This window comes from Endozoicomonas sp. ALE010, from assembly GCF_049310165.1.
Lineage (GTDB): Bacteria > Pseudomonadota > Gammaproteobacteria > Pseudomonadales > Endozoicomonadaceae > Endozoicomonas.
In genome coordinates this window covers 57672-103526 of sequence record NZ_JBLYNV010000013.1, presented here as the reverse complement: position 1 = coordinate 103526, position 45855 = coordinate 57672, and the positions used below count along the sequence as shown (strand labels likewise).

42 protein-coding genes (1 of these 42 cut by a window edge) are annotated in these 45855 nt (G+C 50.6%); 30 read left to right on the top strand and 12 right to left on the bottom strand.

What is annotated here, in order from left to right:
• From ACO6UY_RS08160 to ACO6UY_RS08150, 3 genes are all read left to right on the top strand, one after another.
• A partial coding sequence (locus ACO6UY_RS08160) for an ankyrin repeat domain-containing protein (RefSeq protein WP_422461473.1) occupies positions 1-1376 on the top strand: 1376 nt, incomplete at its 5' end.
• Between the two features lie 82 nt (positions 1377-1458).
• Positions 1459-2343, top strand: a complete 885-nt coding sequence (locus tag ACO6UY_RS08155) for a hypothetical protein (RefSeq protein ID WP_422446880.1) — start codon at positions 1459-1461, stop codon at positions 2341-2343.
• A 149-nt stretch (positions 2344-2492) separates the two neighbouring features.
• Positions 2493-2651 carry a phage minor head protein gene (locus tag ACO6UY_RS08150; protein WP_422446882.1) on the top strand — a complete coding sequence of 53 codons (159 nt, stop codon included), beginning with the start codon at positions 2493-2495 and terminating at the stop codon, positions 2649-2651.
• Here the strand turns inward: ACO6UY_RS08150 and galU are convergent.
• Together galU and ACO6UY_RS08140 are read right to left on the bottom strand one after the other, a co-directional pair.
• On the bottom strand, positions 2648-3472 hold the full coding sequence (galU, locus tag ACO6UY_RS08145) for a UTP--glucose-1-phosphate uridylyltransferase GalU (protein WP_422446884.1): 825 nt from the start codon (positions 3470-3472) through the stop codon (positions 2648-2650). The genes ACO6UY_RS08150 and galU overlap by 4 nt on opposite strands.
• Before the next feature lie 67 nt (positions 3473-3539).
• Positions 3540-4907: a phosphomannomutase CpsG gene (locus ACO6UY_RS08140; RefSeq protein WP_422446886.1), complete on the bottom strand. Its 1368-nt coding sequence runs from the start codon at positions 4905-4907 to the stop codon at positions 3540-3542.
• A gap of 213 nt (positions 4908-5120) precedes the next feature.
• On the opposite strand from ACO6UY_RS08140, the gene ACO6UY_RS08135 reads away from it, so the two are divergent.
• From ACO6UY_RS08135 to ACO6UY_RS08100, 8 genes are all read left to right on the top strand, one after another.
• Positions 5121-5672, top strand: a complete 552-nt coding sequence (locus ACO6UY_RS08135; protein ID WP_422461475.1) for a RimK/LysX family protein — start codon at positions 5121-5123, stop codon at positions 5670-5672.
• Positions 5669-6256 carry a hypothetical protein gene (locus ACO6UY_RS08130; protein WP_422489572.1) on the top strand — a complete coding sequence of 196 codons (588 nt, stop codon included), beginning with the start codon at positions 5669-5671 and terminating at the stop codon, positions 6254-6256. The genes ACO6UY_RS08135 and ACO6UY_RS08130 overlap by 4 nt, the downstream gene beginning before the upstream one ends.
• Positions 6257-6286: 30 nt before the next feature.
• Complete coding sequence (locus ACO6UY_RS08125) at positions 6287-6988, top strand: ATP-binding cassette domain-containing protein (RefSeq protein ID WP_422461479.1); 702 nt, start codon at positions 6287-6289, stop codon at positions 6986-6988.
• Positions 6982-8139: an ABC transporter permease gene (locus ACO6UY_RS08120; protein WP_422489571.1), complete on the top strand. Its 1158-nt coding sequence runs from the start codon at positions 6982-6984 to the stop codon at positions 8137-8139. Before ACO6UY_RS08125 ends, ACO6UY_RS08120 begins: the two co-directional genes overlap by 7 nt.
• Before the next feature lie 242 nt (positions 8140-8381).
• Complete coding sequence (locus ACO6UY_RS08115; RefSeq protein WP_422489569.1) at positions 8382-9305, top strand: hypothetical protein; 924 nt, start codon at positions 8382-8384, stop codon at positions 9303-9305.
• 209 nt (positions 9306-9514) lie between these two features.
• Positions 9515-11107 carry a peptide chain release factor 3 gene (locus ACO6UY_RS08110; RefSeq protein WP_422461485.1) on the top strand — a complete coding sequence of 531 codons (1593 nt, stop codon included), beginning with the start codon at positions 9515-9517 and terminating at the stop codon, positions 11105-11107.
• Positions 11108-11295: 188 nt separating this feature from the next.
• Positions 11296-12477, top strand: coding sequence for a CD0519/CD1768 family membrane protein (locus ACO6UY_RS08105; RefSeq protein ID WP_422461487.1), 1182 nt, complete (start codon positions 11296-11298; stop codon positions 12475-12477).
• A gap of 256 nt (positions 12478-12733) precedes the next feature.
• Positions 12734-12970 (top strand): hypothetical protein, encoded by a 237-nt coding sequence (locus tag ACO6UY_RS08100; RefSeq protein ID WP_101748311.1) that lies wholly within the window; start codon positions 12734-12736, stop codon positions 12968-12970.
• Positions 12971-13050: 80 nt separating this feature from the next.
• Here the strand turns inward: ACO6UY_RS08100 and ACO6UY_RS08095 are convergent, their stop codons facing one another.
• Complete coding sequence (locus ACO6UY_RS08095; RefSeq protein WP_163372544.1) at positions 13051-13536, bottom strand: FKBP-type peptidyl-prolyl cis-trans isomerase; 486 nt, start codon at positions 13534-13536, stop codon at positions 13051-13053.
• 142 nt (positions 13537-13678) lie between these two features.
• On the opposite strand from ACO6UY_RS08095, the gene ACO6UY_RS08090 reads away from it, so the two are divergent.
• Positions 13679-14260, top strand: a complete 582-nt coding sequence (locus ACO6UY_RS08090) for a DNA-3-methyladenine glycosylase I (RefSeq protein WP_422489567.1) — start codon at positions 13679-13681, stop codon at positions 14258-14260.
• On the opposite strand, the gene ACO6UY_RS08085 is transcribed toward ACO6UY_RS08090, so the two are convergent.
• The 5 genes from ACO6UY_RS08085 to ACO6UY_RS08065 form a co-directional block, all read right to left on the bottom strand.
• Positions 14227-15207 carry a hypothetical protein gene (locus ACO6UY_RS08085; protein ID WP_422461491.1) on the bottom strand — a complete coding sequence of 327 codons (981 nt, stop codon included), beginning with the start codon at positions 15205-15207 and terminating at the stop codon, positions 14227-14229. The two genes, ACO6UY_RS08090 and ACO6UY_RS08085, sit on opposite strands and share 34 nt — an antisense overlap.
• Positions 15208-15361: 154 nt before the next feature.
• On the bottom strand, positions 15362-16324 hold the full coding sequence (locus tag ACO6UY_RS08080) for a hypothetical protein (RefSeq protein WP_422467049.1): 963 nt from the start codon (positions 16322-16324) through the stop codon (positions 15362-15364).
• A gap of 86 nt (positions 16325-16410) precedes the next feature.
• The gene (locus tag ACO6UY_RS08075; RefSeq protein ID WP_422461494.1) at positions 16411-16782 is read right to left on the bottom strand and encodes a hypothetical protein; all 372 of its coding nucleotides are present in this window, start codon (positions 16780-16782) and stop codon (positions 16411-16413) included.
• Positions 16783-16871: 89 nt separating this feature from the next.
• Positions 16872-17192 carry a DUF2288 domain-containing protein gene (locus ACO6UY_RS08070; RefSeq protein ID WP_422446913.1) on the bottom strand — a complete coding sequence of 107 codons (321 nt, stop codon included), beginning with the start codon at positions 17190-17192 and terminating at the stop codon, positions 16872-16874.
• 208 nt (positions 17193-17400) lie between these two features.
• Entirely contained in the window at positions 17401-18264 is an 864-nt protein-coding gene (locus ACO6UY_RS08065; RefSeq protein WP_422446915.1) for a hypothetical protein, read from the bottom strand.
• Between the two features lie 836 nt (positions 18265-19100).
• On the opposite strand from ACO6UY_RS08065, the gene ACO6UY_RS08060 reads away from it, so the two are divergent.
• Positions 19101-19451 (top strand): nitrous oxide-stimulated promoter family protein, encoded by a 351-nt coding sequence (locus tag ACO6UY_RS08060; RefSeq protein ID WP_422489565.1) that lies wholly within the window; start codon positions 19101-19103, stop codon positions 19449-19451.
• Between the two features lie 402 nt (positions 19452-19853).
• Positions 19854-20630, top strand: coding sequence for a baculoviral IAP repeat-containing protein (locus ACO6UY_RS08055; protein ID WP_422461498.1), 777 nt, complete (start codon positions 19854-19856; stop codon positions 20628-20630).
• A 172-nt stretch (positions 20631-20802) separates the two neighbouring features.
• Here ACO6UY_RS08055 and ACO6UY_RS08050 read toward each other — a convergent pair whose 3' ends face one another.
• Positions 20803-21525 carry an SDR family oxidoreductase gene (locus ACO6UY_RS08050; protein ID WP_422446921.1) on the bottom strand — a complete coding sequence of 241 codons (723 nt, stop codon included), beginning with the start codon at positions 21523-21525 and terminating at the stop codon, positions 20803-20805.
• Positions 21526-21953: 428 nt separating this feature from the next.
• Here ACO6UY_RS08050 and rsxA point away from each other — a divergent pair, with 428 nt between their 5' ends.
• The 7 genes from rsxA to ACO6UY_RS08015 all read left to right on the top strand — a co-directional run bounded on the left by rsxA (position 21954) and on the right by ACO6UY_RS08015 (position 29784).
• On the top strand, positions 21954-22538 hold the full coding sequence (gene rsxA, locus ACO6UY_RS08045) for an electron transport complex subunit RsxA (protein WP_020581588.1): 585 nt from the start codon (positions 21954-21956) through the stop codon (positions 22536-22538).
• Positions 22539-22609: 71 nt separating this feature from the next.
• Positions 22610-23200 carry an electron transport complex subunit RsxB gene (gene rsxB, locus ACO6UY_RS08040; protein ID WP_163372540.1) on the top strand — a complete coding sequence of 197 codons (591 nt, stop codon included), beginning with the start codon at positions 22610-22612 and terminating at the stop codon, positions 23198-23200.
• Positions 23197-25545, top strand: a complete 2349-nt coding sequence (gene rsxC / locus ACO6UY_RS08035; RefSeq protein WP_422446924.1) for an electron transport complex subunit RsxC — start codon at positions 23197-23199, stop codon at positions 25543-25545. Before rsxB ends, rsxC begins: the two co-directional genes overlap by 4 nt.
• Before the next feature lie 88 nt (positions 25546-25633).
• Complete coding sequence (gene rsxD, locus ACO6UY_RS08030; RefSeq protein ID WP_422446926.1) at positions 25634-26710, top strand: electron transport complex subunit RsxD; 1077 nt, start codon at positions 25634-25636, stop codon at positions 26708-26710.
• 3 nt (positions 26711-26713) lie between these two features.
• Complete coding sequence (rsxG, locus tag ACO6UY_RS08025) at positions 26714-27424, top strand: electron transport complex subunit RsxG (RefSeq protein WP_422489564.1); 711 nt, start codon at positions 26714-26716, stop codon at positions 27422-27424.
• Entirely contained in the window at positions 27414-28154 is a 741-nt protein-coding gene (locus ACO6UY_RS08020; RefSeq protein WP_422446930.1) for an electron transport complex subunit E, read from the top strand. The genes rsxG and ACO6UY_RS08020 overlap by 11 nt, the downstream gene beginning before the upstream one ends.
• A 280-nt stretch (positions 28155-28434) precedes the next feature.
• Complete coding sequence (locus tag ACO6UY_RS08015; RefSeq protein ID WP_422446932.1) at positions 28435-29784, top strand: hypothetical protein; 1350 nt, start codon at positions 28435-28437, stop codon at positions 29782-29784.
• A gap of 214 nt (positions 29785-29998) precedes the next feature.
• Here ACO6UY_RS08015 and ACO6UY_RS08010 read toward each other — a convergent pair whose 3' ends face one another.
• On the bottom strand, positions 29999-30727 hold the full coding sequence (locus ACO6UY_RS08010) for a hypothetical protein (protein ID WP_422461505.1): 729 nt from the start codon (positions 30725-30727) through the stop codon (positions 29999-30001).
• Positions 30728-31063: 336 nt separating this feature from the next.
• On the opposite strand from ACO6UY_RS08010, the gene ACO6UY_RS08005 reads away from it, so the two are divergent.
• The 6 genes from ACO6UY_RS08005 (at position 31064) to plsB (ending at position 38254) form a co-directional block, all read left to right on the top strand.
• Entirely contained in the window at positions 31064-31876 is an 813-nt protein-coding gene (locus ACO6UY_RS08005; RefSeq protein ID WP_422446936.1) for a DUF3943 domain-containing protein, read from the top strand.
• 89 nt (positions 31877-31965) lie between these two features.
• Positions 31966-32598 carry an endonuclease III gene (gene nth, locus ACO6UY_RS08000; protein WP_422446938.1) on the top strand — a complete coding sequence of 211 codons (633 nt, stop codon included), beginning with the start codon at positions 31966-31968 and terminating at the stop codon, positions 32596-32598.
• 33 nt (positions 32599-32631) lie between these two features.
• Entirely contained in the window at positions 32632-33690 is a 1059-nt protein-coding gene (locus tag ACO6UY_RS07995; RefSeq protein WP_422446940.1) for a beta-N-acetylglucosaminidase domain-containing protein, read from the top strand.
• Between the two features lie 49 nt (positions 33691-33739).
• Positions 33740-34894, top strand: a complete 1155-nt coding sequence (dapE, locus tag ACO6UY_RS07990; protein WP_422446942.1) for a succinyl-diaminopimelate desuccinylase — start codon at positions 33740-33742, stop codon at positions 34892-34894.
• Positions 34895-34904: 10 nt separating this feature from the next.
• Positions 34905-35321: a hypothetical protein gene (locus tag ACO6UY_RS07985; RefSeq protein WP_422446944.1), complete on the top strand. Its 417-nt coding sequence runs from the start codon at positions 34905-34907 to the stop codon at positions 35319-35321.
• Positions 35322-35755: 434 nt separating this feature from the next.
• Positions 35756-38254, top strand: a complete 2499-nt coding sequence (gene plsB / locus ACO6UY_RS07980) for a glycerol-3-phosphate 1-O-acyltransferase PlsB (RefSeq protein WP_422446946.1) — start codon at positions 35756-35758, stop codon at positions 38252-38254.
• Between the two features lie 62 nt (positions 38255-38316).
• On the opposite strand, the gene ACO6UY_RS07975 is transcribed toward plsB, so the two are convergent.
• Complete coding sequence (locus ACO6UY_RS07975; protein WP_422461536.1) at positions 38317-39096, bottom strand: class I SAM-dependent methyltransferase; 780 nt, start codon at positions 39094-39096, stop codon at positions 38317-38319.
• A gap of 327 nt (positions 39097-39423) precedes the next feature.
• On the opposite strand from ACO6UY_RS07975, the gene ACO6UY_RS07970 reads away from it, so the two are divergent.
• Complete coding sequence (locus ACO6UY_RS07970) at positions 39424-40542, top strand: polyamine ABC transporter substrate-binding protein (RefSeq protein WP_422467792.1); 1119 nt, start codon at positions 39424-39426, stop codon at positions 40540-40542.
• Positions 40543-40827: 285 nt separating this feature from the next.
• On the opposite strand, the gene ACO6UY_RS07965 is transcribed toward ACO6UY_RS07970, so the two are convergent.
• Positions 40828-42180, bottom strand: coding sequence for an NAD(P)/FAD-dependent oxidoreductase (locus ACO6UY_RS07965; protein ID WP_422489562.1), 1353 nt, complete (start codon positions 42178-42180; stop codon positions 40828-40830).
• Between the two features lie 291 nt (positions 42181-42471).
• On the opposite strand from ACO6UY_RS07965, the gene ACO6UY_RS07960 reads away from it, so the two are divergent.
• Both ACO6UY_RS07960 and ACO6UY_RS07955 read left to right on the top strand, forming a co-directional pair.
• Positions 42472-43473, top strand: coding sequence for a substrate-binding domain-containing protein (locus tag ACO6UY_RS07960; protein ID WP_422446956.1), 1002 nt, complete (start codon positions 42472-42474; stop codon positions 43471-43473).
• A 175-nt stretch (positions 43474-43648) separates the two neighbouring features.
• A protein-coding gene (locus ACO6UY_RS07955) for a beta-galactosidase (RefSeq protein ID WP_422446958.1) crosses the window boundary here: on the top strand, positions 43649-45855 show its 5' portion. It continues 856 nt past the right edge of the window; the window shows 2207 of its 3063 coding nt (coding positions 1-2207); the start codon lies at positions 43649-43651; the stop codon falls past the right edge of the window.

Sequence of the window (45855 nt, the reverse complement as noted above, 5' to 3'; positions counted from 1 at the left end):
CCCTGTCCAATCTTCTGTTAACCGGTCATTGTGATCAATTGACCAGTATCGTGAACAATGATCTGGACACCCCCCTGGCGTGCTTTGCAAGTTCCGGTAATTTGCCTGGATTGGAATACCTGTTGAAACCGGGCAACCCTCAGGTTCACCAGAAAAATATCCATGGCTCGACGCCCCTGCACATCGCTGCCGAAAACGGGCATGTAGCGTTCGTCAGGGCGTTACTGACCATCGATGGCATTGACGTCAATGTGAAGAGTAACGATGGCTCGACGCCCCTGCACTGTGCTGCCTTAGAAGGCCACGTAGTGTGTGTCAGGGCGTTATTGACCGCCGATGGCATTGACGTCAATGTACAGGATGAAGATGGCTCGACGCCCCTGCACTGTGCTGCCTCAGAAGGCCACGTAGCGTGTGTCAGGGCGTTATTAACCGCCGATGGCATTGACGTCAATGTACAGGATGAAGATGGCTCGACGCCCCTGCACTGTGCTGCCTCAGAAGGCCATGTAGTGTGTGTCAGGGCGTTATTGACCGCCGATGGCATTGACGTCAATGTGCAGAATGAAGATGGCTTTACGCCCCTGTACTTTGCTGTCGCAGAAGGCCACACAGAGTGCATCAGGGCATTACTGTCCACCGACGGCATTGACGTCAATGTGGAGACTAACGATGGCTTTACGCCCCTGTACCGTGCTGTCGCAGAAGACCTCACAGAGTGCATCAGGGTATTACTGTCCTCCGGCAGCATTGACGTCAATGCGAAATCGTCTTCAGACTTTACGCCCCTGCACTGGGCTGCCACGAAAGGTCAGGCAGAGTGCATTCTGGCGTTATTGACCGACGACCGGATTGACGTCAATGTGACGACTAACGAAGGCTGGACGCCCCTGTGCTGCGCTGTCCATTATGGCTATACAGACTGCGTCATGGTGTTATTGAATGCCAAAGGCATTGACGTCAATATGACACTACCCGGGGGCCTTACGCCTCTGCACTGGGCCGCCATAGGCGACAACGTAGAGTGCGTCGTGCTGTTATTGAACGCCAGGGGCATTAACGTCAATCTGAAAACAACCGAGGGTTTCACGCCCCAGCACTGCGCTGCCCAATTTGGCCGGGCAGGGTGCATCAAAGCGTTACTTACAGCTCCCGGCATTGATATCAGTATAAAAAATAGCGATGGCTTGACGCCCCTGGACGTCGCTCGCCAAAATGGCCATGCAGAGTGCGAAAGACTGCTGATTCCACTTTTAACAGTTACTGGTTCATTAACTGATAACCGTGATAGTACTGATGCTGGATTCCTGGCGGTGTCAGAGGAAAGCGCATCAGGAACCGGGTGGGAGTCAAACCCACTGGATTTCAACGATTAAAATAACCAATGGACGACAGTATTCATCGATCCTGCCAGCCTGAAAGTGGTGTCCCCAAATCTAATTAAGGATACAAATGACTATGCCCCCGTTAGCAAGCTCCAATGCACATTCACTGCCTTTACCACCGTCTAATCCAGACGTCAGTGAGGTTGTTTTCGCAGCTTCATTCAATGCCAGTGTTCAAATATCAGCCCCTTGTTCAAGCCGACTTCCTGATTCCGGCGAGCGTCCCGGGCACTCGCTGGATGAACACCAAATTACTGCTCTAAAGTCTGGTGGTGCAAAAACAGAGTCTGTCAAATCACCGGCCAGGTTTCAGGAAAATGATATAGTGCTCGTTTACCCTTATCGTGATTTTGATGGAAATTCCCGTTTTGATTTGGAGGTAAGACTCGAAAGACTTAAAGAAAGGTTAGCTTCGCAATTATGTGAGGAGTTGGCTGAGATAGATCCGAAAGATCTGGCAATCAGCAGTCAGGATTTGCCTTCCAAGGGGCTTACGGAAGAGTGGCTGGCTGATTTCATATTTTCAAAGTTTCCTCCAGAGCTAACAGAATTCCTTAACAAAGACTGGTCAGGTAAAACCCTGTTTGCTCCCGAAGAGTACCAGGTCCTGGCGAGATTCCACTGTGCAATGACTATGTATGATGATGTTTGGGGCTTAAAATATTCACAAGACTGGATGGATGATGAATTTGCAGATTTTTTCATAAATGAGTGCTTACCCCTCCGTGATGGCTGGACCAGCACAGAAATCGATTTAGTTCAGGGTGTGCTGAATCATGGACTGGATCAGTATATGGATTTTAAACCTGAGTTTATTAAACCTTGCCATTATGGTCTATTAAAAGCCGGATGTGTGTCGATCTGCAAAAATTATCATTGTCACTATAGCATCACTGAAAACTGGCAAACATACAAACACATCAAAAACCTTGAGAGCCAGCTGGCAAAGTTGTCATAACACTGCCACTCTTCCATACCAGTTAAAGAATATGCAGCTGGGCAGCGAAAAATTAGAAAAGACATTCAGACCCCACCTGCAGAGCACCTATGCCGTCGGCCAGTGGCAGTGCATCAAGGCCAACAGCAAAACTGCCCGCTATTTGATGTATGACGCCGTGGAAGAGCACCCCCGGGCAGAGCATCAGCAGCACCGCCCGCCCGGTAGACGACCCATTCTGGCAGACACACTATCCACCCAATGGCTGGAATTGCCGGTGTGGTGTGATTCAGCTGACCAAAGAGGAGATGGAGCAGACCTTTTTTTAACGGTACAAATGGTCGTAACAGTAGTTGGTAGCCTCAATAAAGCCCTCAATACTGCCACAGTCAAAACGCTCACCCTTGAACTTATAAGCCATGACACAGCCTCGCTGCGCCTGAGCCATCAAAGCATCGGTAATCTGAATTTCACCACCTTTACCCGGCTGGGTATCATGAATCAGGTCAAAGATGTCCGGTGTCAGAATATAGCGGCCAATGATAGCAAGATTACTGGGCGCATCTTCTCTGGCGGGCTTTTCCACCATATTCTCAACCCGTAGCAGATCTTCTGAAATGTGCTGGCCAGCGATCACCCCATATTTATGCACTTCATCTTCGGGTACTTCCTGCACTGCAACGATACTGCAACGGAACTGCTTATAGAGTTGCGCCATCTGGGCGAGAACGCCGGGCCCTCCGAGATTGATGCAGAGATCATCCGCCAGCACCATGCCGAATGGCTGGTCACCAATCAGCGTCTGCCCGGTTAATACCGCATGGCCAAGTCCCTTCATCTCACGCTGGCGGGTGTAGGAGAAGGTACACTGATCAATCACACTGCGAATATCGGACAGCAGGCTTTCCTTGTCCGTACCGGAAATCTGATGTTCCAGTTCGTAGTTCACATCAAAGTGATCTTCCAGCGAGCGTTTGCCCCGGCCGGTGACAATGCAGATATCCGACATACCGGCCTGCAGTGCCTCTTCAACACCATACTCAATCAGCGGTTTGCTGACGATGGGCATCATCTCTTTGGGCATGGACTTGGTGGCTGGCAGGAACCGGGTACCATAGCCTGCTGCCGGAAAAAGGCATTTCTTGATCATTTAAGGCTCCTTATTTATCCAACTCAAATGAAGAGACTGCTCCTTAATGAGCAATCTCTTGAAAATATCAGTCACGAATCAGCTTCAGCAGCTCGGCAGTTTTTTTCTGCATCAACACATCATCGCCACGACTTTCTACATTCAGACGAATCACTGGCTCGGTATTGGACAGTCGCAGGTTAAAGCGCCATTGACCCATATTCAGGGAGATGCCATCGGTGTTATCAATTTCCAGCGCATCTTGCTGATAGTGTGCCAGCACACGCTTTATAGCGGCCTGGGGATCGGTCAATTGGCTGTTAATTTCACCGGACGACGGGAACATAGCAATCCGCTCACTGACCAGCGCTGACAAGGGGTGACCCTTTCTGGAAATCAACTCAGCGACCAGCAGCCAGGGAATCATGCCGGAGTCACAATAGGCAAAGTCGCGGAAATAATGATGGGCACTCATCTCGCCACCATAAACCGCATCTTCCCGGCGCATCCGCTGCTTGATAAAGGCGTGACCGGTTTTACACAGCACCGGTTCACCACCCGCCGCTTTTACCTGATCGATGGTGTTCCAGGTCAGCCTGGGGTCATGGATGATTTTTGCCGCGGGGTTGTGGGCCAGGAAAGCCTCCCCCAATAACCCGACAATATAATATCCCTCGATAAACTGCCCCTGCTCATCAAACAGGAAGCAACGATCAAAGTCGCCATCCCAGGCAATGCCCATATCGGCCTGATGTTCCAGAACGGCGTCTACCGTTGTCTGACGACACTCAGGCAATAATGGATTAGGAATACCCAGGGGGAAGTGACCATCCGGCTCGTGCAGGACTTTGATAAACTCTACCGGCACACCGGCCACCCGGAATCGCTCCTCGATAGCATCCACCACATGCCCTGCTGCACCGTTACCGGCATTGACCACCAGCTTCATCGGCTTGAGACTGTCAGCCTGGATATACCCCAGAACGTGGCTGATATAATCATCCAGAACAGAGATCTTCTTGTAGCCGCCCCGTTGTGCCGCAGGCTCCCCAAACCGGCTCTCCTCTGCCAGCTGCTGAATCTCCCGCAAGCCGTTATCGCCACTGATGGGTTGCGCACCGGCCTGCACCAGTTTCATACCGTTGTAGTCAATGGGGTTGTGACTGGCCGTCACCTGAACACCGCCATCAACCCCCAGGTGGAATGTGGCAAAATAGATCTCTTCGGTACCGGACAGGCCAATATCCAGCACATTGACCCCGGCATCACGCAGGCCTTCAGACAATGAGTGTTTCAGGGCTTCACTGGTCAGGCGGCTATCGCCACCAACAACGACATCCTTCGGTTTAAGGTGCTCGCCATAGGCCCGCCCTATGCGGTAAGCAATATCTTCATTAAGTTCATCCGGCAGGCGGCCACGGATATCGTATGCCTTGAAGCAGGGAAGCTTGGTCATTTCTCGGTCGCAACGGAAATTAAAAGTCTGTATTTAACTACGAATCCCCCCAAATAGACAAACTGTGTCGGATAAAAAGTACCGGCATGTTAAACGACAAGGCAATACATCAATCACAAAGCCTTTGTGGAGAAAGCCACCTATCAAACCGTCACCTGAATAGCCGATAGCTTTCAGATAAATGCTGAACAGAGTAAAGCGGTTTTCAGAGCTATGAACAGGACCATCCCCCCCCCATCCACGCAGCCATCAGAACGGCTGTTACGGTTCATTACCGTGGTCTTCTTTTCAGGTTTGTCGCTGTCGACACCAGTAGCCAGCCAACCCTGCACCGCTAACGGGCGACCGCTGTTTGGCTATCTGGAAAACGCCACGCTGGTCAATATAAATCAACATAAGGTCGCATCACTGGTTGACAGTGGTGCGACAACCACTGCCCTGGATGCCCGTAATATCCGCATGCATATTAAGAGAAATGGCTATCGCTGGGTTTACTACGATTTCGTTCACCGGGAAAGCCGCCAGAAAACTCCCATGCATCAACCAGTCAGCCGGGTAGCCAGAATAATCACCCATAAAGGTGCGCCCAGTAAACGAGCGGTTGTCCGAAACACCGTAAAAGTGGGCCGGATTACGCGCATTGTAGAAATGTCCTTAATCAGTCGCAGCAATTTTCCTCAACAGTTATTGATTGGTCGCAACTTTCTCAAAGATACCGGACTGATTGATGCTGGAAAGCGATACCTTCAGGAACGCTGCCCATGAACATTCACCACAAAGCAGTGACTGCCTGGCTTATACTGGGCCTGACCGTCGCGATAACGTCAAGCCATGGGAAAGACCGCTCCATTGGGCAAAATATCCATCGGGCTTATGAACCGGCATCCATGCTGCTGGATGTTAACTTGCAACAGGATACCCTTAACCTGTTCCTCTCCATCTCCCCGGAGGCGACGAACGCGATCACCGCACTACCGCCCGGTGCCCTGGCCCGGTCTCTGCAAGAATTCACCCCTCTGGTTACCCTTCCGGACGATGCACAGTGTCGGCAAACGCAAAAGCTGTTTCTTGTTGAGCCGCTTGACCGCCCTGATCCCAAGGCGGAATGGCTGGCTGCACAGCTCAGTGAAATCAACGGCTATCTCGAATACGAATGTCAGCACCCGGAAAACCTGTCTCATTTCACATTCCTGGCTTTTGCAGCAATACCTGACTTAAAGCACACCAGCGTCTGGCTGGTCAGTGACAACTGGCAAAGTAAACAGCAGCTAAGTCAGAAACAGCAGGAGGTTAAGTTGCAGAAACATCCAGCAAAAAGTGATGTGTTTCCGGACTTTTTTAACGATTAAAAAAAGCTGTGCGTTGCAAGAGGGCCATGTATGAGTCAGGCAGTTACCGTAGAAAAGCTTGAATTAAGCAGAGGAAAGCAAAACTGCCTGTCGATACCACTGTTTACGGTAGAGAACGGCGAACGCCTGCAGATTACCGGGTTAAACGGCTCTGGCAAGACCACGCTACTGCAACTGCTGACCGGGTTACTCCTACCGGACAGTGGCAGAATTGACATACTTGGGCAGCAGATTGACAGCCTGTCCAGATCCGGGCGGGAGACATTTCGAGCCGGACAGATAGGCTACATCTTCCAGCAGCCAACATTGGTCCCCTATCTGAATCCACTGGAAAATATTTTACTACCCTGTCGTTTATCCAGGTGGCGCCTGCAGCGGCTGGCAGACCGGAAAACCACGGCGAATTATGAGGCCTACCAGCTGATGGCCGCACTCAACATGGAGAACCCCGAGCTCTTGCGCCAAAGCACCGGCATGCTGAGCATTGGTCAGCAACAACGGGTGGCTATTGCCCGGGCACTGATCGGCTCCCCCCCGCTGATTCTGGCCGATGAAGCCGCATCAGCACTGGACCCGCAGGCGCGAACAACCCTGTATGACATGCTGCTGAAAAGCACCAGAGAACATGCACAGACATTGATCTGTGTTGACCATACCCCTTACCCGGGATTTGACCGCTGTATTGATATGTCAGACATCAACCATTCACAACTGGTGGCCAGGCTATGGTAAACATCCACTGGCTCAGTACTGCACTACTGACCTTTCAGCACGCCATGAAGAGCATGAACTATCGGAAAAAGAACACGCTGATCATGCTGCTGGTTCTGGCCTCTGGTTTTTACCTTGTGTTTCTGTTTCAAGGTATCAAGCAACAAATGATTGAAAGTATTGATCGCTATTCACTGGAAAGCGACCTGATCATCAGTAAAGAAACACCTGCCATGCCCCTGGTTCTGTTCTCGCTATTCCATGTGGGCTCACCACCACCACAAATGCGCCTGAGCCTGCTGAATAAGCTGATAAGCCACCCGGAGATTGAATACGCCATTCCTTATGCCTATGGCGAAACTCACCGGGGAATCACCGTTATTGGTACCAGCGCTGAAGGGATAGCGCGATTGACTCGACATTCAGCCAACCCTGCAAAACACCCACAGAGAAAACAGCAACGGCCGATCAGCCCAGAAACATTACCGCCAGCAACTCACCCGATGGTCGCTTATATCGGGATAAACATCGCCAATACCCTTGGTTACCAAATCAACGATCAGATCACCATTGCCGATGGCAGCGAACCAGGGTTAGAACAAGAATACAACGAGCTATTTACCATCGCCGGTATTTTGCCACGGCAGAATACCCATCAGGATGACAGTATTTACATCCCGATTGAAGGTTTGATAACCGCAAGAAAATCCTACGCAAAAGGCAATACGCCGAGCTGGTCAAGCCCTGATGATATCTCTTTTATCGATATCAAACTGCAGGACCGCATGGCCCTTCTGGCGCTGGAAAAAAGCCTGACTCAATCGGCCACAGAACAAGGCCTGGCGATAACCGCCGCGATGCCAGCCAGAGAACTGGAGCTACTTTATAGCTATCTGAACAGGGCAGCGGTCAGCCTGATATTCATCTCGTTTGTCACGCTCGGGTTGTGCCTGCTGACCCTTTTTTATGCATTGACCCGCAACCTTCAGGAACGAAGGCAGGAAATACAGCTTTATCAGACGCTGGGAATGAGCCAGACCTGCATCAGTGTTATGGCCCTGCTTGAGCCTCTGTTAATTATCTCCGGTGCTCTTGTTCTGGGTTTCATTGCCAGTGAAATGCTGTCAGCCCATACCGCCGATTTTTTCCTGATAACATGGTTAATGAATTAAGGTGATTTAAAAAAGTATTTTTTTGATCCTTGGTTATTAACCCAGACTGAACACGAAAAATTGCCGGGCAAAACAACAAATCAAGCTCATAACCCGGTTAATAACGCTAAGCTGGGAAGGCAATAGAGGGAACTTTTCCATACAACCCGGATCTAATGGAGTTAATCACAGTAGTTACCAAACACGTTGGAAGATTTCATTCCGAATTGATCAGCGGAGAAACTTCCACCCGGAGTGCAAGAATGCCCGCGCAAGTTGTCAACAGGCTACCCAACATAGCCTTACTTCTGGTTCTGACCATTTTTATCACTTATCCGCAGCTTGATTATGCCAGTAGCCATGCTGGATTTCCCGGGCAAAGCCATAGCAACTACTCTCTGCCAATTGACTACCGACATATGGCGCTGTTTCAGCTTAAGCTCAATCGTTATTACTACCCTTCCCGTTCAGGTAACCCCGACTATATTCATATTGAACACACCCATCATCATTCACACCTGGGTTGGTGGGATGGCCCGATTTTCTGGGGAGGCCATACCATTGACGACGATTCTTCCTTCAGTGAACGGGTGTCGGACGGGCTGATTGCGGTTGCAGTGGTGCTGACAGTCATTGCTGTTACCGCAGCAGCCATCTACTCAGTGGTCCATGCAACCTCGCCCTATCTGGGCGCTGCCGGCCTGACATCGATTGAACTCCCGGAAAACTCACCCTGGAAAATTACGGGTTATAAAGTTGCACATGGTGGAGCGATACGATACTCAGATTTTGCCTTCAACGAAGACGCCATGATCAACGCCAGAGAACAGGAAATGTTCGACCGGCAGCAAATGAAGCAAGGCCGCTTTCTTCTCGTTGACCAGGAGAACTGGTGGGGTATTGTCGATTACCCTGTGGACGTTGACGTAACCTTCACCCACTTTGATGACGTTTCAGGCGAAGCCACTGAACAGGTAACGGTGAATGTGCAACGTAAAGTCACCAACGGCATGAAAGCCGGAACCATTTTGCCACGGGTTGTCCACAGGACTCAAAACCTGCAGAAGTATCAACTGGCCACCAGAACCGATTATCCGGCATGGTTCAATTTTTCCAACTGGTATCATCAGCCAGCCCGGATAATGATTGATTTCAAGCCCTCTGGCCCGGTGACACCTCACGATTAATTACCATCTCTTGCCAATTCAGCGAGTTGAAAGTCCGGTCTTCGTTTTTTAAACCACAGAATCACCGGACTGACCGCCAGCCTACTTGCAGTCATCCCCCCGATTTGGATAATTCACCCAAATTTTGATTATTTTCTTGTTTTGTACACATCCCTTCTTTGCGGTAGGCACCTGTGTACAGAGATACGTACACAATTTGGAACCCGCTCATGCCTCCAACAACGTCACCACTTCTCCGGGAAGTTGAAGCCAGACGCACTTTTGCTATCATCTCCCACCCCGATGCCGGTAAAACCACGATTACCGAAAAGCTCCTGCTGCTCGGCGGTGCCATTCAGCTTGCCGGTACAGTAAAAGGCCGCAAGAGCGGGCGTATGGCCACCTCTGACTGGATGAAGATGGAACAGGAGCGTGGTATCTCCATCACCACCTCGGTGATGCAGTTTCCCTATGACGGCCGTACCGTAAACCTTCTGGATACGCCCGGACACGAAGACTTCTCCGAGGACACCTACCGGACACTGACCGCAGTTGACAGCTGCCTTATGGTGATCGATGGCGCCAAAGGTGTCGAAGATCGCACCATCAAACTGATGGAAGTCTGCCGCCTGAGGGACACACCAATATTTACCTTCGTCAATAAAATGGACCGTGAAGTCCGTGACCAGATTGACGTGCTGGATGAAATTGAAGATATTCTGAAAATCCAGTGTGCACCTATCACCTGGCCTATCGGCATGGGTAAACAGTTCAAAGGGGTTTATAACCTCTATACCGATACCATTCATGTGTTCAAACCCGGTCAGGCCAGTGTGGTTCCGGAAGATATCCGAATCAAAGGTCTGGAATCAGCAGAAGCCAGAACCCTGCTGGGTGATCTCCATGAAGAGTTGATGGAGGAAATTGAGCTGGTGAAAGGTGCCAGCCATGAGTTTGACCTGGAAGAGTACCTTGCCGGTCGGATGACTCCGGTCTTCTTTGGTACCGCACTGGCCAACTTCGGCGTTCGGGAAATGCTGGATGATTTTGTCAAGTGGGCTCCCTCCCCCATGCCCCGGGAAACCAATGAACGCACGGTGGTCGCCAATGAAGAGAACTTCTCTGGGTTCGTCTTTAAAATCCAGGCCAATATGGACCCCAAACACCGTGACCGCATTGCCTTTCTGAGAATCTGTTCCGGCAAATACACCCGGAATATGAAAATGAAACATGTTCGTATCGGCAAGGATGTAAAAATTGCCGATGCCGTGACGTTCCTGGCGGGTGACCGTTCCCATGTGGATGAAGCGACCTCCGGTGATATCATCGGTCTGCACAACCACGGGACTATACAGATTGGTGACACCTTTACCCAGGGTGAAATGCTCAAGTTTATGGGCATCCCTCACTTTGCGCCCGAGCTGTTCCGCCGTGTCCGCCTGAAAGACCCATTAAAGCTCAAGCAATTGCAAAAAGGGCTGCAACAGCTCTCGGAAGAAGGTGCTACCCAGCTATTCATGCCAGTGAACAATAATGACCTGATCCTGGGGGCAGTGGGTGTACTGCAGTTTGATGTGGTCATGCGCCGACTGAAAGATGAATACAAAGTTGAAGCGATCTATGAGCCGGTTAACGTCAACACCGCGCGCTGGATTGACTGCAGTGACCAGAAAAAGCTGGAAGAGTTCAAGCGCAAGTGCGCTGATAACCTGGCTATGGATGGCGGTGGCCATCTAACCTATCTGGCACCCACCCGGGTCAACCTTTCCCTGGCAGAAGAGCGCTACCCGGATGTGACTTTCCGCGCGACCCGGGAGCATTGATCGCAACCGATAACCCCGGATATAAAGTGACAGGCAAACAGGTTTGGACTGCCTGTCACTGTGATTAGTTCCATTGTTCAAATCAATAATTTATCTCGCCTGCACTTATTTCTTTTCTGACTAATACCGATACTGCGGGACCAAAAAATATTGTCTAATCTGAAGGTTCCTTTCTTTCTGGTATTTCTATGAGTGATGCAGTCTCGACCAAATCGGAAACCTCAACGGGTGTACGTCAAATCGTAGAGCCGTTAGTCCTTCTTCTCTTGGCAGGACTTTTGTTTGGCTACCTTGGCCAGACTATGGGTGTTACCCACATGTTCAACACCCTCTTCAACACCGCGCACCAGCTGTTGTTAAACACCGTGCTGTTCCTGATGGGGATCACCGTATTGACCGGTGCCGCAGGCCGTCTGCTGATGGAGTTCCATGTCATTTCCCTGATTGAACGGCTGCTGGTGCCATTAATGAGACCTGTGTTCAATCTCCCCGGCCGTGCTGCCATGGCGGCCATGATGACCTTTTTCTCAGATAACCCGGCCATCATTGGCCTGGCAAAAGACAGGCGTTTCAACCACTCCTTTAAGGTTCCCGAAATCATTTCACTGACCAATTTCGGTACCTCTTTTGGTATGGGACTTATTGTCATCACCTTTATGGCAACCCTGCAGAATAATGAGACTGGCGCTACCTATTTCCTGCCGGCCATGATTGGTCTGGGCGGTGCCCTTATTGGAGCCATCATATCCACACGGCTGATGCAGCGCCTTATCCGAAATGATTCCCGGCTGCATGAGCTAAGCATTAAAGATACTCACAGTGAACTTCTGGATGACCACAGCTCCACAGATCCGGTCTGGTTGAGATTCCTCAACGCTCTGCTGGATGGCGGTAAAGGCGGCGTCAAAATGGGGGTAGCGATTATTCCCGGAGTCTTAATCATCAGTACGTTTGTTATGGTCCTGACCTTTGGCGCACCAGTAACCGGCTATACCGGTGGAGCGTTTGAGGGAGTCGCCCTGCTGCCCAAACTGGCCAGCCACGTTACCTGGCTGTTTGAGCTGCTGTTTGGTTTTGATCATGCCGAACTGGTTGCCTTCCCCATTACCTCGCTGGGTGCGGTTGGTGCCGCCATGTCGCTGGTACCAAACTTTATCAGCCAGGGCATTATTGGTGGCAGTGATATTGCTGTGTTTACAGCTATGGGTATGTGCTGGAGTGGTTACCTGAGTACCCATACGGCCATGCTCGACTCTCTTGGCTTTCGCCAGCTCACCTCAAAAGCCATTCTGGCTCATACGGTTGGTGGTATCTGTGCCGGTATCGCTGCCCGTTATCTTTACCTGCTGCTCAGTCCTTTTATTGGCTAACAGCCGGAACAAACAATCAACCCATCGGATGAGTTGATTGTTTGTTTTTTCGCTTGGGAACGGCAAAAACAGTATCCGCAATAATATCCCCCTCCAGATCGCGATCAAGTGACTCAAACCAAGGTCTAACGGTCAAAAATCATTTCCGGAGCCATATTTAAGATTCTACAGATATAAGCAGAAAGCTTATTACACCCACAGATTTTAAAAAACTGGACTGATCAGTCCGGAATACTGAATTGGTAAGGAGAGATGTATGCGCCTGAACCTTCTGTTAGCACCGCTACAACAGGTAATCGATACCATGCATAAGGGAAAAACCTTCAAGATCCGGGTGCTGATGGAGGAGCTTGGCCTGTGGGAACATCAGGATGATCTGCAAAAAATGAGAACAGCCCTGGCTTTTCGCTCCATGGTGGAAAGTGGCGTGCTTAGCAATATTCAGCTTCTCACTCACCATAAAACCCGCCATGCGGTTTATATCACGATATAATTGCCATAAAGAAGCCGGAGATATCCGGCTTATGAGATCAACGTTCTGCTCAACGCTTCACACTGTGGGATTTGATAGACTCAGTGAACATGTCCGCCAGGCCCATGCACATGACCGTGGTCCAGCTCTTCCTTGGTGGCTTCACGAACCTCAACCACTTCAACGCTAAAGTGCAGATTCTCACCCGCCAGGGAATGGTTAGCGTCGATCACCACCTGGTTCTCTTCATCATCAATAGCCACCACGGTGACAATACGTGGGCCAATGGCGGTATCGGCATGGAACTGGTTACCCACCTCTACAGGATGGTCACCAAACTGCTCTTTCGGTACCGGCTGCACCAGACTTTCGTCGTACTCGCCGTAGCCTTCAGCAGGCTCAACCACCACATCAAACTTGTCCCCAGCCTGCTTGCCTTCCAGGGCATTTTCCAGTCCTTCGACAATATTGTGCTCACCGTGAAGATAAGCCATGGGCGACTCGCCTTCCGAACTGTCGAGAACTTCTCCCGCATCATTTTTCAGAGTGTAATGGAACAGAGCCACTTTCTCTTTGGCTATCTTCATCTGTTTATGCCCTTAATAAAGTAAACAACTATCTTAACTGCCATTGTTACTGGTAGCCAGAAAACTGCAAATAAATGCGTTATCTGATCTAATTGGCAAACTACCCCTGTTGGCAAGCGCCTGATAAAAGGAGTTTTTTATCTTGAACGATTCTCGATGCAGCTGGTGCCATGGCGATGAACTCTATACCCAATACCATGACACAGAGTGGGGGGTTCCCTGTCATAACGACCAGAAACTCTTTGAATTCCTGATTCTTGAAGGTGCCCAGGCAGGTCTGAGCTGGATCACCATCCTGAAGCGCCGGGAAGGCTACCGGACAGCATTTCATCAATTTGACGTTCAACAAGTGGCCAGAATGACAGACCCGGATATTGAAAAGCTGATGCAGGACGCTGGCATTATCCGCAACTGGCTGAAAATCCGGAGCGCCATTAACAATGCCAAGGCGTTCATCCGGGTGCAAGAGGAATTTGGCAGTTTCAGCCAGTATCTGTGGTCGTTTGTAAACCATCAGCCCATCATCAACCGGCGACAATCCATGAGTGACGTACCGGCCACCACAGATATTTCAGACCGGATGAGTGACGATCTGAAAAAACGCGGTTTCAGTTTTGTTGGCAGCACGATCTGTTATGCCTATATGCAGGCGATAGGGCTGGTGAACGACCACTTGGTCAGTTGCCCATCTTATCTAACCGAAAACGCTATTGCTTCTTCATAGGTCGGTGGTTGCTCTTGTGGTGCTGGTTTATTAATCAAGGGAACTGCTTGTGTTCCATGCTTGCAGGTTGTTTGTGTTCCCTGCCCACAAGTGGCTGGCGCTGTCGGCGCAGGGGCTCTTTGAGCAGAGGGAGCTGGCAGTCGGTACATTTCCTCCGGATTATACCGGGTTCTTTCCATATCATTTGGGTTATGGAATGCTGCTTTAATTAATTGATAGCTTGATGCATCAGGGTTGTAGTACTTGAATTGCTGATACCTGGCATGGACGTTGGCGCAGCAACCAATACCGAAAAACACCCCCGCAAGGACCGCCATTCCACCGAAGATACACAAGGCCTCGAACCCTTCGCTCTCGTAAAAAGAGGTGGGCTCAGAAGTCGTGTTCAGGTTTGTCGTTGAATAGGCAAAGGGTGGGTTGTATGGGGTATCTGCCACATTTACCCCATTACTGTAAGCGTAGGTCATGCTGCAGCCAGGCGCGCCATCAGGGCATACCGGTCTGGTACTCACCGGGTGGGCACCCGCCAGAGCAGGCATTGCCGCCAAAAACATCAGACTCTGTTTTATGTCCGGAAATACGCCAGGGAACTGCCCTGATTTCATCAAATGCTGAAGGGCGAAACCGGCGACATTGTGTATCAGCTTATTGCCGCCCTGCAGACCGGCCTGTAAGGTCTCATTGACAAGCTGTACTCCGTAACCAGAGAGGGATTTGTCTGTTTTACTAATGATTTTATCCGGGCACACCGACTGGCTGGGGTGTGCGCAGTTGACAACCCTGCCATTAGTCATTGACACCTGAGGAGAACATTCGATTTGGGAAGCTGCGTCCTTTTTGATAGCAACCATTTGCGCATGAGGCGAGCTGGATGACGATTCAGGGATAGCGTGCATTTTTGAAATTCCTTTCGAAACAATCTGCTGATTTTGACCATCAATCGGCAATCAAGTTCAATCAAGAAGATTGATGTGATTGGCATCATTACAGTGGACATGGATAAGAATGCTCCGAAAATCAGACGCAGGAGGATGAATCGAAAGGCTTGAGGGTTACCTGAAAAGCAAATGGTCATGTACCTGATGCCTGAGGATTTTCAGGCTAAGTACGTGTTGCTTCATCATAGGTTGGTGGTTGTTGCTCTTGTAGTGGTGAGTCATTAATCACTGGATACGTTTGTGTTCCCTGCTCGCAAGTTGTTTGTGTTCCCTGCTCACAAGTGGTTGGCGCTGTCGGCACCGGGGCTCTTTGAGTATGGGGAACTGGCACCGACGCAGGGGGGCTTTGAGCAGGGCGAACTGGCAGTTGATACCTTGCCCGCCAGTTATACCGGGTTCTTTCGAGATCATTTGGGTTATTGAAAGCTGCTTTAATGAGTTCACGGCGTGATGCATTAGGGTTTTGGTACTTGAATCGCTGATACTCGATATGGACGTGAGAACAGTATGCATAAGCGCAACACAAGCCCACAAGAGCGGCAATTCCACCGATGACACACAAACCAACAAACCTTTCGCTCTCGTAAAAAGAGGTGGGTTCAGAAGTCGTGGTCAGGTTTGTCGTTGGGTAGATGGAGGCTGGGGTGTATGAGGTAGCTGACTCGTTTACCCCATTACTGTTATCGGAGGTCATGCTGCTGCCAGGCACACCATCAGGGCATGCCGGCCTGGTACTCATCGGGTGGGCACCCGCCAGAGCAGGCATTGCCGCCAAAAACATCAAGATCTGTTTTATGTCTGGAAATACGACAGGGAATTGCCCCGATTTAATCACATGCTGAGAGGTGAAACCGGCGACACTGCGTATCAACTTATTGCTGCCCTGCTGACCAATCTGTAAGACCTCTCTGGCAAACTTTACACCGTAATCAGACAAGGATTTGTCTGCCGTAGTAATACTGTTATCCGTATCCGGGCAGTCCGGCGGGCTGGGTTGTGCGCAGCTGACAGCCCTGCCGCTGGGCATTGTCACCTGGCAACAACCTTCGGTTTGGGAAGCTGCATCTTTTTTACCAACCAGCTGCGAATAGCGCAGGCCTGATGGCGGATCAAGAGAAGCATGCATTTTAGTATTCCCCTTTCCAAGAAATCTGTTATTACAGACCATCAGTCGGCAATGTAAGTTCAATCAATGGCAACAGATGACTCTTGTTATTTCTCCTCCCCCCAGTTTATCGCTAAAGACATTTCAAAAGAGGGTGGACAACGCAGAGAGATCAGGTTTCGAGAAATAATGATATCCTCAAGACAGCTATTTTTGAGATCAACCAGGGATTTCAGGCAACTGTAAGTAAGAACACAAGCGTTGGTTGCCAGTGTAGCCACTGTTCTGGCCGACAGGTTTCTGCCTTCCTGAAGGCATTGCAGCAGACTTAAACTGGTTCCCATGGTAGCGGAAAGACACATGACACAATGACCTTGCCACTGAACCAGGGGTGAACAGTTAGCCAGACCATAATTGAGATTTACGGCAGCTGTCAGGCCAAGCCCCGCCAAACCAGTTGCTAAATTGCCAATATTCATGGTGTCTCCAATCTCTGCTTCAGTTATCCTCCCTGCTCAGACATTTGAAAATAGTGAAAGGTTCATTATCCCTTATTCCGAAACAGCCCCTAACGTCTTTCCTGCTCTCTTTCCTGCACCAGTACCCAGGGGCGAACCACAACCGCCCACAGATCACGATTATCGGTAACCCAGGACCGGGCCTGCTCATCGCTGACTGCCCCCAGGACACCCTGTTCAACCCAGGCTTCTACCGCTGATTTATTGTCTACCGAGATCTGATAGCCAACATCAATCAGGTCCAGCGAATCATCTACCAGCAGCACAACCCCCTGGGCAAAGTAACGCAGCAGTTCGGACCAGGCTATTAATGAGGTTTCCTGATTTAATTTGGCCTTTTCAAGCAATTCACGGCTAACCGTCTCAGACATCTTTTGCTTCCCATTTAATTGCACAGAGATTGTACAAACCGACAATTTTTTTATAACGGTGGGCGGGAGCATAACAGCACATAACACTAAAGTGAAAACGCTCAAAAGGGCCCTGTTGACGTTTCGTTGCTTACTCGCAACGCGTCAACAAGCCCTGATAAGAGTTGAGCTGACTTTGTCTTTAATGGAGAGAAGCCCCGGTTCTCTTCTATACGGCACCTTGACTGATGCTCAAAGCTGCAAAATCTGCACTATCGGTGATGGTTATCTGTTTGTTTTGCAATTTGAACAACGCCCCGGGAGACCGATCAATACTGGCTTGTTGCCCGCTGTAAAAGTGCCTGGTGAGTTGATCAATGCTGTCACTGTATTCTGAATATGCAAACACCTGTGCAGACCAGCCAGCCTGGAGAATGAATTCTTTTAGTTCATTGAGTGCCTTTTCAGCCCTGATGATAGGGGAACCGATAGCCTTTTGTTGATTCAAATGAGATAACACAATGCTTTTGAACTTCAGGCCGAGTGCTTCACAATTCTTTTTATAGAATTCTGAAAGGTAAACCTCCGGCTCACCTGAGACATTTATTGAAACTTTAATAAACTGCATTGATGAACTCATCCATGATATTGAAGAATCAAGTTCACCAACGAACTTTTCAAGATCTGAATGTTGATCTTCTGCTCCAATTAATAAGAAAACAGAATTTGCCCTGGCAATCTCACAGGGTGCGCCTGACACTATATATCCACCAGTATTACAAGGTGCTGTCTCTTGACTGTTGCCATGCGTGGGTGTGGGCGGGTTAAATTCTAAAATGACAATCGCACTATTTTCTTTATCTGTGGTCCGGAGTTGCTGACCATTTAACTTTTTGTTCAGGTAGGTGGTTGCTGTAGTAAAAAACCGGACATTTTTTCCCTCTATAAACTGCTTTCTGACATTTTTAAGGGTCGGTGAAGACCCCGGGGAACGAGAGGAATCCTCGACATAATCAATATCTATACAGCGCCAGGCAATTTTTTTATCTGATACCCCGCTCTTGGTGATTTGCTGGTGAATCAGCTGCTCCATCAACAATGCTCCAGCCCCCATGGATATAAAAGTTACCCGACTGTCCGGCAGTTTTTGCAGATAGTCGCACACCCATTGAGTCACCTTGTTGATCACCTTTATACGGGATTTTATGCTGTCAATTTCGTCATAAACATTAAAACTCAGGTACCCCAATTTAACACAGGTTAGTGATTCATTGCTTGCCTCCGATACTTCCCGTCGATGGATAAACTCACTGGTATGGATATCTTTATACTCAAGCTTCTTTGCTACCAGGGGGAGGCGCTTGAATAAATCATCAATTTCCTGAAGCTTAACACTGGGCAGGTCGTGATAGATCATTTCTTCAACCATACGATGAATTGCTTCTTTTTTTTCTGACTCTGTTCCACCTGAAGGAATTTTTTTGAGCAGCGAGAGGCAGGCTTCGTTTGTCAGTTTTAATACAGTTCTCAAGGACAAGGGTATTTTTTGATGTTCGATGATATATCGTGAAACAGTCTCCTTTACAGCACTGGGGTTAACAGTAATGTTCTCTGGTAATGACTGACCAGCAGCCTGAGGCTCTGGTGTAGAAGGGGTACTGTGGCAGCTGCTGATAGTGGTTTGCATAATTACTGACTCAAGTGATTATTTTAATGGGCTGAGCAAATTTGTTCAGTACTTGAGTAGTAGAAATAACTTCTTGAGAAAAGTTCAGTTTTGTCACTGGTCAACTGGTATAAACGACACGAATAGGCTGGTTCTCAATGGCTATCAGACTTCGTCAGTGCCATTTTCGAATGGCCTGATTTGGCAATCAAGGCGGATTATGGGAGGATGGCTTCCTCGAAACAGAGAAGGTTACGTTGTTTATGCCCCTCGCTCTCAAAGGCCGCCTGAAAGATCACCCCAGGCTGGCCCGTGAATATTTTACCGTTACCCGCATGATTGAGCTTTACTGCCACCACCACCACCAGCACCCCACCCTGTGCAATGAATGCCTGTCTCTGCTGGCTTTCAGCAAGCGACGGCTTGAACGCTGTATTTATGGCGTCGAAAAACCCACCTGCGCTAACTGCCAAATCCACTGCTATAAACCAGAACAACGCCGACAAATTCGTGAAGTGATGACATGGGCTGGCCCTCGCCTGCTACTTAAACATCCCGTTCTGACCATTCAACACCTTTTTGATCAACGCAGGGCTGCGCCGGTGCCCCCCTAAGCCGGGAGCAATTGAATGAGCTGAGGGAACTTTCCTGTAAGAAACTGGTCAGAGAGCTATAAACAAATATACCTCTGGACGGATCTAAATATGGAATGTCATTGGCTTAACCCGAATGTTTTTCGAGCCCCACAGCGTGGATACCTTCTTCTTCTACCTAGAGAGCCCGGGGAAGAGAGACATACACCGGTTCACTTTCGTAACCCCCTGACGGGCAACTCATTTACTGGTCTTCGTTTTGCACCGGTTCCAGGATTACTAGTAACTCACGCGCCTCCCCACACGCCGTTCGAGCCAAGGGATCTGCATACCCGTAAATCACATCATGCACCTTCCGGGCATGTTTATACCCGGCTTCCCCACGAGCCCCCCCCAAGCCCTTCTCAACGAAATGATATGCTGATGGCCAAAGCAGCCACATTCAAGGGCTTTGAGAAGAACTTCCCCTATCATACTCCGAGGGAATTGGCTGAAGCGGGATTTTCCTGCAGTGAATATAGTGACTCAGTTTATTGTGATAAATGTGATATGCATGTTGGCAACTGGAAACCTGATGATATCCCATGGATTGAACATACTCGCCTGTCGCCAGACTGCGCGATCGTGAAGTGGGAAATGGGTCAATCATTTATCAAAACGATTAAAGAGTCATTTGATGTGGAAAAACAATTAAAACAGCACTGCGATCAACACACTCCTGTAAAAGAGAATCCTTACAATACGCTTGTAAAATTCAGACTGAGCTGGCCTTACCAACAACTTGAACAGATTTACAATAAAAACCTTAAAGATCTTCCAGAACAAATGCGCAAGGTCGAACAAGCCTTTATTCATTGGCATTATACTGAAAACCTCTCTGGAAATAGCACTTTGCACGCTTCCTGTATTCTAAGCCTGCTTGATCCCCGGAACCATAACAAGCCGGCCATAGCTGAATCCTGTAGAAGATACGAGCAGGAATACAATGAATACCTGGATCAATTAAAAGAATTAAAAGAATTAAAAGAAGTGCAAAAGCTAATTGTTCAGTTGAAAAATGAGCGCATTGCACTCTTTGAACAAGTAAATCAGCAAAGGCAAATAAGAACCAAGGCTGAACAAGAGGGTGAAGATGCAAAGATCGCCCGTAGACTTCAAGAACAGTACAACAATGGACAGTTTCAATTACCTGCCCACTAAGTCAGAAAATATGATTTCATTTGGTTAACTACGTAGTTTCATTTGAGGACTCGAGTTGGCTTGCATGCACTATGAATTCACATGCAAGCCGACTTTCATCGAGACCATTTGCAACATGTTCGCGACAACCCCGGGGTCGTCGGAATCAGGTGCCTGTCAAAGCGGAAATTCTCTACGCCGTTTGTCGGGTAGCCGTCACTACCAGTTCACGGATACAGACATTTTGCGGCTGCTGATACACAAAGGTAATACAACGGGCAATATCCTCTGCCGTAATAACGCCGCCCATGCCGTGCTTCCACTGCTCATAGCCCTCCTTGATGTCACTGGATGTGGTATGGCTCAGCAGCTCAGTTTCTACCGCTCCCGGTGCGATGGTTACCACCCGTACACTGTCGTCAGCCAGCTCTTCTCTCAGGGTTTCAGACAAACCATGCACGGCAAACTTGGTGCCACAATAGGCCATATGATTTGGAAAACTTTTGATACCAGCCACTGAGCTGATATTGAAGATGGTTCCCCCTTTTCTGGCTTTCATCTGATGGGCAACAGCATGGATGCCATTCAAAACACCTTTGATATTCACATCAACCATGTTGTCCCACTCGGCAGGATCCTGTTCATCGACACGCCCCAGCTGCATTAGCCCGGCATTGTTGATAAGACAGTCTGTAGGTCCATAGCGGGACTCGGCCTCTTCGATAACCAGTTTCAGGGCATCACGATCCGTCACATCCACTCGTCGGCAAAGTGCGTCAGTCAGATCCAGGGCCTCCAGGCGCTCGACCCTTCTGGCCAGTAATAACAATGGATGTCCAAGCTGACTCATGGCCCTGGCAACGGCTTCACCAATACCAGAGCTGGCTCCGGTAATAACAACCAATGGTTTATTCATGGCAGGACTCCTGCTGGAGTATATGTAGGGATTTCAGTCCACCGGCTTGTGGTGAACCGGGTGCGGATGTATTTACATGCAGATAACTATGATAGCTGATCTGAAAAGGCTTATTGATGAGAAAACAGCATTCGTTGACTGTTATTCGGTTTTCTTCAGCCCAATTAGAGGCATCACTACATGCATCCTCCCTGTTGTGGCGTTATAATCCCCGCCTCCTGAGCCAGGAGGCTGTTCAATTAAGACTCAATGAGTCTTCCGGAAAAAGCACCCAAACCAGTTACCGGCCTATCGTTATTCGATTTGCATCTTTAAACATGATTTATCTGCTTTTCCCAGAAATATATACTTGACGCCCTCCATCAGGCATTCAATAGCATTTTTGATCGACCGGCTCTAAGAGCCTGGCATTGCGGCAGGAAACCCCAATGAGCGAACTGATACTGATTCTGGTCAGCGCCATACTGGTTAACAACTTTGTACTGGTCCAATTCCTTGGGTTGTGTCCTTTTATGGGCGTGTCCAACAAGCTGGAATCGGCCATGGGTATGTCGATGGCCACCACCTTTGTGCTGACACTGGCCTCTATCTGCAGCTATCTAACGTATAAGTACATCCTATTGCCACTGAATCTGGAGTTTCTGAAAACCATCTCATTCATTCTGGTGATTGCCGTGGTGGTGCAATTCACCGAGATGGTGGTGCGCAAAACCAGCCCGCTGCTGCATAAGGTGCTGGGCGTTTTCCTGCCACTGATCACCACAAACTGTGCGGTACTCGGGGTTGCCCTGCTGAACACCAACCGAATGGACAGCTCCCTGGTAGATTCAGCCACCTACGGCTTTGGTGCGGCGGCCGGTTTTTCCCTGGTACTGGTGCTGTTTTCCGCCATGCGTGAGCGCATCGCCGCAGCGGATGTACCAACGCCATTCAGAGGGGCAGCCATTGGTATGATCAGCGCCGGTCTGATGTCGTTGGCCTTTATGGGTTTTACCGGACTGATCAAACTGTGAGTGCAGGATTTCAAACCATGATGAGAAATGCCAGACGTGATAAAAAGCTGAAGGAGCGGTTGCGTTAGTCCATGGACATTGTTCTTTACGCCATTGGAGCCCTGCTGGCTCTTGCCCTGATTTTCGGGGCGATTCTCGGTTTTGCTGCTATCCGCTTTAAGGTGGAAGGCAACCCGATTGTTGACCAGATTAATGAAATTCTGCCCCAGACCCAATGTGGCCAGTGCGGTTATCCGGGGTGTCGCCCTTATGCAGAAGCCATTGCCAATGGTGATGCCATCAATAAGTGCCCGCCCGGTGGTCAGGCAACCATCAACACACTGGCGGACCTGCTGGATGTGGAGCCTGAGCCGCTGGATGCGGAACATGGGCAGGAGTCGGTCACCAAAGTTGCCTTTATCCGGGAAGCGGAGTGCATCGGTTGTACCAAGTGCATTCAGGCCTGCCCGGTGGATGCCATCCTGGGTGCCGCCAAACAGATGCATACGGTGATTTCCGATGAGTGTACCGGCTGCGATCTCTGTGTTGAGCCCTGCCCTGTTGACTGTATCGAAATGCGTCCTGTGGATATCACAGTCAGGACCTGGAGCTGGGCGCTGCCCCAGCCGAATCATGGCAAGGCTGGCTTGATTGCCACTGACCTCAGGGGGCAGACCGTATGAATGCAATTGTCAAAAGTCCACACCAGGACATACAGAGCCCTGTGGCCGGGAGCCAGGTGATAGCCAGTTCTGAACGCAAAATCTGGCCACTGACCGGTGGGGTTCACCCGGAAGAAAACAAGCATCAGTCCACCAGCCGCCCTGTCAGTGCTGCGCCTCTGCCTGAAACACTGGTGCTGCCATTGTCGCAACACGCCGGTTTGCCTGCTGATCCGCTGATCCGCGTGGGAGACAAAGTACTCAAAGGCCAGATGATTGCCAAAGCGTCCGGCTTTGTCAGTGCCGCGTTGCATGCGCCCACTTCGGGCACTGTTACCGCCATTGAGAACCGTCCGATTCCCCATGCCTCCGGCTTTTATGACCTGTGCATCATTCTCGAAACCGATGGTCAGGAGCAATGGTGTCAACTGGCACCCGTAGTGGATTATCGTCAACTGTCGTCTGCTGAACTGGTAGAAAAAGTGCGTGATGCCGGCATCAGCGGTATGGGTGGCGCTGGCTTCCCTACAGCCATCAAACTGGCACCCGGCACAGCAATCAATACCCTGATTATCAATGGTACGGAGTGTGAGCCCTATATTACCGCCGACGATATGCTGATGCGGGAAAAGGCCGATGCGGTGATTCAGGGCGCAGAAATCCTCCAATACATGCTCGGTGCCCGGGAGTGCCTGATCGGTATTGAAGACAACAAGCCGGAAGCCATCGCCGCGATGCGCAGGGCGGCGACCGGCAAAAATATAGACATTGTCGTTTTCCCCACCATCTACCCTTCCGGTGGTGAAAAACAGCTGATCCAGATTCTTACCGGTCAGGAGGTGCCTTCCGGAAAACTGCCTGCGGATCTGGGCATGGTGGTTCAGAACGTGGGAACAGCCGTTGCCGTCAAAGACGCCATTGTGGACGGCAAGCCGCTGATCTCACGCATCACTACCCTCACCGGGGATGCCCTGGCAGCGCCACAAAATGTCGACGTATTGATCGGTACACTGGCTCAGGACCTGCTGCAATATGCGGCGCTCAAAACGTCCGAATTATCAACGCTGGTGTTTGGCGGCCCCATGATGGGCTTCACTGTTGATCGCATGGATATCCCGGTAATCAAAACCTCAAACTGCCTGATTGCCGCGACGGAGGATGAATTTCCGGCAGCACCGGATGCCCAGGCCTGTATCCGTTGCGGGCACTGTGCCGAAGCGTGTCCGTCGTCATTGCTGCCCCAGCAGCTTTACTGGCACGCCAGGGCTGAGAACCATGAGCAGCTTATGCACCACAATCTCTTTGACTGTATCGAGTGCGGTGCCTGCTCCTTTGTCTGCCCGTCGTCTATTCCGCTGGTTCAGTATTACCGGGCATCCAAAGGCGCTATTCGCACCCAGGAAGCCAAACACACCAAGTCGGAGCGCTCGAAACAGCGCTATGAAGATCGCCTGGCCAGACTGGAGCAGGAAAAAGCCGAGAAAGAGGCCAAACGAAAAGCCAATGCCGAACGGGCAGCAAAACTGAAGGCGGCCAAAACAGCGGAACAAACCGGAAGTGACGCCAAAGCCGAAGAAGACCCGATCCAGGCCGCTATCGCCCGGGCCAAGGCACGAAAAGCAGCGGCGGCTACCGGGAACTCCGAGCCCACGTCAGCCAGGCAAGCGCCTGACAGACCGCTCTCTGCCAAACAGAAAGAGCTGAAAGTTCAGCTGTCCATGGCCAAAGCTCAGGCCAAAAAGACAGAGAGAGCGCTGGCTACCGCAGAAGCTTCTGCTGAGCTTAAAGGCGACAGGGGAGATATTGAACAACTGAAGTCTAATCTGGCGATGCTGAATGAGCAGGTGAGTAAACTTCAGCAGGCGTTTGATGAAAACAGTCAGGATTCTGCCAGCAAAGACAGTCCAGAGAAGCCCGCTAAAGCAGCCAAACCGGCACTCTCAGACAATGAGAAGAAACGCAAGGTTGAACTGGCCATGGCCAAAGCGGCCTTGAAAAAAGCAGAGCGCGCACTGGCAGCCGCGGTTGAGAGCAACAACGAGAACACCGAGTCGTTCAAGCAGGCCGTCGAAGCGTGCCAGGCCAACATCAAGCGCCTCGAAGCTGAAGCTTCAGAGCCTCCGACAGAAACGGCAATAACCCCTTCTGCGGATGCCAAACCAACAGCAACAAAGGCCAAAGCGCCGTTAACTGATGAAGCAAAAAAGCTGAAAATCGAGTCGGCCATGGCCAACGCTGCGGTGAAAAAACTTCAGCGAGCGATCGCCAGTGCCGGTGAAGATGAGCAGGATACGCTGAAACACCAGCTGGTGGCAGCGGAACAAAAGGCGGCTGAGCTGAAACAGGCTCTGGAGAGTCTCTCGTGACTTACAGCTACAGCCACCTTGTTCCCACGCTCTGCGTGGGAGGAAGCCCGGGAAGCATGATAAAGACACAACAGAGCGGAATCGTTGAATGGCCTTGATTAATAGCAGATCGTCCATCAGCCAGCGGGGAAGAGAGACCTCACCCCATGCGCTGGGACAAAACAGCACTCAGCGGGTCATGAGTCTGGTGATCATGGCTACCATCCCCGGTCTGATGGCACAAACGGTCTTTTTTGGCTGGGGCACACTGATCAATGTTATCTGGTGTTCCCTGGTTGCGATGGGCTGCGAAGCGGCCGTGGTATCAATGCGCCAACGGTCCGTGAGCTTCTACCTGAGTGATTGCAGCGCCCTGTTGACCGGTGTACTGCTGGGGCTGGCATTGCCGCCCTTTGCCCCCTGGTGGCTATCACTGGTCGCTGTGTCCTTCGGTATGGTCATTGGCAAACATCTCTATGGTGGCCTGGGTCAGAACCCCTTTAACCCGGCCATGCTGGGCTATGTTGTGGTACTGATTTCGTTTCCCCAGGAAATGACCACCTGGCTGCCACCACTGGGGCTGGAAGGTCATAACAACAGCCTGACCGATGCCCTGTTCACTATTTTCCCCCTGGGCCAGAGTGTTGATGCCATCAGTATGGCCACCCCACTGGATGTGTTGCGCGAAAACAAAAGCCAGACCATCAATGAACTTTGGGAAGCCAACCCGGTATTTGATGGCATGGCTGGTCGTGGCTGGATGTGGGTTAACCTGGCTTATCTGGCCAGCGGCGTCTTTCTGATCTGGCGCAAAGTATTTACCTGGCACGGCCCTGTGGGGATGCTCGCCGCCATTGCCATTATGGCGACCCTGTTCTGGAGTGGTAACGGGTCAGACAGTCATGGTTCCCCGCTGTTTCACCTGTTCAGTGGTGCCACCATGCTGGGTGCTTTTTTTATCATTACGGATCCGGTCAGTGGTGCAACCAGCAACCGTGGACGTCTGATTTTTGGTGCGGGTGTTGGCGTTATGGTCTACGTCATCCGTGCCTGGGGTGGATACCCGGATGGTGTCGCCTTTGCCACGCTGCTGATGAATATGGCGGCCCCCACCATCGACTATTACACTCAGCCACGCACTTATGGCCACCACAAGGCCAATAAAGGCCTGCCAAAGAAGGACTGAATCATGAGTGACGGCCAGATTCCATTAAAAGACACCACCGACAGCAAGACTCCCGGCGGGAACGGTCTGCTGCAAAGCATTTTTCGCAATAGCCTGGGCCTTGGCCTGTTTGCCGTATTTACCGTAGGCCTGATTTCCGTGACCTGGATCATGACTCAGGAACAAATAGAGACACAGGTTCGAGCCTATGAAGCCAAAGCATTGATGGAGATTTTACCGGCCGACACTCACGACAATGTGCTGGTAGATTCGAAAATTATTCTGGAACCATCCCCCCTGCTTTCCAGCCAGGATCAACGTGACGCCTATATTGCCCTGAGTGATGGGGCGGTCTCTGCCGTTATTCTGCCGGTCACCGCACCTGACGGGTATAGCGGGCGAATTGAGCTTTTGGTGGGCATCAACCGCAATGGTACGCTGTCAGGCGTCAGGGCCATCACCCACAAAGAGACACCCGGGCTTGGCGACAAGATCAACAGCAATGTCACCGATTGGATTCTCGGGTTTGCCGGCAAATCCCTGGGCAACCCCTTTAGCGAAGGCTGGGGAGTGAAAAAAGACGGTGGTGAGTTTGACCAGTTTACCGGTGCCACAATAACGCCAAGAGCGGTTGTTGCCGCGGTGTACCGCGCACTGCAATACTTTGAGGCAAACCGCAAGCGATTGCTGGACCCACTCGCCGGTGTCCGCGAGGAGATTCAATATGACAAATGACACTGTGGCGAACAAGAGCACTGCTGGCAGCCAGGCCGCAAAGATTGCCCTGGACGGTCTCTGGAAAAACAATCCGGCACTGGTCCAGCTGTTGGGCCTGTGCCCTCTGCTGGGGGTTTCCAGCAGTGTCGTCAATGCGCTTGGTCTGGGCATAGCCACCATGCTGGTGGTGATGGGCTCCAACGTTGCCGTCTCCCTGATACGACACCAGGTAACCGATGCCATTCGCCTGCCCGTATTTGTGATGATTATTGCTTCTTTCACCACCTGTATCGAACTGCTGATGCAGGCTTATACCTACGAACTCTATCGGATACTGGGTATTTTTATTCCGTTGATTGTCACCAACTGCATCATCCTGGGCCGGGCCGATGCCTTTGCCTCCCGAAACCCGGTGCTGCCTGCCGCTTTTGATGGCTTGATGATGGGTACGGGCTTTGCTGTGATTCTGGTATTGCTGGGGGCACTGCGGGAGCTGATTGGCCAGGGCACGCTGTTCTCCGGCATGGACCTGCTGCTGGGCTCCATTGCCGCTGACTGGACCATTACGGTGATTGCCAACTATAAACAGTTCCTGTTTGCCATTCTTCCCCCGGGTGCCTTTGTCTTTATGGGCTTTTTGATTGCCATTAAAAATATTATTGATCGTCGCCTGGAAGAAAGAAGGAAAAGCCTGCAACCAGTAACTGCAAAAGTAAGCAAACGGGTCAGGGTTACCGGTAATGTTTGAATATTCTTAAGTAGCTGGCCATATGAAATCATATATTTCTGGCTACTTGGGCAGGTGCTATGCGAGGCACAACGGAGGGAGCATAGCCGTAGCTATGTGACCGGAGTTGTAACGAAGCAGAGTGCCTGAACAAGGAGTCAGAAATATATGATTTCATATGGTTAGCTACTTAACGCCGACACAGGAACTTATTCTCTGATTTCCTGTCTATTGAATCAGAATTGGTAAACCTTTTTTGATTTGCCAGACAGGCCCCCATTAAACCAGAGGAAATTCTGTAATGTTATCTGTTCAATCGACTCCCCCGCCCTTGCAATCAACACCAACAGGCAATGAAAAAGCGGTTAAAGACGTGGAGGTGAGCAGATCAACTCAGCCTGTTGAACTGACACAACTCCAGAAATGCATCCTGGACAACCAGCGCTTTATCCTCGATACAGTAAATCTGGTTAAAGTTATGAACAAAGTCTTTGGAAAAAAGGAACCAGACGCCTCGCTACGAATGCCAGACAATTTCGATGCACTGCCGGAGCCAAAAAAGTACGAAAGTCTGATTAAGCTTGTCAGGCAACTTGACGTCTATTTCCACCAAAGCCCTATTCTCAGGGAAGAGCAGGGAAAAATAGTGGAGCGCTGGAATGCCATAGAGCAAACTGAAGTCATTGAAAACCTGAGTGACGCTGCCAAAAATGAGCTACGGTCAGCACTTAAGCCCTTAAGGACTGCTGACTCAGAGCCCCTTGAGTTTACTGATCAATCAGTTCTTCTTTTTCCGGGAGCGGCTATCCCTAGAATGCACCTTCGTCCTAATTTCGCTATTGCACAAAACAGCGACAATAAACTGCCCGGACTGCTGCTCTGTAACGGTTCTTCAAGGACTTTGGGCGACGTCGACGAGCTTCAGGATGTTGCTAGCAATGATCGTCTGTATAAGCGCATGGGTGAGCTGGTTAAAGAGTTTAAAACTACCCTGGGATCCACTGCCACAGAAACTCACGCCCAAATGGCTCTTATGGACATGCTCCGTATGGCTGACCAGAAAAGCGATCAGAAAAGTGAGGAGATAAGCGAGGAGATAAGTGAGGAGAAAAGCGACCAGAAAAGTCAGCAGACATGCTTTCTGAACAAACAAACCATCTATGTAACTTATACCGGAAAAGTTCAATTCTTTCAGCAATCTCTCCAGGAAGATGGCAAATACACGCTCAACCTCAATGAGAAAAATATCATCACTGGCAGAGCAAACACCGAAGGAACGATAGTGTCTGCCTTAAATGCCCTGGAACTACTGCCTGGAGCCACTCCCGGAGACATCGTTCTGGTCAGCAACCAGCCCCATATACGTGCCCAGCAAATTGCCACAGAACGCGTGGTTGCCAATAGAGGGTACAACAATGACTACTCTCCAATAACCATCCGTGCCTGTGGTGACGAGTGTTCGCTGACAAGCTCTAAAGATTTGTTCCTTGCCATCGACTCAACCAGAAAGGCAATCCAGTTGTTAAATCCGGAATATCATGTGACAACTAATTGGGTTAAAGCCCCGGAATGGAAGCTGTTTGAATCCAGGAAAGCCGGTGAATGGCAGCTCTATAAGCCTGAGCTACCGCCACTGGAACTGTTGGTTTAGGCTTTCTTCGCAGGGTGGCTTGCTGATGTTATGCCAACCTGCGAACGTCCCTAGGAGCCTGTCGGACTTAAGCGTCCGTAGCGAGGATTGAGAGAAATTGAGGATAAAAATTTCTGCTTCTGAGGAGAATAGCGGGGCTATTTGACGAAAAAGCAGGAATTTTTAGACCAATTTATCGCAACCACAGTAGGACAGTCTTAAGTCCGACAGGCTCCTAAAAATCCACATCAAGATGATAGCTGTCAATCAATTTCTGAATTTGATTATCCAGTTTTTTCTGATGATTTATAAAGGCACCCTGCCTATTCTGATGCTCTGTTAACAGGCCATCACTATCAGCATAAAAGGCTTCTGCCCTGGTTAATCCGTTATACAGAGGATGATATTCACGACTTGCCCGTTCAGCAGAAAAATAGAACGCATAGGTTTGCGATACCAGAATCGAGCCTCTATCCATAACCCGGGCGGTGATAACAACTTCTGTATCGGTATCTGAAATCGGGTTTATGGTTCTTGGTCGAATCATTGTCAGGGGTTCCATTTTTAAATGAGCAAGCTGATCTGAATAGACAGAACCAAATTCCTTTATCTCCCACAACTGGTCGATATCCCCTCCCTCAGAGTACACGGTCCCCCTGCCATTCGACCGGGTTCGAACATCAACATCAAGCTCAATCATGTTGAAGGCATTGGTTGGCGCCCTCACGTTTGCACCGGATTTTTTCAATGAAACTGACAGCTGTTTTTCCAGATATCGGGCAACACCTGAAGCGGCATGTTTTTTATCAACATAAACGGAATCTGATCCAAGACGTCCTCTGGCGATGAGGCTTTCGGCAAGCTGGTTGGCAATAACATTCCAATATTGAGTAAATGGAACAGGCTCATATTCCGGTGAGGATACTGCCAGCAACCTGGTTGAAGGAAATAGTCCACCGATCATTAATAAACCTGTAACCACTGACAGGTATAACTGCTTATTAAACACGATACATCCCTATACTGCTTTTTTATTTCAATGTAGCATGTGCAACCTTATTCGTGTTCAGGTTGCCTGAACCACTGCTCTGAACAAAGTCAGAAATCCGGCATGACAAAATAAGAGCCTGATTTATCAGCCCGATAAAACTGGAAATAATGATAAACCTCAATCGATTATTGACAGAATTCGCTATAGAATCCCCCTCTTTTGTCCAGAACAGGGGTAATGACCTGAATGGATAACCCGTTTTTGGGTGGTTTCTGCGCCACCCCCCAGCCATCTCATGAATAAAAGACGATGCTTAACCAGATATTGCCAGTTTTTTTATCTGGCCTGATCATGCTTTCCGGCTTTGTCCAGGCCAACGCCACAGCTCCTGCTGTCCCATCAGTGGCGGAGCCAGACGCTGAGTTCACCCTATCTGAAGAGCGCTCCCCATGGGCAATAACCCTGTTCGATGACAATCCTCAGGAGAATCAGGCACGTCTCTGGTCCCAGACAAAACTCATGTTCGGTCTGGGCGTTGGTGTGATTGGAGCCCTGGCCGTTATGCCGGAGTCCTTTACCAACTGGGATAAGTCTGACATGAAACAGTTCCACAAAAAGTGGTGGGATAATGTCAGTTCAGGCCCGGTGATGGATGAAGATGACTTTTTCCTTAACTACGTAACACACCCTTACTTCGGTGGTGTTTACTACATCGTTGCACGGGAGTCTGGTTACAACCAGTGGAACTCCTTTGTCTACTCCTTCCTGATGTCCACCTTCTACTGGGAGTACGGTATCGAAGCCATCGCTGAAGTGCCTTCCATTCAGGATATTATCGTAACGCCCATTGGTGGCTGGCTATACGGCGAATGGGCTTACCAGAAGAAGCGCTCGATTGTCGACAATGATGGCCTGGTATGGGGCTCTGCCGGCCTGGGCTCCACGGCACTGTTTTTCCTGGATCCGGTCGACAGTATTGACCAGTGGATCAATGGTGACCGTGAACAGCCCGTTATGGAAGACTTTGATATCCGTCTGACATTTGCTCCAACCTTTTATCAGGTAGAGAATCAGGATGAAAACCGGAACTATTTCGGTCTGGTTATGACATTCCGGATCTAACCCTTTCATGATCAGAAACAGGGCATTCCAGCCCTGTTTTGCATTAAAATAAGCACAAACTGATTTTTATACTTTTTACTGGTCAAAGGATGAACAAGGAAAAGCGCACACAGATTTTTACCCGGTTTCGGGACGCTAACCCCAACCCAACGACCGAGCTAAACTACAGTACACCTTTTGAACTGCTTGTCGCGGTGATACTGTCTGCCCAGGCCACCGATGTAGGGGTCAACAAAGCCACCGATAAACTTTACCCGGTTGCCAATACCCCTGAGGCAATACTTGCCCTGGGTGTTGATGGCCTGAAGGAGTACATCAAAACCATCGGGTTATTCAATGCCAAGGCAGAAAACGTTATCAAAACCTGTCAGATGCTGATGGATAAACACAATAGCGTGGTACCCGATAACCGGAAAGATCTTGAAGCACTTCCCGGCGTTGGAAGAAAAACGGCTAACGTCGTTTTAAATACCGCCTTTCATCAGCCCACCATGGCGGTGGACACCCATATTTTCCGGGTATCCAACCGAACAGGCATTGCCCCCGGCAAGGATGTTCTGGAAGTGGAAAAACGGCTGGTCAGGCTGGTTCCCAAAGAGTTTCTGATGGATGCCCACCACTGGCTGATCCTCCATGGCCGTTATGTGTGTAAAGCAAGAAAGCCACAATGTGGTAGCTGCATTATTGAAGACCTTTGTGAATTCAAGCAGAAAACGTCTTAGTCTGACTCACTTTAAACAGGGAAATATCCGCTCATGGCATTCCACTATGGCGTAATAGAAGGGCTGTATGATCAGGAAAACCAGTGGTCCTGGGAGTCCAGGAATGCCTATGCCAGTTTCTGTGCAAGGAAAGGTTTCAATTTCTATATCTACGCACCAAAGAATGATCCTTATCTGCGCGAACAATGGGATCAGCCCTGGCCAGAGCAGGATTTCCACCACCTGAACACACTGGGTTTGTCGCTCAAACAAAACAATGTGCGTTTTGGTATCGGACTCACGCCGTTTAATGTACGGGAACTGAACCAGAAAAGTCGCCAACAGCTGAAACAGAAAATCGCCAGCATCAATCAACTGAATCCACAGATTCTCTGCATTCTCTTTGATGATTTCAGTAACAACATTGATGACCTGGCAAAAACCCAGGCTGACATTGCCGAATTTATCGCCGCAGAAAGCACCGCGACCCAATTTATTGTCGCAGGCACCTACTACTCAAAAGACCCGTTATTGCAGAGAGTCTACGGCACAATGCCCAAAGGCTACTGGTCTGATCTGGGCCAATGCCTGGACCCACAGTTTGATATTTTCTGGACAGGCGACCACGTTATTTCCCTTGGCTACGACCAGTCAGGCTTGCAGGAAATGACGGACCACTTCCAACGCAAACCGTTCCTCTGGGACAACTACCCGGTCAATGATACCGAATGGCTGAAACACCGGCTCAGACTCTATACCTTCACCGGCCGCCCATGGCAAATCAGCGACTGGTGTCGTGGCCATGCCGTCAACCCGATGATCCAGCCCTGGCTATCGATGATATCGCTGGCCACTCTGGCTGACCTATACCAGCAGCAAGACCGGTTTGATGGCCATGCCAGCTTCAGGAAGGCAGTGGTTGATCTTTGCGGTCAAGCGCTGGCATCGGCCATTGAAGACAACCTGCTCTATTTTACCGAAGAAGGCACGTTGAACTTTTCCGATTTCACCCGCAAACGCCTGGAAAACACCTTTTCGGCGTTTCAGTCCGACACAGAGCAGCCTTACGTCCGGGAAATTCTCACATGGTTGCAGTCCGGTGAAAAATGCTAGACTGCATTGCAATTGCTGCCAACTATCCGATTTCTTTCCAGAACAATAAATGACCGATTCCCTGACTATGACCTCCAAAACCCTGCAACTGGCCATGGACCTGATCAGCCGCGCTTCCGTCACTCCTGAAGATGCGGGCTGCCAGGAACTGATGATCAGCCGACTTGAGCCACTGGGCTTCAAGGTTGAGCGACTCCGCTTCGGTGAGGTCGATAATATCTGGCTGCGCAGAGGCGACCAGAGCCCGGTGCTCGCCTTTGCCGGACATACCGATGTGGTGCCCACCGGCCCGAAAGGGAAGTGGGACAACCCTCCGTTTCAGCCAGACATCATCGACGGCATGCTGCACGGCCGTGGAGCCGCCGACATGAAAGGCAGCCTTGCCGCCATGGTCACCGCCTGCGAAGACTTTCTGGCAGAACACGCTGACCATAAAGGGTCCATTGCCTTTCTGATTACCAGCGATGAAGAAGGCCCCGCCAAAAACGGTACGGTAAAAGTGGTTGAGCACCTTGAGGCTCGAAACGAGAAAATCGACTGGTGCCTGATTGGCGAGCCATCCAGCACCAACCAGGTGGGAGATGTGGTGAAAAATGGCCGCCGTGGCTCACTCCATGGCCACCTTACGGTCAAAGGTATTCAAGGACATGTCGCCTATCCTCACCTGGCCAGAAACCCGGTACATCAAGTAGCCCCGGCCATTGCCGATCTGACCGGCGAAGTCTGGGATGAAGGCAATGAATTCTTTCCGCCCACCAGCCTCCAGATCTGGCAAATTCAGGCCGGTACCGGTGCCAGCAATATCATTCCCGGCGAGTGCCAGGTGAATTTCAACTTCCGGTTTTCTTCAGAGGTCACGGCTGAGCAGCTTCAGGAAAGAGTCACCGCGATTCTGGACCATCATCAGCTGGAGTACGATATTGACTGGTACCTGAGCGGTCAGCCGTTTTTAACCCACCCTGGGGCCCTGGTCAATGCCGTTCAGCAAGCGATACGGGACGTTACCGGCATGGAGGTGGAGCTATCAACCTCCGGCGGTACCTCCGATGGTCGTTTCATCGCGCCTACTGGTGCCCAGGTGGTAGAGCTTGGCCCGGTTAATGCCACCATCCATAAAGTGAATGAGTGCGTTAACGCGGAAGATCTTGATACCCTGCAGGAAATCTATACGGGTATACTTAAGCATTTGCTAGCTGAAAAGTGACGTTTCTCCAATGAGCAGTCTTGATCCATCAAAAGCTGACGCAACCGAAGTCGACGACATTGAAGTGTATGCCAGCGGTCTCTCCCTGGAGGCTATTACCGACTGGCTGAACGATACCTTTGATACCGTTGTGACAGTGAACAGCGGCAAAGTGGTGCATGATATGGAAGTCACCCGCCTGGACAACACCATTCCGGTGATGATTGTTGAAAACGCTGTTGGCAAAGCCTGGACCAGCATCTGGTTTAAAACCACGGGCACCCCCTGGCAGGATGACACCCAATGCGCAAGAAGCCTTCAGGCCTATGGTCAATGCCGGGTTCGCTGTAACTCCGGCCCCTGGCAGGAAGGAGCTGATATGGATGAATGGTGGCAACTGGATGAACACGGCCAGGAAAAGCTGATCAAGTGGCCTAACGCTTCATAACCGGAAAGCAGCCTGGGAGCCTGTCCGAGAATAGGCTGCCCTACTGCGGTGGCAGCAAATTGGTCTAAAAATTCCGTTTTGTTCGGCAAATAGCCCCGCTATTCACCTCACAAAACGAAATTTTTATCCTCAATTTACTGCTATCCTCGCTACGGGCGCTATTCTCGGACAGGCTCCTAGCTGCTTTTTCAGGGGAGAAAACAGGATAACCGTCTACTGAGCCATACTATCAAACGGAGAGTGGTTCCTGACACCGAAGCTCCGTAACTTTTGCGCAACACCACGTAATCAGGCTAGAATGCCCGATTAACTCATCAGCGACTTGAGAGCTACCATTGAATCTCAAGCCATGAGGCCTGTACCGGTTTACCGGTACCAGTCTTCTGACGTTTCTTATCTCCTTTACTGACGGATGCAGGCCAAGAGCCAGTTCCATGCTGAAGCCCATTACCCTGAATCGCTATGTTTTTCATAGCCTGAGAAAACTCCTCTCCACGTGGGTGCGTACCACGGTTGAAAACAACAACCCTGAAGCTTTGCACCTGCAGACCGGAAAACCGGTGGTCTATGTTATGCACCAGCGCTCCCTGACGGACCTGATGGTGCTGGAAGGTGAGTGCATAAAAGCAGGTCTGCCCCGCCCTTACAACCCCATTGTCGCTGACCAGCCACAGAGCAAAGCGCATTTTTTTCTTAGCCAGCACGAAGGCCTGATTCTCCAGAGAGAACGGCCAGAGCCCCCGGAACTGCTGGAAGCGCTGGTCAGGCAGGTTGAAGCAAAGCATCAGGATGTCCAGCTCGTTCCCGTTACCATTATCTGGGGACGCTCACCGGAAAAAGAACAGTCCGCCTTTAAACTGCTGTTTGACTGGAACTTCAGCCTTGGCGGACGTTTCCGGAAGTTTCTGGCAACCCTGCTGCACGGCCGACAGACCATGGTGTCTTTCAGCCCTGCCTTATCACTGCAGGAAATCATGGGTGACAGTAACAACCATGCCCGCAGTGTGCGCAAGGTCAACCGGATTCTCCGGGTGCATTTCCGCCAGAAAAAAGCATCGGTTCTGGGGCCGGATCTCTCCCACCGTCGTATGCTGGTCAACAGCCTGATTCATACGCCCAGGATTCAGAAAGCCATTGCAGCAGAAGCTGCGGCTCAGGAAATCACTCTGGTAGAAGCCGAAGCAAAAGCCCGGAAGTATGCCAATGAAATCGCTTCTGACTTCTCCATGCCCGTGATCCGCTTCCTGGATATTATCCTGACCTGGTTCTGGAACAAGCTATACAGCGGCGTAAAAATCAATCATGTCGAGCCCCTGAAGGCGCTGGCACATAGCCATACGATTGTTTATGTGCCCTGCCATCGAAGCCATATCGATTACCTGCTACTGTCGTACGTTCTGTACTATGAAGGTCTGCCACCGCCCCATATTGCTGCGGGCATTAACCTGAATATGCCGTTGGTTGGCACCATTCTGCGCAAGGGCGGTGCCTTTTTCATGCGCAGAACGTTCCGTGGCAACCCGCTTTACAGCATGGTCTTCCATGAATACATGTACACACTGACCAGTAAAGGCTTTGCTACCGAGTATTTCATTGAAGGCGGCCGCTCAAGAACCGGCCGCACCCTGACACCAAAAACCGGCATGCTCTCCATTACCGTCCGCAGTTTCCTGCGTGACCATCGCAAGCCGCTGGCGTTTGTTCCGGTCTATATCGGTTATGAAAAACTGTTGGAAATGGCCAGCTACCTGGGCGAACTCCGGGGTAAAGCCAAGAAAAGTGAGTCACCTCTGGATATAGTTCGCACACTGGCGGCCCTGAGAAATGAGTTTGGCAAGGCGTGGATCACTTTTGGGGAACCACTGGACCTGGGCTCCTTCCTGAATTCACAGGTACCCAACTGGAAAGAAAGCTCAGGTGCCAATGACAAACCGGCATGGCTGGAAAAAACCACCTCAAACCTGGGCGATACGCTGGCTGGCAGAATCAATGCGGCAGCGGTCATCAATCCGGTCAACCTGGTCGCCATTGCCCTGCTTTCCTCACCCAGGCATGCACTGGGTGAAGAGGAGCTGATTCGCCAGCTGGATGGCTATACACGTCTACTGTCCATGGTTCCCTACAGTGACCGGACAGCAATGACCGATCTGGATGCCCGCAGCATGATTCACTATGTGGAAAACCTGCAGCTGATCCAGAGAAAGACCGATGCGCTGGGCGATATCATCAGCATGGATGAGAAAACAGCCATTGCCATGACCTATTATCGCAACAATGTGCTGCATATTTTTGCCATCCCGTCCCTGATCAGCTGTTTCTTTGTGAACTGTGCCAGCATCACCAGAAAAGAGATTCTGCGCATCAGTGCGGTTCTCTACCCTTACCTGCAGGCAGAACTGTTCCTGCAATGGACGCAACACGAAGCGCTGGCCGTGGTGCAAAAATGGCTGGATTGTCTGGTTGCAGAAGGACTGATTACCCATGGTCAGGATGATGATGGCGAAGCGTGTTATTTCCAGCCGGACCCTGCCACCGCCGAATACATCATGTTGAATGTTTTCTCACGCTCCATTGTCCAGACACTGGAACGCTTCTATATGGTGATCAGCCTGCTCCTGCGCAATGGCAGTGGCAATATTGAAGCAGAAGCCCTGGAACATCAGAGTGGGGTGCTGGCACAGCGCCTGTCGATCATTCATGGTCTTAATGCGCCGGAGTTTTTTGATAAATCACTGTTCCGTGGCTTTATTGCCCAGATGCGCTATCACGGTGTATTGGAGATCACGCAAACCAATAAACTGGTGTTTGGCGATGATATTCAGAAAGTGGCTGATCAGGCGCACACCCTGTTAACCACTGAAATACGACACAGTATCAACCAGACCAGTCGATACGGAGTCAGTAACGGTCCGGGGGAAAAATCCACACCCTGAACAGCGGGTAAAACGCACGATAACCGTGGTCACACCATGACCACGGTTATCATTAGATCTGATTACCCGGAAAATGCCTTCAGGGCATAGATATCATAGCGGCAGGCTTTCCCTTCCAGCCGGTAGGTGGGAGCCTGGCCATTAAGATCCGGTGCCAGCCTTGGCCTTTTCACAACAACGCGATACCGTGCAAGATCCAGTGCCGGTTGCAGCAACTGATCCGCATCCGGATCATCCCCCAGCAGATCCTGAAACAGCCGCATCTCTTTTTTGACCAAGGCCGACTTTTCCCGATGAGGAAACATCGGATCCAGATAAACAACATCGTACTTATTGTCCGATGCCTGCATCAGCTCAATGGCATTACCGGGCAAAAGCGACATCTGTTGTGCAATGGGCGCAACATCACTATCGCCGAGTGCCCGGCGCAAACCATCTGCCAAAAGGGCTGCCACCACCGGTGACCGTTCAATCAGGGTGACATTGCACCCCAGGCTGCCCAGCACAAACGCATCCCGACCCAATCCACCGGTTGCATCGAGCACCGATGGTTTGACGCCTTTATTCAGACCCACGGCCTTGGCGATATCCTGCCCTTTGCCACCACCAAACTTGCGTCGATGCCCTGCCTTGCCACCGACAAAATCAACGACAATCGGCTTCTCTTTCGATCCCGCACGCTGAACCGCCAGCGCTCCGGATGCATCAAAAGCCACCAGAGCGCCTTCATCAACGTCTTGAAGACGGTGACTAAAGCCGGTATTCAGCTGTGCGGCAAGGCCTTCAAGCAAAGCCTGAATGGCAGGGTGATCAGAAGCAAGAAGAAATAGCGGGGTAGACATCTGTGCAAAAGAAATAAGCCATGGGGTGGCAGAATCTAACACCTCCAGAGCAGCCGTTGCAATCTATGCACATCAGCGATATGTTCCGGGAGCCTGTGCAGGTTCACTCAGTCATAGGTTTTTACCGCTATTTCATACAGCAACGATGGATTTCCCATAACCTTGTTGCTATCTTCCGCAGCTTCATTTTCATCAACCTGATGACTGGGGGTGTAGCGACTCCGTTGAGTCACTACTGATTATTAAAAAAATGCCATCAAAGAGTAACTGGCTCCAACTGACCGGAGTACCAGGAGGCTCACCCATGGCTTGCTGTAAGGATTCACCATGATCAGACATCTGGGGAAATCTGTATCCACTCTTGTAATCGCTGCTTCTCTCACCATAGCGCCTGCATTTGCCACAACGGCCAATGAAGGACAGAGAACGCTTAATATCTACAACTGGTCGGATTATATCGCCGAAGACACCATAGCCAACTTTGAAAAAGAGACTGGTATCAAGGTTCATTACGATGTCTTTGACAGCAATGAAGTCCTGGAAGCCAAATTGCTTTCAGGAAAAACCGGCTATGACATCGTCGCACCATCAGCAGACTTTCTGCTTCACCAGATCAAAGCCGGGGTATACCAGCCGCTGGATAAAGAAAAGCTGCCCAACTGGAAGCACCTGGACGCTGAGTTGATGATCTTGATGGAAACCTACGACCCGGATAACCGGTACTCGTTTCCCTATCTGTGGGGCACCACGGGCATCGGTTATAACCCGGAGCGGGTGAAAGCGCAGTTGGGGAAAGATGCTCCCATCAACAGCTGGAGCCTGATCTTTGATGAAAAGTATATCAGCAAGCTCAGTCAGTGTGGTGTTGCGTTCCTGAATGCACCAACCGATGTGATTCCAGCGGCACTGAGTTATCTGGGACTTGACCCGAACTCGACCAACAGAGCGGATTACGCCAAAGCCGAAGCACTGCTGATGAAAGTTCGTCCCTACGTCACTTACTTTCACTCTTCCCGCTCAATTTCCGACCTGGCCAATGGTGATATCTGTGTCGCCATGGGCTGGTCCGGGGATATTTTGCAGGCAGCAGACCGTGCTGATGAAGCGGACAATGGTGTAACCGTAAAGTATATGATCCCTGATGAGGGTGCTGGCCTGTGGTTTGATGCCGTAGCTATCCCCAAGGATGCCAGAAACCCTGAAGAGGCCCATATCTTTCTGAACTACCTGCTGCGTCCCGATGTGATCGCCAACATCACTGACTATGTGGCTTATGCCAACCCGAATAAATCCGCCACAACATTAGTGGACGACGATATTCGTGAGAACCCTGGCATCTATCCAACCGCTGAGGCAAAAAAACGGTTATTTGTCTTTAAGGTTCTGCCTTCCAGAATTAACCGTCAGGTCAACCGCCTGTTTACCAAACTGACATCCGGTCAATAAAAGCGGCAAGGGCAAGAAAGAGTGTACTCTTCCTTGCCCTTGACATATCACAGCATCGATATGATGGATCGGAACACGGACCCGGAGAGGCCAGCATAGTCCGTTAGAAAGAAGCCAAAGCCCCAGTTAATAATTGCAGTCACGGAAGACCTCCTGTTTATGAAAACAAAAACATGAAAACATGGTGTCGCCCGCTAATAGACAAAGGAACATCCATTTTGTTCACTTCATCATCAAAATTATTTCACATCAGCCAACCAAAAAACGCTGACTGACGTAAATCCATCAGCCTCCCAGAGAATCTTCAAGCTCTGCTTTCCAGATGGCCATGGCCAATGCCGGTACACGAAGGACTTTTGGCGTTGGTATCCACTTGTGGCGAATGCGGGAAAACACATCAAATCGCTCAGACATCCCCGCCATTGCTTCCGCAACCACACGCCCGGCAATATTGGTCAGTGCTACACCATGCCCCGTATAGCCATGTGCCGTGTAAATATCATTTCCAAGATGCTCAATATGCGGCATATATTCCCGGGTAACCGCAAACAAACCACCCCAGTGATACTCCATTTTCACATCATCAAGCTGTGGAAAGACCTTCAGCATCCGCTGACGCAGGCGCTCTTTGGAGTCACTGTATTCGCCATTGAACGGATGATTAACGCCACCAAACAGAATTCGGCCATCAACAGTAGGACGGAAATAGTCAAGACTGTTGTTTAAGTCAGACATGGCCATTTTGTTGCTAATAGGCTGTCGTTTACCCAACGGTTCGGTAACGGCAATATACGAGGCCACCGGCAATACTTTGCTTTCCGCTTTCCGGTTAAGACCGTCGATGTAAGCGTTACAGGCCAGCAGAACCTGCTTCGCCTTGACACTGCCCTGCTCCGTCAGTATCCGGTTTGGACTGCCTTTGACCAGTTTGATCGCCTTGCTCTGCTCGAATACGCGAGTGCCCAGCTCGATCGCTGCGCGGGCCAGGCCCAGGGTGTAGTTGAGGGGGTGCATGTGGCCACTGTTGGTATCGAACAGTCCACCGAGGTACTTCTCGGTTGAGGTCACTTTCCTGATTTTGTCCCGATCCCACCAGGTAACGCTGGGGTAGTTATAACGGGTCTGCTTCAGCTCCAGCCAGGACTTCAGCTCTTTTACCTGACTTGGCTTGATGGCCAATTCGATATAGTTCTGCTGGAAATCACAGTCGATATTGAACTCACGGATACGATCACGAACGATATCCAGCGACTCACAGGAGAGATCCCACAACTGCTTTCCCCACTGCGGACCAAAGGTTTCATCCACCTCACGCAGCCCCAGACAGTAGCCCGCCAGACACTGTCCGCCATTGCGCCCGGAAGCGGCCCAGGAAATACGACCAGATTCCAGCAGCACCACATCAAAGCCCCGCTTGCGCAGTTCAATGGCCGCATTAAATCCGGTCATGCCTCCACCGATGATGCACACATCCGCAGTGATGTCTCCACTCAGCACCGGCTGAAGTTCCAGTGAATGCCCGGTGACCTGATAATAGGAATCGATATATTCGCCAGCTTGGCTCATTCCAGTTGCCCACTCATTGTCAAAAAACTGAACGTCAATAACGCAGAGCCCTGAGCGATGCAAACCAACCATTACACACTCATCGTCAGTCTCTGATTATGGCAGTATGGCTTGATCACCATAAGCGGCGTGGATTATCAGGCGGATATACGATGCTGGCAATAAGTACCCGACTGCATAAAACGGTAATTATCCTACGCATGGAACGAGACACTCTCGATCTGACTGGCAATAACGCCCGGAAACTGCGCTTGTCCCGCCCATAACCGAACCCGAATATACGTGACCTTAATTTCCACTTCCCCCCCCCGGCCTCTGCCGCTACGATATCGCCAGCCAAGGTCATAAACACATGAATTATTTATGGTTTCAATAAAAGATGTTGCCAGGGAAGCTAATGTTTCTACGGCAACCGTTTCACGGGTAGTCAATCGCTCCCCCAACACCAGTAACGAAGTGGTGCAACGGGTCTGGCAAACCATTCGGAAGCTGGGTTATCGTCCGGTGATTGGACGACAGTCGGCAACCACTATCGGTGCGGTGGTGTCTGATGTTTCAGAACCCTTCTTTGGCCAGATGTTGAAAGGCATTGATCAGGTTGCCAGAAACCACAACAAACAGCTGTTGATCCACAATGGCCACTACAGCGAACCAACCGAGCATCAGGCTATTGAGCGACTGATCGGTCACTGCGAGTCGGCCATTGTACACAGCAAATGGTTGTCCGATGAAACACTGATAGACTTTGCCAGCCAAATCCCCGGTTTAGTGCTGATTAATCGTTACATTGAGCCCATTGCTGAGCGCTGCATCGCTCTGGACAATGTTCAGGGAGGCTACATTGCTACCCGACATCTTCTGAATAAAGGTCATCAACAGATTGGCTATTTATGTTCAGACCAATTTATCGATGACGCGCAAGATCGTCTTAAAGGTCACCACAAAGCCATGGCAGAAGCGGACATTCCTGTTGATGAACGTTATATTGCCGCCTGCCCACCCACCGAAAATGGCGGGCGACTGGGGGTTTATGACTTACTGGCAAAAGACTTACCACTGACAGCCATTATCACCTACAACGATATCATGGCCGCTGGCGCGCTGTTTGGCCTGCAGGAAAACGGCCTGCACTGTCCGCAGGACATCTCTGTCGTTGGCTATGATGATCTGGTCATTGCCCGTTATCTGCACCCGAAACTGTCCACTGTCCGTTACCCCATTGCCGTTATGGCTGAACAGGCGGCACGACTGGCCATCAGCCTGAGCGATAAGAACAGGGCAAAGGTAACAGGCCAGATAATGATGCCGACTTTTGTTGAACGCAGCAGTGTGCAAGCACTAAACCGGTATCAACAAACAGACTGACACCAGAAAATGTAACAGTTACATAAGTTTGAGCTGGATCAACACTTTTTCCCGCCTTCACAGATAAGATACATCCTGTTGAAGTATGAAAATTCTGGATAACTGTCGTCAATAATCTCACCACCAGGTGAAATGATCTGTGACTCCAGAGACAGGAAAATGATGTAGCCAACCTATGAGTAAATTCATGCAGCGCGACTGGGAAAGCCCACAAATCACCGCACGCAGCCGACTGGCAAGCCATACCCCTATGAGCAGCTGGCGCAGTGAGCCACAATCTCTGGCAGACCATGCAAGTGATTCGGTATTAAGTCTGGATGGCCAGTGGGCTTTTGCACTGTATGACTCTCCGGAACAAGTCCCTGAAACATTTTCAAGGGAGGGATCCGACCCGACACAGACCATTACCGTTCCCGGTAACTGGCAGCTACAGGGCTTCGATAAGCCCATCTATACCAACGTCAAGTATCCGTTCCCCTGCAACCCGCCCCGGGTGCCTGTGACGAACCCGACTGGCTGCTACTCCACCACATTCACCCTGCCTGAGCAGTGGCAGGAAGATAGCCAGACCCGGGTGATCTTTGATGGCGTAAACAGTGCCTTCTATCTCTGGTGTAACGGCAAGTCCGTGGGCTATTCACAGGACAGCCGACTGGCCGCCGAGTTCGATTTGACACCATACCTTCAGGCCGGAGAGAACCGGTTATGCGCAATGGTTATCCGCTGGTCCGATGGCAGCTACCTGGAAGATCAGGATATGTGGTGGCTAAGCGGCATTTATCGTTCAGTCCGCTTGCTCAATAAGCCACACCAGCGTCTGGTGGATATTCGCGTCACACCGGATCTTGATGACCGCTACGAACACGGCAAACTCACCATTGTTGCCGATACCATGAATGCCGATGACCTGGCCATTCGGGCGACGCTGTATTTGGCTAACGACGTTATTGCCACCACCACATCCGCCATTGGTACCGCACCGATGGACGAAAAAGGCGGGTATAACGATCGCACCTGCCTGCAGCTGGAGATCAACCATCCGCAAAAGTGGAGCGCAGAGGCACCCAACCTCTATCGCGTTGTGGTCACGCTGACGGATCCACAAACAAACAGCGATATTGAAAGCGAAGCCTACGACGTTGGATTCCGTAAGGTAGAAATCAAAGATGGCCTGCTGCAATTAAATGGTCAGCCACTAATGATTCGTGGTGTGAACAAGCACGAGCACAACCCGGCGACCGGTCATTTTGAAACGGTAGACGATGTTCGTGAACACCTGATACTGATGAAACAGCATAATTTCAATGCTGTGCGCTGTTCACACTATCCGCACCAACCGGCATTCTATCAGCTGTGTGACCGCCTGGGCCTCTATGTGGTTGACGAAGCCAATATTGAAACCCACGGCATGACCCCCATGCGCAAACTGGCCGACGACCCGATGTGGGCCAATGCGTTCCTGGAGCGGATGATGCGCATGGTGGCGCGGGACTTTAACCACCCATCCATCATCATCTGGTCACTGGGTAATGAATCAGGCTACGGTGCCGCCCATGATGCCATGTACCAATGGACCAAACGGACCGACCCGTCTCGCCCGATACAGTATGAAGGTGGTTGTTCCGATACCCCCGCAACAGACATCATCTGCCCAATGTATGGTCGTACTGATGAGGATCAGCCACAGCAGTTCCTGGGCAAAAACAAATGGGCATTGACCAAGTGGGTCGGCATGCCCAACGAAACCCGGCCAATTATCCTGTGTGAATATGCCCATGCCATGGGCAACAGTCTGGGCGGTTTTGCCGAGTATTGGGATGCGTTCAGAAAGCACCCCCGCCTGCAAGGTGGTTTCATCTGGGACTGGGTGGACCAGGGACTGGACAAGTTCGACGACAATGGTCAGCATTTCTGGGCATACGGCGGTGATTTTGGTGACAAGATCAACGATCGCCAGTTTTGCATCAATGGGCTGGTATTCCCGGATAAAACACCGCACCCGGCACTGTTTGAAGCCAAAAGAGCACAGCAGCCGTTTACTTTCGAATTAGTGGCAACCCGACCACTCACCGTGAAAGTCACCAGCGAAGCCTGCTTCTGCGCCACCGACAACCATCAACTGGTGTGGCAGCTAATGGCGGGCGAAGAAGCTCTGGTTGCTGGCGAAGTCACGCTGAATATTGCGCCCCACTCCTCAGAACTGCTGGTACTGTCTGAGCAGTCACTGACCATCAGCGGCAAACTGCCACGACTGGATCTCTCTATTATCCAGCCTGAAGCAACCGACTGGTCCGAAGCCGGCCACGAAGTCGCACGCCAACAGTTTATGTTGACGGGATCGCTGACCCATCAAGCGGTTACTCCTCGCTTGCCAACCTCTGC

Coding starts and splice junctions, on each gene's coding strand:
- ACO6UY_RS08015 (WP_422446932.1), top strand. CDS start 28,435: ATGTTATCTGTTCAATCGACTCCCCCGCCCTTGCAATCAACACCAACA.
- ACO6UY_RS08060 (WP_422489565.1), top strand. CDS start 19,101: ATGCCCCTCGCTCTCAAAGGCCGCCTGAAAGATCACCCCAGGCTGGCC.
- ACO6UY_RS07985 (WP_422446944.1), top strand. CDS start 34,905: ATGAGCAGTCTTGATCCATCAAAAGCTGACGCAACCGAAGTCGACGAC.
- ACO6UY_RS08115 (WP_422489569.1), top strand. CDS start 8,382: ATGCCCGCGCAAGTTGTCAACAGGCTACCCAACATAGCCTTACTTCTG.
- ACO6UY_RS08080 (WP_422467049.1), bottom strand. CDS start 16,324: ATGCATGCTTCTCTTGATCCGCCATCAGGCCTGCGCTATTCGCAGCTG.
- ACO6UY_RS08020 (WP_422446930.1), top strand. CDS start 27,414: ATGACAAATGACACTGTGGCGAACAAGAGCACTGCTGGCAGCCAGGCC.
- ACO6UY_RS08065 (WP_422446915.1), bottom strand. CDS start 18,264: ATGGAGCAGCTGATTCACCAGCAAATCACCAAGAGCGGGGTATCAGAT.
- rsxD (WP_422446926.1), top strand. CDS start 25,634: ATGGCCTTGATTAATAGCAGATCGTCCATCAGCCAGCGGGGAAGAGAG.
- ACO6UY_RS08110 (WP_422461485.1), top strand. CDS start 9,515: ATGCCTCCAACAACGTCACCACTTCTCCGGGAAGTTGAAGCCAGACGC.
- ACO6UY_RS08155 (WP_422446880.1), top strand. CDS start 1,459: ATGCCCCCGTTAGCAAGCTCCAATGCACATTCACTGCCTTTACCACCG.
- ACO6UY_RS08140 (WP_422446886.1), bottom strand. CDS start 4,907: ATGACCAAGCTTCCCTGCTTCAAGGCATACGATATCCGTGGCCGCCTG.
- ACO6UY_RS08130 (WP_422489572.1), top strand. CDS start 5,669: ATGAACATTCACCACAAAGCAGTGACTGCCTGGCTTATACTGGGCCTG.
- ACO6UY_RS08105 (WP_422461487.1), top strand. CDS start 11,296: ATGAGTGATGCAGTCTCGACCAAATCGGAAACCTCAACGGGTGTACGT.
- ACO6UY_RS08100 (WP_101748311.1), top strand. CDS start 12,734: ATGCGCCTGAACCTTCTGTTAGCACCGCTACAACAGGTAATCGATACC.
- rsxG (WP_422489564.1), top strand. CDS start 26,714: ATGAGTGACGGCCAGATTCCATTAAAAGACACCACCGACAGCAAGACT.
- ACO6UY_RS07975 (WP_422461536.1), bottom strand. CDS start 39,096: ATGTCTACCCCGCTATTTCTTCTTGCTTCTGATCACCCTGCCATTCAG.
- ACO6UY_RS08005 (WP_422446936.1), top strand. CDS start 31,064: ATGCTTAACCAGATATTGCCAGTTTTTTTATCTGGCCTGATCATGCTT.
- ACO6UY_RS08125 (WP_422461479.1), top strand. CDS start 6,287: ATGAGTCAGGCAGTTACCGTAGAAAAGCTTGAATTAAGCAGAGGAAAG.
- rsxA (WP_020581588.1), top strand. CDS start 21,954: ATGAGCGAACTGATACTGATTCTGGTCAGCGCCATACTGGTTAACAAC.
- ACO6UY_RS08050 (WP_422446921.1), bottom strand. CDS start 21,525: ATGAATAAACCATTGGTTGTTATTACCGGAGCCAGCTCTGGTATTGGT.
- nth (WP_422446938.1), top strand. CDS start 31,966: ATGAACAAGGAAAAGCGCACACAGATTTTTACCCGGTTTCGGGACGCT.
- ACO6UY_RS08010 (WP_422461505.1), bottom strand. CDS start 30,727: ATGATCGGTGGACTATTTCCTTCAACCAGGTTGCTGGCAGTATCCTCA.
- rsxC (WP_422446924.1), top strand. CDS start 23,197: ATGAATGCAATTGTCAAAAGTCCACACCAGGACATACAGAGCCCTGTG.
- plsB (WP_422446946.1), top strand. CDS start 35,756: ATGCTGAAGCCCATTACCCTGAATCGCTATGTTTTTCATAGCCTGAGA.
- rsxB (WP_163372540.1), top strand. CDS start 22,610: ATGGACATTGTTCTTTACGCCATTGGAGCCCTGCTGGCTCTTGCCCTG.
- ACO6UY_RS08075 (WP_422461494.1), bottom strand. CDS start 16,782: ATGAATATTGGCAATTTAGCAACTGGTTTGGCGGGGCTTGGCCTGACA.
- ACO6UY_RS08150 (WP_422446882.1), top strand. CDS start 2,493: ATGACGCCGTGGAAGAGCACCCCCGGGCAGAGCATCAGCAGCACCGCC.
- dapE (WP_422446942.1), top strand. CDS start 33,740: ATGACCGATTCCCTGACTATGACCTCCAAAACCCTGCAACTGGCCATG.
- ACO6UY_RS08135 (WP_422461475.1), top strand. CDS start 5,121: ATGAACAGGACCATCCCCCCCCCATCCACGCAGCCATCAGAACGGCTG.
- ACO6UY_RS07995 (WP_422446940.1), top strand. CDS start 32,632: ATGGCATTCCACTATGGCGTAATAGAAGGGCTGTATGATCAGGAAAAC.
- ACO6UY_RS07965 (WP_422489562.1), bottom strand. CDS start 42,180: ATGGTTGGTTTGCATCGCTCAGGGCTCTGCGTTATTGACGTTCAGTTT.
- ACO6UY_RS08120 (WP_422489571.1), top strand. CDS start 6,982: ATGGTAAACATCCACTGGCTCAGTACTGCACTACTGACCTTTCAGCAC.
- galU (WP_422446884.1), bottom strand. CDS start 3,472: ATGATCAAGAAATGCCTTTTTCCGGCAGCAGGCTATGGTACCCGGTTC.
- ACO6UY_RS08070 (WP_422446913.1), bottom strand. CDS start 17,192: ATGTCTGAGACGGTTAGCCGTGAATTGCTTGAAAAGGCCAAATTAAAT.
- ACO6UY_RS08055 (WP_422461498.1), top strand. CDS start 19,854: ATGGCCAAAGCAGCCACATTCAAGGGCTTTGAGAAGAACTTCCCCTAT.
- ACO6UY_RS08095 (WP_163372544.1), bottom strand. CDS start 13,536: ATGAAGATAGCCAAAGAGAAAGTGGCTCTGTTCCATTACACTCTGAAA.
- ACO6UY_RS07970 (WP_422467792.1), top strand. CDS start 39,424: ATGATCAGACATCTGGGGAAATCTGTATCCACTCTTGTAATCGCTGCT.
- ACO6UY_RS07960 (WP_422446956.1), top strand. CDS start 42,472: ATGGTTTCAATAAAAGATGTTGCCAGGGAAGCTAATGTTTCTACGGCA.